Source organism: Rubinisphaera margarita (assembly GCF_022267515.1).
GTDB lineage: Bacteria > Planctomycetota > Planctomycetia > Planctomycetales > Planctomycetaceae > Rubinisphaera > Rubinisphaera margarita.
The window spans coordinates 346,029-403,699 of sequence record NZ_JAKFGB010000014.1; the positions used below are offsets into that span (position 1 = coordinate 346,029).

The 57,671-nt window shown below is 57.8% G+C and carries 41 protein-coding genes and 1 other RNA gene (2 of these 42 cut by a window edge); 26 read left to right on the forward strand and 16 right to left on the reverse strand.

The genetic code is table 11. The features are described from left to right. Together L1A08_RS14270 and L1A08_RS14275 are read left to right on the forward strand one after the other, a co-directional pair. On the forward strand, positions 1 to 2,085 hold the 3' portion of the coding sequence (locus tag L1A08_RS14270) for a sialidase family protein (protein ID WP_238757115.1). 141 nt of this gene lie to the left of the window's left edge; 2,085 of the gene's 2,226 nt are visible here — the last part of the coding sequence; its start codon lies off the left edge, out of view; it ends in the stop codon at positions 2,083 to 2,085. 212 nt (positions 2,086 to 2,297) lie between these two features. Then, positions 2,298 to 3,668: a Gfo/Idh/MocA family protein gene (locus tag L1A08_RS14275; protein ID WP_238757116.1), complete on the forward strand. Its 1,371-nt coding sequence runs from the start codon at positions 2,298 to 2,300 to the stop codon at positions 3,666 to 3,668. Between the two features lie 57 nt (positions 3,669 to 3,725). Here the strand turns inward: L1A08_RS14275 and L1A08_RS14280 are convergent, their stop codons facing one another. The 4 genes from L1A08_RS14280 to L1A08_RS14295 all read right to left on the reverse strand — a co-directional run bounded on the left by L1A08_RS14280 (position 3,726) and on the right by L1A08_RS14295 (position 11,816). Continuing rightward, positions 3,726 to 5,510, reverse strand: coding sequence for a potassium/proton antiporter (locus L1A08_RS14280; RefSeq protein ID WP_238757117.1), 1,785 nt, complete (start codon positions 5,508 to 5,510; stop codon positions 3,726 to 3,728). A gap of 202 nt (positions 5,511 to 5,712) precedes the next feature. Then, positions 5,713 to 7,161, reverse strand: a complete 1,449-nt coding sequence (locus L1A08_RS14285) for a DUF1501 domain-containing protein (RefSeq protein WP_238757118.1) — start codon at positions 7,159 to 7,161, stop codon at positions 5,713 to 5,715. A gap of 6 nt (positions 7,162 to 7,167) precedes the next feature. Next, the gene (locus L1A08_RS14290; RefSeq protein ID WP_238757119.1) at positions 7,168 to 10,044 is read right to left on the reverse strand and encodes a PSD1 and planctomycete cytochrome C domain-containing protein; all 2,877 of its coding nucleotides are present in this window, start codon (positions 10,042 to 10,044) and stop codon (positions 7,168 to 7,170) included. Between the two features lie 317 nt (positions 10,045 to 10,361). Continuing rightward, the gene (locus L1A08_RS14295) at positions 10,362 to 11,816 is read right to left on the reverse strand and encodes a BNR-4 repeat-containing protein (protein WP_238757120.1); all 1,455 of its coding nucleotides are present in this window, start codon (positions 11,814 to 11,816) and stop codon (positions 10,362 to 10,364) included. Between the two features lie 458 nt (positions 11,817 to 12,274). On the opposite strand from L1A08_RS14295, the gene L1A08_RS14300 reads away from it, so the two are divergent. Next, complete coding sequence (locus tag L1A08_RS14300; protein ID WP_238757121.1) at positions 12,275 to 13,753, forward strand: hypothetical protein; 1,479 nt, start codon at positions 12,275 to 12,277, stop codon at positions 13,751 to 13,753. Positions 13,754 to 14,113: 360 nt separating this feature from the next. On the opposite strand, the gene L1A08_RS14305 is transcribed toward L1A08_RS14300, so the two are convergent. Further along, positions 14,114 to 14,461, reverse strand: a complete 348-nt coding sequence (locus L1A08_RS14305) for a hypothetical protein (RefSeq protein WP_238757122.1) — start codon at positions 14,459 to 14,461, stop codon at positions 14,114 to 14,116. After that, positions 14,398 to 15,189, reverse strand: a complete 792-nt coding sequence (locus L1A08_RS14310; RefSeq protein ID WP_238757123.1) for a hypothetical protein — start codon at positions 15,187 to 15,189, stop codon at positions 14,398 to 14,400. The genes L1A08_RS14305 and L1A08_RS14310 overlap by 64 nt, the downstream gene beginning before the upstream one ends. Here L1A08_RS14310 and L1A08_RS14315 point away from each other — a divergent pair. Continuing rightward, complete coding sequence (locus L1A08_RS14315; protein ID WP_238757124.1) at positions 15,184 to 15,534, forward strand: hypothetical protein; 351 nt, start codon at positions 15,184 to 15,186, stop codon at positions 15,532 to 15,534. The genes L1A08_RS14310 and L1A08_RS14315 overlap by 6 nt on opposite strands. 353 nt (positions 15,535 to 15,887) lie before the next feature. Here L1A08_RS14315 and L1A08_RS14320 read toward each other — a convergent pair whose 3' ends face one another. Next, positions 15,888 to 18,617 carry an RHS repeat domain-containing protein gene (locus L1A08_RS14320; protein ID WP_238757125.1) on the reverse strand — a complete coding sequence of 910 codons (2,730 nt, stop codon included), beginning with the start codon at positions 18,615 to 18,617 and terminating at the stop codon, positions 15,888 to 15,890. 212 nt (positions 18,618 to 18,829) lie between these two features. Next, positions 18,830 to 19,187: a transfer-messenger RNA gene (ssrA, locus tag L1A08_RS14325) on the reverse strand. A 192-nt stretch (positions 19,188 to 19,379) separates the two neighbouring features. Between ssrA and L1A08_RS14330 the strand changes: the two genes are divergently transcribed. Beyond that, positions 19,380 to 20,777 (forward strand): PQQ-binding-like beta-propeller repeat protein, encoded by a 1,398-nt coding sequence (locus L1A08_RS14330; RefSeq protein WP_238757126.1) that lies wholly within the window; start codon positions 19,380 to 19,382, stop codon positions 20,775 to 20,777. Positions 20,778 to 20,799: 22 nt separating this feature from the next. On the opposite strand, the gene L1A08_RS14335 is transcribed toward L1A08_RS14330, so the two are convergent. Beyond that, on the reverse strand, positions 20,800 to 21,840 hold the full coding sequence (locus L1A08_RS14335; RefSeq protein ID WP_238757127.1) for a zinc-dependent alcohol dehydrogenase family protein: 1,041 nt from the start codon (positions 21,838 to 21,840) through the stop codon (positions 20,800 to 20,802). A gap of 267 nt (positions 21,841 to 22,107) precedes the next feature. Between L1A08_RS14335 and L1A08_RS14340 the strand changes: the two genes are divergently transcribed. The 8 genes from L1A08_RS14340 (at position 22,108) to L1A08_RS14375 (ending at position 29,016) form a co-directional block, all read left to right on the forward strand. Continuing rightward, a complete protein-coding gene (locus tag L1A08_RS14340; RefSeq protein ID WP_238757128.1) occupies positions 22,108 to 22,662 on the forward strand; it encodes an inorganic diphosphatase in 555 nt (184 codons plus the stop codon). A 60-nt stretch (positions 22,663 to 22,722) separates the two neighbouring features. Beyond that, positions 22,723 to 22,923: a hypothetical protein gene (locus tag L1A08_RS14345; RefSeq protein WP_238757129.1), complete on the forward strand. Its 201-nt coding sequence runs from the start codon at positions 22,723 to 22,725 to the stop codon at positions 22,921 to 22,923. A 264-nt stretch (positions 22,924 to 23,187) separates the two neighbouring features. Further along, a complete protein-coding gene (locus L1A08_RS14350) occupies positions 23,188 to 24,201 on the forward strand; it encodes a fatty acid desaturase family protein (RefSeq protein ID WP_238757130.1) in 1,014 nt (337 codons plus the stop codon). 476 nt (positions 24,202 to 24,677) lie between these two features. Then, positions 24,678 to 26,519, forward strand: a complete 1,842-nt coding sequence (gene lepA / locus L1A08_RS14355; protein ID WP_238757131.1) for a translation elongation factor 4 — start codon at positions 24,678 to 24,680, stop codon at positions 26,517 to 26,519. Between the two features lie 239 nt (positions 26,520 to 26,758). Then, a complete protein-coding gene (locus tag L1A08_RS14360) occupies positions 26,759 to 27,526 on the forward strand; it encodes a response regulator (protein WP_238757132.1) in 768 nt (255 codons plus the stop codon). 112 nt (positions 27,527 to 27,638) lie between these two features. Continuing rightward, the gene (gene cutA / locus L1A08_RS14365; RefSeq protein ID WP_238757133.1) at positions 27,639 to 27,968 is read left to right on the forward strand and encodes a divalent-cation tolerance protein CutA; all 330 of its coding nucleotides are present in this window, start codon (positions 27,639 to 27,641) and stop codon (positions 27,966 to 27,968) included. 231 nt (positions 27,969 to 28,199) lie between these two features. Then, a complete protein-coding gene (bcp, locus tag L1A08_RS14370; RefSeq protein ID WP_238757134.1) occupies positions 28,200 to 28,682 on the forward strand; it encodes a thioredoxin-dependent thiol peroxidase in 483 nt (160 codons plus the stop codon). Between the two features lie 145 nt (positions 28,683 to 28,827). Then, on the forward strand, positions 28,828 to 29,016 hold the full coding sequence (locus L1A08_RS14375; protein ID WP_238757135.1) for a Flp family type IVb pilin: 189 nt from the start codon (positions 28,828 to 28,830) through the stop codon (positions 29,014 to 29,016). Positions 29,017 to 29,052: 36 nt separating this feature from the next. Here the strand turns inward: L1A08_RS14375 and L1A08_RS14380 are convergent, their stop codons facing one another. Next, a complete protein-coding gene (locus L1A08_RS14380; RefSeq protein WP_238757136.1) occupies positions 29,053 to 29,733 on the reverse strand; it encodes a hypothetical protein in 681 nt (226 codons plus the stop codon). A gap of 371 nt (positions 29,734 to 30,104) precedes the next feature. Here L1A08_RS14380 and L1A08_RS14385 point away from each other — a divergent pair, with 371 nt between their 5' ends. Then, entirely contained in the window at positions 30,105 to 31,157 is a 1,053-nt protein-coding gene (locus tag L1A08_RS14385; protein ID WP_238757137.1) for a beta-ketoacyl-ACP synthase III, read from the forward strand. A gap of 7 nt (positions 31,158 to 31,164) precedes the next feature. On the opposite strand, the gene L1A08_RS14390 is transcribed toward L1A08_RS14385, so the two are convergent. The 5 genes from L1A08_RS14390 to L1A08_RS14410 form a co-directional block, all read right to left on the reverse strand. Further along, positions 31,165 to 31,524: an ArsR/SmtB family transcription factor gene (locus L1A08_RS14390; protein ID WP_238757138.1), complete on the reverse strand. Its 360-nt coding sequence runs from the start codon at positions 31,522 to 31,524 to the stop codon at positions 31,165 to 31,167. After that, positions 31,505 to 31,969, reverse strand: coding sequence for an SRPBCC family protein (locus L1A08_RS14395; protein ID WP_238757139.1), 465 nt, complete (start codon positions 31,967 to 31,969; stop codon positions 31,505 to 31,507). The genes L1A08_RS14390 and L1A08_RS14395 overlap by 20 nt, the downstream gene beginning before the upstream one ends. Before the next feature lie 91 nt (positions 31,970 to 32,060). Beyond that, a complete protein-coding gene (locus tag L1A08_RS14400; protein ID WP_238757140.1) occupies positions 32,061 to 33,515 on the reverse strand; it encodes a hypothetical protein in 1,455 nt (484 codons plus the stop codon). A gap of 301 nt (positions 33,516 to 33,816) precedes the next feature. Then, on the reverse strand, positions 33,817 to 37,164 hold the full coding sequence (locus tag L1A08_RS14405; protein WP_238757141.1) for a DEAD/DEAH box helicase: 3,348 nt from the start codon (positions 37,162 to 37,164) through the stop codon (positions 33,817 to 33,819). 265 nt (positions 37,165 to 37,429) lie between these two features. After that, positions 37,430 to 38,686, reverse strand: a complete 1,257-nt coding sequence (locus tag L1A08_RS14410; protein WP_238757142.1) for a homoserine O-acetyltransferase family protein — start codon at positions 38,684 to 38,686, stop codon at positions 37,430 to 37,432. A 131-nt stretch (positions 38,687 to 38,817) separates the two neighbouring features. Here L1A08_RS14410 and L1A08_RS14415 point away from each other — a divergent pair, with 131 nt between their 5' ends. The 7 genes from L1A08_RS14415 to L1A08_RS14445 all read left to right on the forward strand — a co-directional run bounded on the left by L1A08_RS14415 (position 38,818) and on the right by L1A08_RS14445 (position 49,849). After that, the gene (locus L1A08_RS14415) at positions 38,818 to 39,225 is read left to right on the forward strand and encodes a hypothetical protein (protein WP_238757143.1); all 408 of its coding nucleotides are present in this window, start codon (positions 38,818 to 38,820) and stop codon (positions 39,223 to 39,225) included. Between the two features lie 228 nt (positions 39,226 to 39,453). Further along, positions 39,454 to 41,880, forward strand: a complete 2,427-nt coding sequence (locus tag L1A08_RS14420) for a DUF1592 domain-containing protein (RefSeq protein ID WP_238757144.1) — start codon at positions 39,454 to 39,456, stop codon at positions 41,878 to 41,880. A 67-nt stretch (positions 41,881 to 41,947) separates the two neighbouring features. After that, positions 41,948 to 43,243 (forward strand): DUF1552 domain-containing protein, encoded by a 1,296-nt coding sequence (locus tag L1A08_RS14425; protein ID WP_238757145.1) that lies wholly within the window; start codon positions 41,948 to 41,950, stop codon positions 43,241 to 43,243. Between the two features lie 366 nt (positions 43,244 to 43,609). Further along, complete coding sequence (locus L1A08_RS14430) at positions 43,610 to 45,529, forward strand: transketolase C-terminal domain-containing protein (protein WP_238757146.1); 1,920 nt, start codon at positions 43,610 to 43,612, stop codon at positions 45,527 to 45,529. A gap of 106 nt (positions 45,530 to 45,635) precedes the next feature. Next, entirely contained in the window at positions 45,636 to 47,888 is a 2,253-nt protein-coding gene (locus L1A08_RS14435; RefSeq protein WP_238757147.1) for a hypothetical protein, read from the forward strand. A 68-nt stretch (positions 47,889 to 47,956) separates the two neighbouring features. Beyond that, a complete protein-coding gene (locus tag L1A08_RS14440; RefSeq protein ID WP_238757148.1) occupies positions 47,957 to 48,883 on the forward strand; it encodes an ABC transporter ATP-binding protein in 927 nt (308 codons plus the stop codon). A 150-nt stretch (positions 48,884 to 49,033) separates the two neighbouring features. Then, a complete protein-coding gene (locus tag L1A08_RS14445; protein WP_238757149.1) occupies positions 49,034 to 49,849 on the forward strand; it encodes an SDR family NAD(P)-dependent oxidoreductase in 816 nt (271 codons plus the stop codon). Positions 49,850 to 49,895: 46 nt separating this feature from the next. Here the strand turns inward: L1A08_RS14445 and L1A08_RS14450 are convergent, their stop codons facing one another. Next, positions 49,896 to 50,354: a hypothetical protein gene (locus L1A08_RS14450; RefSeq protein ID WP_238757150.1), complete on the reverse strand. Its 459-nt coding sequence runs from the start codon at positions 50,352 to 50,354 to the stop codon at positions 49,896 to 49,898. A 564-nt stretch (positions 50,355 to 50,918) separates the two neighbouring features. Between L1A08_RS14450 and L1A08_RS14455 the strand changes: the two genes are divergently transcribed. The 5 genes from L1A08_RS14455 to L1A08_RS14475 form a co-directional block, all read left to right on the forward strand. Beyond that, a complete protein-coding gene (locus L1A08_RS14455; protein WP_238757151.1) occupies positions 50,919 to 51,248 on the forward strand; it encodes a hypothetical protein in 330 nt (109 codons plus the stop codon). A 312-nt stretch (positions 51,249 to 51,560) separates the two neighbouring features. Continuing rightward, positions 51,561 to 52,565: an ATP-grasp domain-containing protein gene (locus tag L1A08_RS14460; RefSeq protein WP_238757152.1), complete on the forward strand. Its 1,005-nt coding sequence runs from the start codon at positions 51,561 to 51,563 to the stop codon at positions 52,563 to 52,565. A gap of 104 nt (positions 52,566 to 52,669) precedes the next feature. Further along, on the forward strand, positions 52,670 to 54,799 hold the full coding sequence (locus L1A08_RS14465; protein WP_238757153.1) for a hypothetical protein: 2,130 nt from the start codon (positions 52,670 to 52,672) through the stop codon (positions 54,797 to 54,799). A 60-nt stretch (positions 54,800 to 54,859) separates the two neighbouring features. Next, on the forward strand, positions 54,860 to 56,455 hold the full coding sequence (locus L1A08_RS14470) for an NAD(P)/FAD-dependent oxidoreductase (protein WP_238757154.1): 1,596 nt from the start codon (positions 54,860 to 54,862) through the stop codon (positions 56,453 to 56,455). Positions 56,456 to 56,611: 156 nt separating this feature from the next. Then, a protein-coding gene (locus tag L1A08_RS14475) for a serine/threonine-protein kinase (RefSeq protein WP_238757155.1) crosses the window boundary here: on the forward strand, positions 56,612 to 57,671 show its 5' portion. The gene runs 251 nt beyond the window's last position; the window shows 1,060 of its 1,311 coding nt (coding positions 1–1,060); the start codon lies at positions 56,612 to 56,614; its stop codon lies beyond the right edge, outside the window.

The window sequence follows — 57,671 nt, forward strand, 5'->3', positions numbered from 1 at the left end:
TCCTGGTTCACGGGAGGAACCAAAGAACCTGCGATTGAGAATACCGTGGTTCTCGCCTACAGCGACGACGACGGACAGTTCTTCACCGAACCGATCGTCATGGCCGCTCCCTCAAAGGATGCACGCTGCTTCGATCCCACCCTCTGGATCGATCCGAAGGGGCAACTCTGGTACATCTTCAATCGTGGCAGCCGAACAACAGCCGAGCATGATGTGCATGCCCGCGTCTGCGTTGATCCAGACGCCAGTCCCCCCGTGTTTGGAGCAGAGTTCCGCATCGATCTTGATACCCCGTATGCATTCCGGATGAACAAGATCACGGTGTTGTCCTCGGGAGAATGGGTGATGCCTGTGACGCATGCGCTGGAGCCGATCCATGACTGGTTCGCCGGTCCGAAACAGGTTCAGGGCGTTGCCATCTCGTCCGACGAGGGCAAGACCTGGCGTCTTCATGGTGCCATCGAAGCCCCGGAATGGGCGCTGGAGTGCATGATCACGGAACTTCGCGACGGGCGGCTGTGGATGCTGATTCGGACGGGGAGCGGCGTCTTATGGGAGAGTCATTCTGACGACAAGGGGCAAACATGGAGCAAGGGACAGGCCACCGAGATTGCGAGTCCCGGCTCCCGGTTTTTCATTCGCCGTCTTGCCTCGGGCAATCTGTTGCTCGTCAACCATCACAACTTCCAGGGCCGCAGCCATCTCACGGCTCAACTTTCCACCGACGATGGCCTCACCTGGAATGAAGGGTTACTGCTCGACGAACGGGGCAGCATTTCTTACCCGGATGGCGTTCAGGATCAAGAGGGGCTGATCTGGATCACGTATGACCGCGACCGGCAGGGAGCCGGAGAAATTCTGTACGCGACCTTCCGCGAGCAGGATGTTGCTGCTGAAAAGAACGTGTCTCAGGCCGTTCGGCTGAAGCAGGTGGTCAGTAATCTGAAGACGGAAAAGCGTCTCCCGGAGAACTGGAATCCAACACAAGCCGGGGATGCCGTGATGAAACGGCTCGTCCAGGTGACGGGAGCCGAGGTGAAAGGCGCCCATGACAGCGAGTTTGTCTGTGTCGACGACCGCGCTTATCTCGTTGCGGAAGTGAACGATACACGAGCCGGGGAAAGCTCCGCCTGGCCAGAGGTGTACTGCACGCTCTCGATCGTGAATCTGCAATCGCTCAAGGTCGAAGAGATCATTCCCTTCGCTCGCGGAGAGCAGGAGTTCGACAACGAAACGCTGCCCGTCGGGGCCTGCTTCGTACCTCGAATTGTGCAGAAGGACGATCAGACGCTGCGATGTTACTTCGCCAGCGAGCGTCCGGGGCAACGTCAGGCACAGATGTGGTTCCGTGATTTCGATCTGCCGACCCAGCAGTTTGCCGATTCCATTCACAAGGCGAAATTGAAAACCGCAGCTGGGACCATCGACATGCAGCCGCGTTTCTTTCACGAAGACGCGGCTCGGCACGGCTTCAAGAAACCGGCCAAAGACTACGGACTCTACATCTTCGATTCGTTCAAAAAATTCGATGGCCAGTTGTACGTTGCTCTGAACAACTACCCGGCTCGACAGAACGCCCTCGCCTTCGTGCATGACGATCTGGCCACCTTCGAAGTGCTCGGTCATTACAACGAACCGCAGTCGGCTGCTCTGAGTGAATCGGCCGTAAACCGTCTCCCGGATGATCGATGGATGGCGATCTGCCGCAACGACGCCGGAAACTATCACTTCACGTTCAGTTCCGATGGGCGAACCTGGAGCGTCGGACGCCCGCTTCCCTTCGTCCCCAATGGAACAGGTTCAAAACCGACGTTCGACCGCTTTGGCGACCTTTACTATCTCGGCTGGCAGGAAGCGACCCGCATCGACGGAGTCAACCGCAGTGTCTTCAATGTCGATGTCTCCGCAGACGGGAAAAACTGGACCCGCAAATACCGTTTCGAAACCACGAAGTCCTTTCAGTATCCGACTTTCCACGAACACGAGGGCGTGATCTGGCTGAGCGTGACCCAGGGCGACAGTTCTTCGAGTCGCAAAGAGCGGATCATGTTCGGGAGACTCGAGGAGATCGGAGCCACGGAGTGAGCCTTTCCGAACCGGATGGAAATTCGCTCAGATCGCTGCTTGCAGGCCAATCGGCTTCAACCGTCACTGCGTTTAGGGTATGTTAAATCAGGAAACTGTGATCTGTCCTCAGCTGCTTCTCATCGAAGGGACCGGGCCGATCAATCAAAATAAGATGTGGCGGACGGTTTCCCGCCTTTGAATATCTCAGACTTCAACCTCAGGATTTTATTATGACTCAGTCGTATCAGCCGTCTCGTCGGCAGTTTCTGCAGAGCGCAGCCGCAGCGGGAGCCGCGGGCCTGTTTCTGCCTTCCATGAACCGAGCGTTCGGTTACGAATCTCCCAACGAACGGCCGGTCTTCGCGACCATCGGTCTTCGTAATCAGGGTTGGGCGATCACCAGCAAGTCGTTCAAGTTCGCCGACTTCGCCGCTCTGGCCGATGTCGACTCCAATGTCCTCGGCGAGAATGTCCAGAAGACAAAGGACAAGCAGGGGAAGACTCCGGATGCCGTGAAGGATTATCGCGAGATTCTGGATCGTCAGGATATCGACGCGGTGATGATCGCAACGCCGGACCACTGGCACACCAAAGTTGCCGTGGAAGCGATGCTGGCGGGCAAAGATGTTTACTGTGAGAAGCCGCTGACGCTCACCATCGATGAAGGCAAGCTCATCGAAAAGATCGTCAAGCAGACCGGCCGCGTGTTCCAGGTCGGAACGATGCAGCGGACCGAATCGGGACAGCGGTTCCTGCAGGCGATCGCCCTGATTCGAGACGGCCGCATCGGCAAGGTGCAGAAAGTGACCTGTGGCATCGGCGGGATGGATGCTTCTCCGGTCATTCCGGAGGCTCCCGTGCCCCAGGAACTCGACTGGGACTTCTGGCTCGGCCCTGCTCCGAAAGTTGCCTACCGTGCCCTGCCTGAGATGCGCAAAGGATACGGCGGCGGCGTGCCGCTCTACAGTAACTGCCACTATGCGTTCCGCAACTGGCACGAGTACTCCGGCGGCAAGCTGACCGACTGGGGCGCTCATCACGTCGACATCGCCTGCTGGGCCCTCGGCGCCACTGATACCGGCCCGAGCCGCATTTCTCCGACCGAGTACACGCTGCCGGTCGAGTACAAAGACGGACATCCTGTCGTCGACGACCAGTACAACGCCGCGACAAAGTTCGAGATCCATGTCGCGATGCCGAACGACGTTCAGATGGTCATCCAGAGCGCGGGCGACAACGGCATCCTTTTCGAAGGAACCGAAGGCCGGTTCTTTGTGAACCGCGGCAAGATCACCGGTAAGCCGGTCGAAGATCTGGCCAGCAACCCGCTGCCGGACGGCGCAATCGAAGAAGTCTATGGCGGCCCGGTCAGCGAGAACCACACCGCGAACTTCATTGAAGCGATGCGGTCCCGCAAGCAGCCGATTTCCGATGTCTGGTCTCACAACCGGATGCTCGAAATCTGCCACCTGTCGAACATCGCCATGCGACTCGGCCGGGAACTGCAGTGGGATCCGGAAAAGCGGGAAGTCATCAACGACAGCCAGGCCAACTCGTTCCTGGCCCGCGAAAGCCGCAAGGAATACGAGATCGAGATGTAATCCCGAACTCGGAAGAAAATAGAACGGGGCGCGATCAGCACACGGTCGCGCCCTTTTTTATTTCGATTCCACGTCCTTCTCCGTCTCCTTCTTCTTCGCTTCAGACGTTTCCGGCACGGGCTCTGGCGGGGAGACGATCATCATGCCGACATAGTCAACGTGCCCGTCGCTATTGATCTCGCGGACGCGAAGAGTGATCTGGTCGAACGTGACCGATGCTCCAGCGACGATTCCGCTTTTCCCAAGTCGGTCGCGGAGAAGTTCGTCGAGCGTGCGATCCAGGTTCTTGTCGAGGGTGAGGTCGTACAGCTGCTGCATGTCCCGGACGCGAATCGAACCACGCAAAGGAAACTCCAACGCCTGCGGGAGTGCCTTTTCCTCGTCTCCACGACGGGAGAAGACGCGGTCGACCATCGCACGGACGGCCGGACGCATCACCACGATAACGTGATCGCCACAGTGGATGGAGTGCCGCCCCTGCGGCGGGATGATCTGATTGTCTCGGACGATCAGGGCCACCACCACGCCGTCCGGGAGGGCAAGATCTTTGACCATTCGTCCCACGGCTCGACAGTCCTGACCGGCATAATAGTCGACGATATCGCCATCGACGTTCTGCAGCGAACTGATTTCGAGTGTCACTGGAGGCGGCAGTTTGCCTTCGACATCGAGCTTGAGAGACCGGGCCATCGTCGGCAATGTCCATCCCTGAATCAGCGCCGAGACAAGCACGACGAAGAAGACGGTATCGAACATCGTCGAGGCATCGGGCACGGCGGCCAGCATTGGGAAGGTCGCCAGGGTAATCGGCACCGCTCCCTTCAGCCCCACCCAGGAGAGAAACAGGAGTTCGCGCGGCAGGAAACGGAAGGGGGCCAGGGAAATGCAGACGGCGATCGGACGGGCCACCAGAATCAATACGAACGCAATCGCCAGAGCTGACCCGGCCGATTCAAGCAGCCGCGACGGAAAGCTGAGCAGGCCGAGCGTCATGAACATCAGGATCTGGCTGATCCATGCCGCAGCGTCGTGAAAGAGCAGGATGCCGCGGTGAAAGATCGGTCGACGGTTTCCGATCACAATGCCGGTGAGATAGACCGCCAGAAAGCCACTGCCGCCGAAGAGGGCGGCCATACCGAATGAGAACAACGCCAGTGCAGTCGCCATCACCGGGTACAGACCGGCTGCACCCAGGTGGACATTCTTGAGAATCCAGACGCCGCCGTATCCCACCGCCAGGCCGACGACCGCTCCGACGGAGAGCTGCGTGAAGAACATCACGAGCAGTCCCCAACCCGGTTCGACGGCATTCGTAATCAGCTGAATAAGGCTGACGGTGAGAAAGATCGCCATCGGATCGTTCGAGCCACTCTCAACTTCGAGTGTATCTGCCAGTCGCTGACGGATATTCACGCCACCAGTTCGCAGCACCGAGAACACAGCCGAGGCATCGGTCGAGCCGACGATACTTCCCAGCAGCAGCCCTTCCAGGAGCGGGATCTTCAGAATCCACGATGCGGCGAGCCCGGTGATCAGCGCCGTGAGGATCACGCCGACAGTCGCCAGTGTTCCAGCAGGCTTCAAGGCGGCGACAATCGAGCGAGCCGGTGTTCTTAAGCCGCCGTCGAACAGAATCAGACTGAGCGCCACCGTGCCGATGGCGTTTGCCAGCGCGTAATTCTCGAACTCAATTCCGCCCAGTCCTTCGGAACCGGCGAGCATCCCGACGACCAGGAACAGGAACAGAACGGGGATGCCCATCCGCGTCGAGAATTTGTTCGAAGCAATCCCGAGCAGCAACAGGATCCCCGTGATGAGGATGATCGTCTCAATAGTCAGCATTCCGCAAATCCACTACTCGTCGTCCATGGCTGATCGGAACTCAGGCAGCAAACGCTCTTCTCACCATAGCTCATGAGTTCCGTTTGTGGAGAGAGTAGCAGAGGAGAGGCTCATCTTGCGAGGATTCCCTCGCAGAGCGCGCAATCCCGCCGCTGGAGCCGACGCGTGTTTCCTCCCCACATCCGGCGAAGTCGATCGTCCGCTATGCCTGCAGCAGGCCGGAGACGACTTTCCCAGGCTGGCCATCCAGCAGGGTCTCGAGGCGGCCGTTGCGTTCGAACGTCAGATGCTGGGGATCGAGTCCGAACAGGTGCAGCAGCGTGGCGTGATAGTCGAAGTGATTCACCACATCTTCGACCGCGTGATGTCCGAATTCATCGGTCGCGCCGTACGTTCCGCCACGACGGAATCCGCCACCAGCCACCCACATGGAGAATCCATAGGTGTTGTGGTCCCGTCCCACTTTCGCCGGCCCGGCGTCGTTCTGAATGACGGGAAGTCGTCCCATCTCGCCGCCCCAGTGCACGACTGTGGAGTCGAGCAGCCCGCGTTGTTTAAGGTCGGTGACAAGAGCCGCGGAAGGCTGGTCGGTCATCTTGCAGGCACGCGGGAGAGCCGAGCGAATCGATCCGTGATGATCCCAGAACTGATTACGAGTGTAGACCTGTACGAAACGGACGCCCCGTTCGACGAGCCGCCGGGCAATGAGGCAACGGCGGCCGTATTCGTCCGTTTCCTTCTCGCCGATGCCGTACATCTTCTGAGTGGCCTCAGTTTCTTTCGACAGATCCAGCGCTTCGGCGGCAGCCGTCTGCATCTGGGCCGCGAGTTCATAATTGCTGATCCGAGCCTGAAGATCGGTATTCGCCGGATGCTGTTGCCGATGCTGTTCGTTCAACTCGCGAACGTATGCCAGATAGTTGTCCTGCACCGTTCCCCGGCGCGTAGCCGGCGGCTCGAGATTGAAGATGCGAGGTTCCTTGGGCCGGATCACCGTTCCCTGAAACAGCGAGGGCAACCAGCCATTCGACCAGTTGAGAACCCCTTCCACGGGGATGCCGCCGGGATCGGGAAGAGCCATGAAGGCGGGAAGATTGTCTGCTTCGTTCCCGAGTCCATAGGTGAGCCAGCTGCCGAGAGCCGGGCGCCCTCGCTGAGTGCGGCCCGAATTCATGGCGTGAATCGACTGACCATGATTGTTAACGCCGGTGTGCATCGACCGGACGACGCAAATGTCATCGGCTATTCGTGAAGTGTACGGGATGAGTTCGGAAAGCTCGGTGCCGCACTCGCCGTGGGCCTGAAACTTCCACGGACAGCCGAGCACCTTCGAACTGGCCTGAGCGGCGTTGTCGTATTTGATGGTTCCCGGAAACGCCTCTCCATCGAGTTTGTTGAGCGCCGGTTTGGGATCGAACATGTCAATCTGACTCGGACCTCCCTGCATGAACAGGGAGATCATCGCGGTCGCCTTCGCGGGATGATGCGGCGCACGCGGTTCGAGCGAATCGGGCCGGGGAGTTTCTCCCGGCTTGATCGGAGAAGCGAGCAGTCCGTCACGCTGCAGCAACGTCGCCAGTGCGATGGGCGAAAGACTGAATGTTCCTGCCTGCAGAAACTGCCGTCGATTCCAGGAGGTGAAGTCGTTCATGGGAGATCATTCAATGTACAGGAAGCGATTTGAACTGAGCAGAGCCTGACAGAACACACTGAGCGCTTCCCGTGTGACCCGGGTCTCATCCCAATCGGGCTGTTGCTTCGCCATTAACTCCTGTTGAGCGGTAACGAAAGCGACGGCCTTTGCCTGTTCCGTTTCGGAAGGACTCGCCGCATAGGCCAGCCGCCACGCATGCTCGACCTGCTGAGGAAGCCCAGCCGAGGCTTCGCGAAGGAGACGCTCGGCAAAGAATTCGGAGAACTCGACGATCGCCGCGCTGTTCATAAAGAAGAGCGACTGCGGCGCCACGGTCGACGTACTGCGGATCTCGCAGTTGGGCGTCATCGCGGGAGCGTCGAACGCTTCAAACATCGAGAATGTTCGCGTGCGGCGCACCTGCACGTAGATGCTGCGGCGGAACTCTTCGCCATTCAGATCGACCTGATCGACCGGCTTCCGCTCCCCGTCGAGGTTTTCTTCGCCGAGCACAATCTGCCCGACGCTGTCTTCCATCACCGGAATGGGAGCACCGAATCGTTTCGAATTCAGCTTCCCGGTCACGGCGAGAATGGTGTCGCGGATCGTCTCCGCTTCCATCCGTTGCAGCGGGAACCGGGAATACATGACATTGTCCGCGTCGGCCGACATCGCCTCTGAAGCGACGGACGACTGCCGATAAGCCGTCGATTTCATGATGACGCGATGCAGATGCTTCACGCTCCAGCCCGACGACTGGAACTCAGCCGCAAGCCAGTCCAGCAGTTCCGGATGTGTCGGACGGTCGCCAAGTCGGCCGAAGTCGCCCGGGGTATTCACAATGCCGCGGCCAAAATGATGCAGCCAGATGCGGTTCGCAATCACCCGTGCCAGCAGCGGGTGCGTGCCGTCCGTCAACTGACGGGCGAACGCAAGACGTCGTCCGCTCGTCGGCAGAGCCTCGAGGTTGTCGGGGATCTCGCCCCGTTCTCCCAGAATCGTGAGGTCGCGGGGGTGGACAACATCTTTCGGTTGTTCAGGATCACCCCGGTAGAAGACAAACGTCTGCGGAACTTTCCCCGCCGGCTCCTGAAGGGCACGCACGAAACCTTCTTTCGGCTTCTGTTTGCGAATCTCCGCTGCTTTCTGCTGATACTCCTTGAGACGCTCCGCAGTCTGGTTGGCACGCAGCTCGGCTGCCAGAGCCTCGTCGCGTTTCAGCTCAGCGGCTGCCTCGGGATTGAACTCGGCCAGGGTTTCCAGTGTGACCTGTGTCGCGGGGAAAGTGGCAAGCAGTTCATTCTGCTCGGCGGTGCGTTTGGCCGGAGCAGTCGCCAGAGCCGATTCGACAGCCGAGCGTTTCTCTTCTGGCACCTCAGCCAGCGCGGCTGTCCGCGTTTCTTCAACGAAGCGAACTTCTTTCTGCTTTCGCTCTGCATCAACCTTTCGCGCCCGGTCGGCTCGGCGGCGATCGTACAGATACAACGACCCGGTGCTGATGCTTGCGACTGTCGGATGCTTCTTAAGCAGGGCCTGCTGCTCCGCGGTTCGTTCCTTCTTCGGTGTCCGGTAGGCGGTTCGCGCTGCTTCTCGTTCGCCTTCTGGAATCAGAAGCAGCTCTTCTTCCAGCGTGAGCGTGATGAACTCCTCGGCCTTTTTCGACCGTTCTTTCTCGACGGCTGCAGCCTGGGCTTCAATCGCTTTGGCGGCTTCTCGATCGGCTGCGGTGTAGAGGGAGATCTGCCGCTGAGGGGGAGACTTCCAGCTCTTCCAGTCGAGTGCCGGTTCAAAGACCGCACGAAGGGCGTAGTAGTCGGCTTGCGGGATCGGATCGTATCGGTGGTCGTGGCACTGGGCACAGTGCATCGTCATCCCCAGAAGAGACGAGCCGACGATCTGAATCGTATCCGCGACAACCTGATTGCGGGCTTCGGTCGGATTAATTCCTCCCGACGCGGTCCCATCCGGCGCCATTCGCAGAAAGCCGGTTGCAGTCAGCTGTTCGATCTGCTGTTCGGTCAGATCGCCGCCGGTCCAGTTCGCCAGTTCGTCCCCGGCCAACTGCTCCTGAATGAACTGATCGAACGGCTTGTCATTCTCGAAAGACCGAATCACGTAATCCCGATACCGCCAGGCATGCGGACGAATGCGATCGTCATCGGTGTAGCCTTCGGAATCAGCGTAGCCGGCCACATCGAGCCAGTGCCGCGCCCAGCGTTCGCCATAATGAGGCGAAGCGAGAAGTTCTTCGATGACCTTGTCCCACCACTCGGGTGAGGTGTCGGCCAGTACGCGTTCGAGCATCTCCGGCGAGGGGGGCAACCCAGTCAAATCGATACTCGCCCGCCGAAGCAGCTTCGCCCGATCGGCGTCAGGGGCGAATCCGGGATGACCTTCGCTGTTCGCGAGAATCAATTCGTCGATCGGGGTACGAGCACGCCGCTCGGGATCCGCCTGAGGCACGGCCGGACGTTCGATCGGCTGGAACGCCCAGTAGTTTCGTTCCGCGAAGGTGAAGAAAGGCCCGTCGCCAATCTCGTCCGGTTCTTCTTCGAGAATCACGGCTCCGTTGTTGATCCACTGGCGGATGGTCTCTATCTCGGCCGGGCTGAGCAGCTTGTCTTCATCGGGTGGCATCTCGCCAGCGGTCATTCGCTGAAGCAGCAGGCTCGCCTCGGCATCTCCCGGAACGATCGCCGTTCCTGAATCGCCTCCTTTGACGAGGAGCTTGCGCAGTCGCAGGTCGAGCCCCCCTTCAATCTCGCCGAGTTCACCATGACAGTGAAAACAATGCTGCTTTAAAAGCGGGCGGACATCGTGTTCCCATGTGACGTCTGCTGCGAAGACGCTGGGAAGACCAGACACAAGGAGTGTCGCAAAGGCGAGAATATAATTTTGCATAGGGCATGCACTGGCGGGAGGAGTGAGCGCTCAGGCAGACGCACCAAATCACCTGCGTGGTTTTCAATCGCAACAGCGACCGATAAGGCGAGACTCATATTTGACCCGGCAGGCAAGCGCTTGTCAATTGCAGTCCACTGGAGGAGCCCGATTTGCGCAAGACAACCCCCTCGGGATCGCTGCCCTTCCCGTTGGTTCGTTAACCGGAAAGGGCAGCCGTCTACCAGAGTGGACAAGGCGTCCGGCTTGGAAAATCTCAGTCGGAAAATCTCAGCCGCATTGAGGAATGCAGGAGAACATGCCGGTCACGACACGATCTATTTCACGCGTTCCGGTTCGGCGAACGACTCGTCCATGGTGTAGGGCAGACGCCACACCTGTTGACCCGAAGAATCTCCGAAATAAAGGCGAGACGGACTGAGGCGTGTCGGATCGCCGTCGGCCCAGAACACAAAGAACGGATCCTGCGCATTGAGCGGACGCCGCGCGTAGTTGTGGTTCTGCCCGCTGTCATGGGTCAACTGTTTCGCCATCTTCCAGGTCTCACCCTGATCCCGACTCTCCCATAGAGCGATCTCGCCGCCGCCGTGATACGGCTGCGGACCGGTTTGCGTCGGGCCGATCAAAAGCCAGCGATCGTCCGAAAGGTAGAGGCTGCCCATGTCGTAGTTGTGATCGGCCGGGCAGATCTCGGTCGTCTTCCACGCCGAGCCGTCCCAGCGAGTCACTCTCCAGATCCGCGGATCATTCGGCGGCCCCGGTTGATGTCCGCGACTGGTGATGTAGAGAAAGACCGGATTGCCGGCGGCGTCGAACCCCATGTCCTTCAGGTACACATTCAGCCCCTCGCTCGCGTAGTCGATCACGCGCGTCGGGTTATCAACAGTCTCGATCGGCAGCGAGACCGGCGTGCCGTCCACGGTCGTCCATTGCTGGCCCATGTCGGTCGTCTGGACATAATACACATCGGTTCGGCGGTCGACGTTGCCGTCGGGATGGCGGTTGAAGAACGTGCCGATCTTGCCTCCCCGGGCAGCGCTCGTCTGATAGTGCCCGCCCCGCGAATGACCCGGCTCACGAATGCCGGCCAGCTTCTGATCAGCTCCCCATTCCTGCCCGTCCCGGCTACGTTCAAAATACAGTTCACGAACGCCCGTGTACTTCGTGAAGAGATTCAGGAATCCTTTTCCCTGCACGTACTTCGGTTGAGGATAGGTCATTTCCTCTTCCGAAATCCGCTCGAACGAATCGACAGAATAAGGTTCGCTGCTGCGATACTTGATTCCCATCCGATGCTGTGCCCGACCGCTGACGAAGACCCAGAGATAACCCTCCTCGTCGATTGCCAGACTCGGATTGTCATGCGGGTCGTCCACACCCTGCTTGTCGTGAACGATGGTCGGCCGCGGCACGCGGTTCCGCTTGTGGTCGTAATACGAGGCCATGCAGAGCAAATGCCTCTTATCAGCGCCCGTCGTGCCGCCATACACGAAGAACGTCTTCTGGACCTCCTCGCAGTAAATGGCCAGCGGGGTATGCTTGGCCGTGTAGGTCCCCAGTCCCCCCGAATACTTGTCGCCGTAAGGGAACACCGGCGTCTTAGACAGCGGAAGGTAAGACGTCCCGTCCTCTCCTTTCCCGTAGTACTGCCCCAGTGTGAACCAGATTCCTTTGTAACCATCAGCCCGTTCGGAAGCTGGCTCCGCCGCTGTGGCCGACGTCGTCAGCAGGAAGAACGATAGGGTGAGAACGATACCGCGATGCGTCTTCATACTGTGATCTCCTTGCCCATTTGCATTTGCAACCCAGCCCCAATCTAACAGAAATCAATCGGTCATTCCTGTGAGATGCGAAGTTAACCAGGAGTAGAACCGATCCCGTAAGCACCGCGGATCACAATGAAACGCCCCTCGTCAGAGTTGACGAGGGACGTTTCATTGTGGCGACGGCAGCAGTGCATCTCAGAGTATGGTCGACCGTGATTGGATCACGCCTGAAACTCTCTCCCGATCACGTTAAGCTGATTCTGCCGGAGCACAATAATCGGGACCCGGCCTCACGAGACTTAAGGCGATCGCATTCAGGGACGAGCCGGAGTTCATCTCGAACTATTGTTCCTCCGTCCCAAACGTTGCATCGCTCGCATGCTTCGCGTGCGAACTGGCGATACGATCTTTTTTGATGCGGAACTTCAGCTCAAAACGACAACCACCAGGAAGACATACCTTCAATGCGACATCGTATTTTCATTTTCATTTTGCTCGCGGTTCAATTCCTCGCCTATTTCCAGTCACCGGTCGCCGCTGAAGACGACGCCATCCAGATCGGCAGCCGGCGGGAATTGCTGGTCGATCATCATTTAATCGACAAACTCGAAAACGTCCGCCTCGTGCTCAACCATCCGCGAGATGAGGGAGTCGCTTTGGAGTTCGATGAGCCCTGGGAAGGACTGTTCTGCGGATACTGCACAGTGATCAAAGATGGCGAGATGTACCGTCTCTACTATCGGGGCAGTCCCAAAGTCGGTGCGGATGGGAATCCGAATGAAGTCTACTGCTGTGCGGAATCGAAAGACGGGATTGAATGGACGAAACCAGAACTCGACCTCTTTGATGTTCAGGGAAGCTCGAAGAACAACATTGTTCTGGCCAATGCGGCTCCGGTCACTCACAACTTCTGCCCGATGCTTGATACTCGACCCGGGATCCCGGCCGATCAGCGTTACAAGGCGATTGGCGGGACGATGACCAGTGGACTCATTGCGTTGGTCTCAGCGGATGGCCTTCGCTGGAAGAAGCTTCAAGAAGAACCGGTAATCACGACCGACATGGTGCCGTACAAGTACATGTTCGATTCGCAAAACCTTGCGTTCTGGTCTACTCACGAAGGTAAGTATCTGTGTTACTTTCGCGTGTTTGAAGGGGGGATTCGCCGGATCTGTCGGTCGGTCAGCGATGACTTTATCAACTGGTCCGAGCCGGTTCTGATGGAGTACCGGACGTCTTCCGGAGAGGCTCCGATCGAGCACCTTTACACAAACCAGACGCATCCTTACTTCCGTGCGCCGCATTTGTATGTCTCGGTCGCTGCGCGTTTCATGCCCGGCCGACAGGTCCTGACCGAAGAACAGGCCGGCGAGATCGGCGTTTCTCCGGCTTATTTCAAAGACACGTCCGATGCCATTTTGATGACGACCCGCGGTGGTGGTTTCTATGACCGCACGTTTCTCAGTGGTTTCATTCGTCCCGGCATCGGAGCGAGAAACTGGGTGTCACGGACAAACTACCCCGCCTTGAATGTTGTGCAGACCGGACCGGCGGAGATGTCCATTTATTTGAATCAGGACTACGCGCAGCCGACCTCGCATCTGCGAAGATACTCGCTTCGTCTGGACGGATTCGCATCGGCCCGGGCTCCCTATCGGGGAGGCGAACTGCTCACGAAACCGCTGGTCTTTACGGGCCGAGAGTTCGCGATCAACTTCGGCACTTCAGCGGCGGGCAGCATTCGTATTGAGATTCAGGATCCCGCTGGCAATCCACTGCCCGGCTTCTCACTGGCCGAGTCGAATGAGCAGATCGGCAACGAGATCGAACGTGTCGTCACCTGGAAACAGGGAAGTGACGTCTCTTCTCTTTCCGGGAAGCCTGTTCGATTGCGATTCGTGATTAAGGATGCCGATCTCTACGCATTCAAATTCAACGAATGATTCAGTCTCACGCAGCACGTGGGAGTGATTCCCGGGTGAACCGCCCGCCGCAGCATGAGGAACGTCTGGCAGAAGGTGGATCGAGGTCAAAAAACGCCCTGTATTCCAATAAAAAAGCCGCTTGCGATATTTTCGCAAGCGGCTTCTTATGGAGGCGGGGGGAATCGAACCCCCGTCCTGTTGCCCGTAACGCTAACGATATCCACATGTTACAGCAGCTACCAACTCTAGTGTCAGCACACTTGCAGCGACTCGATGACTCGAAATGCTACGAATTGGCATTCGACGACGGCCGACTGATGCAGGTAATGCTGAGATGGCCACAGCTTTCGGAGCAGATCAAGAAAGCAATCACTGCCCTCATTCATACCTGATAGATACCGGTGCCTTCGGGGTGCTGATCATATTGCCGTTGCGGTCGTATTCGGCGACCGCCCAGTTCGGGCCGGCGGAGTTAGTGAGCGCGGTTATCTCGTTGACCGTGTTATTGGTGCGGAATTGGTTGAGATTCCAGGTTCCGGCATCGTTGGTGTCTTTCAAGTACTTTTTCCAGTTGCCGGTTGGATCGAGGGACCAGCATTCAGCGAAGGACTTGTCTGTGATACCGTCTTTCTGCCCGCTGAGCGTCCCGCGCTGCAGGTTTTTCAGGCGGTTGATCTGGTCGTTGCCATGGAGTTCGTTGAAGTGCTTGCTGAGGGCGTCCGCCACGGTGTTCTGTCGCCAGATGCGGTTGCTGGAGCGGTCGTAGCCATATTTGATGCGGTCGAGGTCAACGAGAGCGTCATAATCGTACCAGCGGTTGTCCTTGATCCGGCCGAAGCGTCGTAGCCGGAATAGATATCGCCGATATCGGGATCGTTGGTGCCGGTCAGATCCACCAGCGTCCATTTCACCTGGGGCTGGGGAGAATCGGCGATCACGAAGCCGGTGCCGAAGGGAGAATTCATAGATTGAGCCGAACTTCCTCGGCCGAGATAGCTGTAGTCGACGAGATGCGTGGCAGAAACATCGCCATCGATCAATGCCGCGACCCGGCTGGCGACGTCATCCATGCCCAATTGCGTGCCGTAGTTGTAAGCTAGAACTCGTCCGTTTGGATAGGCCAGCTTCTCCCGCATGCCCCGGACTTTGTAGGTCATGGCGATGCGGCGGATTGCCCCGTCGACGCCCGTTCCGAGCGTGCTGATGCGATCCTGCGTCATCCGACCAAGCTTGTCATAATCGTAGCTGTGCACGGAGCCGTTCTGATCGGTCAGGCCGGTCTGCTGCCGCTGGCGGTTGTAGCAGAACAGGATGACGTCCGACGCATCGACCGAATCTGGATAGATCTCCTTCCGCTTGAGCAGCGAACTGGCGACGTTGGAATCGGCCAGCGTAGTGCCGTAGACGTCAGATTCCCGGCTGGATCGTACTGCATCGAATTGAAGAGGATGCACTGGCGACGCGCCAGTGGTACCCGGCGAGATTTAGTTCTGGAAGAAGGTGAGATGCTTGCGGCAGTAGATCTCGATGTCCGTCCAGTGATCACAGTCGCGATCGCACCTCACATTGCCAGAAAAATCATGTCCTGCCGTGAGTGCAGGACTTTGTGGTCTTCGCGGGGATCGGCAAGGGCCTCCAAGAAAAATAAAAACGACAACGGATCGGAAAACATTGCAATCGCCTTGGCGGAAATGGCAAAAGTCCCCGCGCACGACAAGATCGTGCTGGCCTCAAAAACCGAAAGCATTACGATGCAACTTCGAGGCCGTTTTCATGCGATTGCCCTGCCCAACTGGTGATACGCAACTGTAGTACGTAAGTCATGACAATGCGTGCGGATAGCTCCGTCAATCCCGTCCCGAGTGTATTGCATCTCATTGACAAAGCCTGAATGCTACGCATGATCCTGATTGTTAGATCGATGGTTTTCACTCTCAGTGGAATTTCCAATAGATCCCCAGCCAAAAGCACCTACAACAATTCTAGAAAAAACATATGAAGAAAAAATAGACATTGCCACGGCAATGCAATATATAATCTTCTCTTTAGAGGTAGCGATTGGCGCTCGCCAAGCAACATCAACGACTGATACAAGCAGCACTGATACTGCAAACATCACAACCGAAACGTATGAATTCTTACTCATAAGAACCTATTTCATGTTACAAGCGAGATATTGATCTAGCTTGAGCAGAGATGTGTCAATTAGTAGCAAAACTTTTTCAAGGCCAGTGGAAGTAGGGAATGCTGCCGTTGCACACCCCAGCACAGACCAGAACACTGCTCCTAATGCTTGGCAAACGATAGATGGGTCATCCGGTTCGCATTCGTCTGTAAGTCGATCGCAAATTGAACCAATGGAGTTTTTAGACACACCAAATCCCAGCCCGGCTATACATCCCGCGAGTTGCGGGTTCCGAACGGCACCGAGAGCGCTAAGCAAGCCGACAGCGCAGCCTGCAATGGCTCTGCAAATCTTGTTTGGCATCGACTTCCCGGAAGAGGCCCACAGAGTGACAGCGGCCCCGGCCAGGCATCCAGCGACTCCGATAAGCGGGGCAAGCGGAACTGCAAGCCCTGAGGGATCAAGATGCGTGGCTGGTGCTGATTGACAGTATTCGTACAGATTGGTAAAGGTGCGATCTCCTTCAGCAGGATCGCGTTGAATCCAACAGCCCGTCGATACATTGAATACACGATTCCGAATCGAATATAAGTCTCGTTGGCTTTCGAAAGTATATCCAGAAAAAAGAACACTCCAGCCCAGTGTAGGAGTGTGCGGAGTGAAGACACTGCTAAGAAATATTGGCGATCCGTATGCAGAATACGCAAATCTTTCCTGAACGTCTCCACTCTCGTCTGTTAGCGCTGTCACATTCCAGTTGGCGTCCTGCAGACCGTAGAGGCTTTCGTCGAGTGTCCCGTTTCCAGTCGTATCGCGGTCGCGGAGGAGGATGTTGTCGATGTAACGCAGGCCCCACACGAGTTGTTGTTCGGCGTCCGTTGAAGGGTCGATCCGCTCCTCGATCACTTGCCACTTGGACGGTTCGGTGAAGTAGCAATGGCGGGTTTCTTGATGAATTCCGCCTTCCGTGTGCTGTTGGAGGATTCGCCGTTTGGCACCGTCGTAGGCGTATTCCATCAGGGTGGATGTGGTTGAGGCGTCGGCGATTTTGATGAGGCGGTTCCAGGCGTCGTAGGTCGCCGTGGAGGAGGAGGCTCCCTGGAAGTCGTCCCATTCGTTGGCGGTGAAGGTGTCCCATCCATCGGCTGTGAAGTCGGCCCAGGTCAGTCCCGAGACGGGTGCCTTGGGGATGCTGATTATGTTGCCGTTGCGGTCGTATTCTGGCGCGTTCAAGTTGGGACCGACGGAGTCGGCGAGTGCGGTGATTTCGTTGACGGTATTATTTGTGCGGGACTGATCGAGATCCCAGGCGCCGTCGCCGTTGGTGTCTTCGAGGTAATTCTTCCAGTTGCCGGTAGGGTCGAGGGACCAGCATTCGGCGAAAGACTGGTCGGTGACTCCGTCCTTTTGAGCATTGAGCGTTCCCCGCTGCAGGTCTTTCAGGCGGTTGATCTGGTCGTTGCCGTAGAGTTCGTCGAAGTGCTTGCTGAGGGCGTCTGCCACGGTGTTCTGTCGCCAGATGCGGTTGCTGGAACGATCGTAGCCGTATTTGATGCGGTCGACGTCGACGAGGGCGTCGTAATCGTACCAGCGGTTGTCTTTGATCCGGCCGAAGCGGTCGTAGCCTGAATAAATGTCGCCGGTTTCGGGGTCGTTGGTTCCGGCGAGATCCACCAACGTCCACTTCACTTGCGGTTGCGGAGAATCGGCGATTACGAAGCCGGTGCCGAAAGGGGAGCTCACAGATTGGGCGGATCTCCCTCGGCCGAGATAGCTGTAGTCGACGAGATGGGTTGAGGAGACGTCGTCATCGACCAGAGCCGCGACCCGGCTGGCCGCATCGTCCATGCCCGACGTGGTGCCGTAGTCGTAGGTCAGAACTCGTCCGTTGGGATAGGTCATCGTCGTTTGCCGGATCGTGTTGTCCGTTCCGTTGGCGTAGCCGTATTGGACTTTCGGCGTCGTGGAGGTATTCACGGCTCCGTCGTGAGCCTGATAATCGGCCGTCAGTTGCCCGAAATCATTGTACGCAAACTGGACTTCGTTGACGACACTTCCCGTGCCGACGACGGGATTGTCGTAAGACGTCAACTGCTCCCGCATGCCCCGGACTTCGTAAGTCATGGCGATGCGGCGGACCGCTCCGTCGACACCCGCTCCGAGCCTGCTGACGCGGTCCTGCGTCATCCGCCCGAGTTTGTCGTAATCGTAGCTGTGGACGGAGCCGTTCTGGTCGGCCAGGCTGGTCTGCTGCCGTTGTCGATTGTAGCTGAACAGGATCACGTCCGATGAGTCGACCGAATCGGGATAGATCTCCTTTCGCTTGAGCAGCGAACTGGCGACATCGGAGTCTTCGAGCGTCGTGCCGTATACGTACTGCGTGGTCTGGTTGCCGGTCACGGAATTCTCGGCCGTGATGACCGAGACGTTCCCGTCGGGGATGTAGGCGGTCTGGACAGCGATATTGGTGTCGTCGGATGCCTGACACAAGCCGCCAGAACTGCTCGAACTGCTGGTTTCGATGACGTTCAGAATCTTCCGGGTTTCGCGGCCACGGTCGTCGTACTCCATCTTCGTGACCATGGCCGAGGGATCAGTGATCGACTCCAGGTTCCCGGCCGAGTCGTATTTCATCAAATTGATGAGGATCGTATCGGATCGGGTGGGAATAGTCGCAGATCGGTAGAGGAGGGTGCCGCCATTGGTGCCATAATTCGCGTATCGGTCTCGGCGATCAGGCCCGAGCGATTGAAGCACTGCCCACACCTGTAATGTCAACTGCGGTAGACAACGTGGCTTCAGTCAGCGAATCAGTCAGTAATCTGGACAGTAAATCGGAGTTCTCCGGCTGTCGCGGTGTGTCTTCGCATGGCAGGGATCCGTTGAACGACAACTCTACAACCCCCGAGGAGATAGACAGTTGTGGCAATGAAATAGACCGCTCGTCGTCGAATGACAACGAACGGCCTGAGTGGAGGCGGGGGGAATCGAACCCCCGTCCTGCGAGCCCTCAGTTTCGGCCTCTACGTGTGTAGATCATTGATTGGGTCTCGCTATCGCAGGCTCAACAACCAAAGCCCTTGGTAGCCAGGCGACAACAGGGTCTCATGATCGGCGTAGTCACCAGTGACCGATCACCAGTCTGATTTTTTAACGGGTCGTCGGGCTCCTCAGACGGGGATCCCTAAACCCGAGCAGCTAAACTAAGCTGCCAGTGCGTACTGCTTTTCGGCAGATAATTTTGTGATCAGCTTTTTACGTGGCCAACTGATCAACCACGACACGCCACCTCAACCTACGGAGAACCAGTCGAATCCGGTCGCCCCCGTTTCCGGGTGTGAAGTTTCCGCGAGAATCGCACAAGTTTCCCGGGAAACCGCATCAAGTCGGTCCCTTTCCTTTCGGCAGGTCCAGTCCCCGACCTTGACTGATACCATTCTACGTGCGAAAAGGAGATGATCAAGTCCTCTCCGCTCGCGAATTTCTGTACAGACACTCCCTATGGAGCTTCGGTTCGTTTTGGTCGGTCATTCTACGCTCCTGAAAACGGTTTTCTACGTCTGTTGCAGTCTGTCAGCCTTCGCGGCAGGAGGATGTGGTCGCCCCGACGTGCCTTCGCCGGCAGAGACCTCGACGCAGAAAAATGAAACTCCTCCCGCTCCGGTTGCGCTCGACTATCATATCCGCGACGAGTTTGAGCAGCGGACGGACTGGGGACACTGGCCCAATCTGACCGGACCCTATTTCAACAGCTCCTCACCGGCCGAAGCTCTCGGAGCTCCCCCGCTCGAGTCGAGTCGCAAAATCTGGGAAGTGGTCGTCGGGACCGGATACAGTACGCCGGTCGTCGGGCAGGAGCACATATTCGTCTTCCATCGACAGGCAGACGAGGAAATCGTCGACTGTCGCAGTCTCAGTAATGGAAAGGTCCGCTGGCAGTTCCGGTTCCCCACGGCCTACGAATGTCCCGTCGAATACAGCAATGGTCCCTACTCCACGCCTGCTCTCGATGCGGAATGCGTTTACGCGCTTGGGACGGAAGCCAAGTTCTATTGTCTGAATCGAAGTGATGGTGAGCTGAAGTGGATTCGGGATCTGCAGCTTGATTACGAGCCGGAAGCCTGGGATTTCCCGGTCGGCAGTAGTCCGCTGGTGATTGACGGCCGAGTTTATCTCAATCTCGGCGGCTCAAAAGGCGACAGCTGCATCGTCGCTCTGGATGCCGAGTCGGGCGACACGATCTGGACGGCTCTCAACGATGGTCGAAGCTACGCGACGCCGCGACTGGTGACGATTCATGACCAGAAACATCTGATAGTCTTCACCGATCGCTACATCTGGTCGCTCGATCCTGAGAAAGGATCCGTCCGATGGCAGGTCGAATTCGGGGTGAAGAAAAGTCCGGCTCGTGTGAACGCAGTGTCTCCGTTGGTTGTTGAGGACATGATCGTCGTAACGGCCGGTCCAGGGGGCGGCGTGCTTTGTCTGCAGATTCTTCCGGACGGCTCGCAACGGGAACTCTGGACCGATCGCCGGGCACTCGACAGTCAGTTCAACAACATTGTCGGCGTATCTGATGCCGTCTACGGGTTCACCTCGAAGTGGAACCGGCAGGCTCAGTTGCGATGCCTTTCGATCCAGTCGGGAGAGATCCTCTGGGAGTATGCCTCCGACTTGATGAGAGGCTCGATGATCGCCGCCGATGGGAAACTCTATCTGCTTGGTGAGGATGGTCACTTTGGAGTCGTCGCGATCAACAGCAGTGGGCCGAATGTCCTGCTCGAACCAGGGGAACCCGTGCTCAAGTCGCCGTGCTACTCGGCTCCGGTCATCGCGGGCACGACGCTGATTCTCCGGGATGAGGAGAAGATGCAGGCCTGGAATATTTCGGCGCAGAGCTCTTCAGAGGCGGAGTAGCCACTTTTGCGCGGGGTTACGGTCAGAAGCGATCGATCAGCGTGATGCCGACCGGACTGGCGTGAGACATCGCCGCTAACGCTTCGCTCGCTTCTGAAAGAGAGATCGTCTGGCGAATCAGGCTTCGGAGCGGGATCTTCTCTCGCTGAACCAGTTCCAGCATGGCGGGATAACGATGCGCCTGCATCCCGTGACAGCCGAAGAGTTGCAGTTCATCGGCGATCACCCGTCCCATGGGCAGCCGGGGATCTGCATGCTCGGCCAGCAGAAGTCCGATCTGCAGATGGCGGCCCCGTTTTCTCAGGCTGGCGACTGAATTCCGGAACGTCACAGAATGCCCCAGGGCGTCAACGGAGACGTGAGCGCCGCCGTGCGTCAGCTCGCGAATGGCTGCGGGGACATCATCGATCACGGCGGCATCGATCAGATGTTCGGCTTCGAGATTCCGCGCGGACTGCAGGGCGGGTTGTGAGCGATCGACGGCAATCACGCGGGCTCCGCAGGCTCGAGCGATCATGATGGCTGAGAGGCCAACGCCGCCGCAGCCAAAGATGGCGATCGTCTCGCCCGGTTGCAGTCTGGCCTGGTCGACGATGGCTCGGAACGCTGTTGCAAAACGACAGCCGAGACTGGCGGCTTCGAGGAAGCTGGTCTCTTCCGGCAGTTCCACGAGGTTCTCATCGGCTTGATGAACGACGACGAACTCCGCGAAGGAGCCCCAGTGTGTGAAACCCGGCTGCGTCTGTTGAGGGCAGACCTGCTGGTTCCCCTGGCGGCAATACTCGCAGGATCCGCAGCCGCATACGAAAGGAGCCGTCGCCCGAATCCCAGGGCGAAACCGCTTCACACTGGAGCCGACTTCGAGAACGGTACCGGCAAATTCATGGCCGGGAACGTGCGGGAGGGCGATGCAATCGTCATGTCCCATCCAGCCGTGCCAGTCGCTCCTGCAGAGCCCGGTCGCCTCGACTTTGATGACGGCTCCATCGGGCGGACAGTCCGGATCTGAAACACGTTCCACGGCTGGGGCCTGCTGAAACTGCCGGTAAAGGAGTGCTTTCATCGAATTACTTTCGCGGGATCGACACGATGAGACCAATGCTTGGAATCGTAACATAGCATCTGTCCTGAGAGCCGATGCGGCAAATCTGCCGCAGGCGGGACTCCTGTCTTGCATCGGTTTCGACGGGCCACTAAAACCAACTTGGATCCTTGAACTGCAGCAGAGTTCAGGCACACATGGACCGATTGAGGACGAGTTTCGCGATTTCCGACGGATGCGTTCCCGCCGGCTGAGTGTGAATCGCGTCCGTCACAAAAAGGCAAACTCATGACACATCCCTGGCATGATGTCACTCCGGGCGAGAACCTTCCTCTGGAGTTTCAGGCGGTTATCGAAATTCCGATGGGTTCGAGCGTGAAGTACGAGCTCGACAAGGAAACCGGACTGCTGCGGCTCGACCGGATGCTTTACTCCGCCGTGTATTACCCCGCCAACTACGGATTCATCCCGCAGACGCTCGCCGAAGACGACGACCCTCTCGACGTTCTGGTGATGTGCAAGGAAGCGGTCGATCCGCTTACCCTGGTGAATGCCCGGGCGATTGGTCTCATGACGATGATCGACAGCGGCAAGCCGGACCATAAGATTCTGGCCGTGGCGACCGATGACCCGGAGTACAACTACATCCGGGAAGCCGAAGAACTTCCTGCTCACCGATTGAATCAGCTGCGTCGCTTCTTCCAGGATTACAAGCAGCTGGAAGGAAAGTCTGTCGAAGTGAACAAGATTCAGGAAGGCAGCACGAGCCTGTCCATTATTGAAGATTCGCTGCAGGCCTACAGTTCACGCCGACGCAAGGGTTTCGGAGCTTATCACCACTAGTCGAGAAGCGTCGCTGCGACGGCCTGTCAGGGAACATCGCTCCGAAAGGTGTGAGATCGTATGTCCGAGCAGGAATCGCCCGATCCCTTTCATTGGCACGAAGCGCTCGATCGAACGCATCTGATCAGCGTCTTTCTTGAGACGTCGCTCGCTGAACATCCGGTTATTCGGAACGACGCCGAACTGCGCGAACTCTACACAGCCGCCTTTCAGGCGGTCGAAACGCTCTATCAGACGATCGGCCGAAAGACGCCGGATTGAGAGTGAAAATTTTCGTAACCGGTGAAACCGACAGGTTTTGGGTTCAGCCTTGAATTTCAGCGGAAAACGCATCCATTGTTGGTAATGGCTTATTGCCTGCCCTGTCGATACAGGTACAATAGCCAAATTAGTGAGATCGCTGGCCTATTCAGGGCCACGATTGAACAGGCATGGATGGATTCTCCTTCGTGACGGAGTGCTTCGCAAACTCCTGCTACGCGTAGTGTTATCTTTATGAGCGTCGCCTCTCCGCTGAAAAGTCAGGTGGATTCCACCTCCATCCCTTCTGAACCTCCTCGCCAGATTGTGAAGGAGGAGCTTGGTCCGGAACAGAAAGCCGAGATCAAAACGCTCCACGTTCAGAGCGGCACCTCGATGCTGCGGCAACAGGGCAACAATCTGGTGATGTTTGCTCTGATCGCCCTGAACGTTGTGCTCTGGCAGCAGGGGATGTATCCACTGCTCGTGCTTTCCTGGCTGGTGCTGGGCCATTTCTTCCACACGAAGCCTCTCTCGCTGCACGATGCCAGCCACGGTACGCTCGACGCGGATCGCCGCAAGAATACCGTGATGGGGCTCATCTGCGGCACCGCTTCGCTGGTCCCGCTCAGCGTTTACCGGCACGCTCACGCCTATCATCACGGTTACATGTCGACCGAAGCCGATCCTGAGCTGTGGCCGTTCAACAAGCCGGGGACGTCGCGTCTACTTCGGATGACCTGCGCGTTCTTCGAGATCTTTCTCGGCTGTATTTATACGCCGCTGCTGTTTGTGCGTTCTCTGTTCACATGCGGACGGCTCAAGAAGGACCTGAAACGTCGAATCGTGCTCGAATACGGTCTCGTGGTTCTCGTCTGGGGCACGTTGTTCACAGTGATCGGAATGAACGGCTGGTGGATGGAATTCCTGATGGCCTTTGCCGTGCCGTACGCCTTCGCGGGAATGTATCAGACTCTGAATAAGTACACCGAACATATGGGATTGATGGGGGATACCGTTCTGGCCGGAACGCGAACCGTGATTCCGCGAACGGCTGTTCATAAGACCGTCTCCAATATGATGCAGCATGTCGACCATCACGGGACGCATCACCGTTTCGCCCGGATCCCGTTTTACTCTCTGCCCCGAGCCAGTGAGATCGTTTACGGCAGCCCGGACGAGCGCAATCCGGTCTTCAGTACCTACCACGAGGCGTTCTTTGATATGATTCCGACGCTGTGGAATCCCAAAGTCGGCTCGCAGTGGATCGAGTACGAACGTCAACAGAACAGGTCGTAGGGCGGATCCTGCGGGACTGTCTGTCCAATGTCCGCGAAGTTGCGACTTATCAGCCAATTCGCTGCATTTACTGCGGACGGATCGGCTGGACCTCAGGTTAAACGGCTCAAAAACTGCTGTTCGCCTGGCTCGCACGGAATCACTTTGCTTAGGGATCTGGCCCCCCGAAAAGGTTCCGCAACCGCGAAGGGATGTTCCCCCCGGAAGCCGTTCGCGACAATTTGCACCGGGGCGGCAATTGTTTCGGCGCAGCGGATTCCATATGCTCTCCCGCTCGTGCCGGTTCACTGTGTATAATGAGCCGGTCGCCGCCGGAATGGCCTTTGCAGTGAAGACGCCTGTCCCGCGGCCGCGGTTGAAACCGCGAAAACGCAGCATGCCGGAATTCCCGGCATCTCGGCAGTGAGTCGACCGCCACGCCCTGATCAGACCCTGCATTCACAGTTTTTTGCTCAGCTGAGCACTCGAGGAATTGAATGGCCGCTTCCGGCAGTTCGAAGAAAAAAATGGGACGGATGGACCGTGAGTTCATTCGCAACTTTTCGATTATTGCGCACATTGACCACGGCAAGAGCACGCTGGCCGATCAGCTGCTGCTCAAAACGGGAGCGATCTCGCAGCGCGAGTTCAAGGATCAGATTCTCGATGATCTCGCCATTGAACGTGATCGCGGAATTACCGTAAAGGCCCACGCTGTGGCGATTCGTCACGAGCACAACGGGCAGACGTACGAACTGAACCTGATCGACACGCCCGGTCACGTCGACTTCCATTATGAAGTCTCCCGCTCACTGGCCGCCTGCGAAGGAGCTCTCCTGCTCGTCGATGCTTTTCAGGGGGTACAGGCTCAAACGGTGGCCAACGCTTACGCCGCTATCGAAGCCGATCTCGAAATTATCCCGGTCGTCAACAAAATTGACCTGCCGGTGACGAGGATCGACGAAGTTCTGGATGAAGTCGAAACCGTGCTTGGACTCGATCCGGAAACGGCACTGAAAGTCAGTGCGAAAACCGGTCAGGGAATCGAAGACGTCTTCAAGGCGATCATCGAACGGGTTCCTCCGCCGGAAGGTCGCGTTGAGCAGCCGCTGCGAGCGCTGATCTTCGACAGCAAGTTCGACAGTTTCCGCGGTGTGATCATCTATATTCGACTCGTTGAAGGGGAGATCACCAAGGGAGACAAGATCCGCTTCATGCGAACCGGCGGCGTTCAGGAAGTGATCGAGATTGGTCAGTTCGTTCCGAAAATGACCTCGTGCGATTCTCTCGCCGCTGGCCAGGTCGGGTACATCATCACCGGGGTCAAGCAGCTGGAAGAGATCAAGGTCGGCGATACGGTTACGCAGGAGAACCGCCGGGCTCCAACCGCTCTCCCGGGTTACCGCGAGCCGCAGCAGATGGTGTTCTGCGGGATGTATCCGATTGAAGCGACCGACTTCGAAAAGCTGCGTGACGAGCTCAGCAAAATGAGTCTGAACGATGCGAGCTTCTCGTTCGCTCCGGAAACGAGCGATGCGTTGGGCTTCGGTTTCCGCTGCGGATTCCTCGGCATGCTGCACATGGAGATTATCCAGCAGCGGCTCGAGCAGGAATCCAACATCGATCTGATCCAGACCGCGCCGAACGTGACCTACGAAATTCTGATGCGAGGCGGCGAGGTCCTGAAGCTCGACAATCCGCAGGACGTTCCCGATCCGGGAAGCATCGAAGAGTTTCGCGAACCAATCGCTCGTGTGAATTTCATCGTGCCGACCAATAACATCGGCATTCTGATGCAGATGTGCGAAGACCGTCGCGGCAACTACATCAATACCGAGTATCTCGGTCCCGACCGGGCCCAGGTGGTTTACGAACTGCCGCTCGCGGAAATTATCTACGACATGCACGACCGGCTGAAGTCCGCGACCCGGGGTTACGGGACGATGGACTACGAAGTCATCGGCTACAACGCCGCCGATCTGGTGAAGATGGACATCCTCGTGAAGGCGGTCCGGGTCGACGCCCTGGCGACGATTGTGCACCGCAGCGTTGCTGATAAACGCGGCCGTGGTCTGGTGAAGCGGCTCAAGGAAGAGATCTCCAAGCACCAGTTCGAGATCCCGCTGCAGGCGGCAATCGGTGGAAAGATTATCGCTCGCGAGACGATTTCGGCGTTGCGGAAGAACGTGACCGCGAAGTGTTACGGCGGCGACATCACGCGAAAGCGGAAGCTCTGGGCCAAACAGAAGGAAGGGAAAAAGCGTCTCAAGCAGTTCGGTCAGGTCGAGATTCCGCAGAAGGCTTTCCTCTCTGTGCTCGAAGCCGGCAACGACGACTGATCGGACCAGTGGTGAACAACTCGTGTACTGGAGTTGGCAAATTTACAAATTTTTGCTTGCCAACTTGACACGCGGTTGTTAAACCATTCAGTGAAGATGATCGCCCGGGACTCTGGAAGAGTCTCTCAGCCTCGTCGACGGTCATTCTTCTCGACTTGCAATCGTCGTTAGAGACGAATGCATCATCCAAGGTTGGATCCACCACAGTTACTGAAAGTGGTTAGAGAAAGGATGCTCCAATGCTAGTGCTTTCCCGTCGTGCCGATCAACAGATCGTCTTTCCCAATCTCGACGTTCGCCTCACCGTACTTCAGGTGAAAGGCAAAGTTGTCAAACTTGGAATTGAGGCTCCGAAGGACGTGCCGATCCTTCGCCCCGAGACCTGCGATGACCTCCAGTTCCCGTCGGGCGTCCGCCTTGAGCAGTCGTCGATCGACCGCCATCAGCTGCGAAATCATCTGAACGCCATCAATCTCGGATTGAGACTGTTCCAGAAGCAGACCGAAGTGGGCCGCGGCCAGGAAGCCGAAAAGACCATGCAGCGGGTCATTGAAGAGCTGCAGAAGCTGGATTCCGAAATCGGACAGGCCAAAAGCAAAGTCAAGTCGGCCGGGATCGCCACGACAACGCGACTGCTGGTTGTCGACGATGACGAGAACGAACGGACGCTGCTTTCCGGTCTGCTCAAGATGCACGGCTTCGAAGTCAACACCGCAGCCAACGGTCTGGAAGCCATGGACTTCCTGTCTCACAACGAACTGCCCGATTACGTGCTGCTCGATATGAAGATGCCCAAGGTCGACGGCCCGAGTATGCTTCGCCAGATCCGCTCCGACGATCGGCTTGCGAACGTGACCATCTTCGCTGTGAGCGGCACCTCGCCGGATGATCTCGGCATTGAAGGTGGAATCGCGGGCTGGTTCCCGAAACCCCTCGATCCGGAACGGTTGATCAAGGCCATGACCAAAGGTCACCCGGCCGCGAACTCCGCGACCGCGCTGATGTAACGCCAGCGTTCCGGGCTCCGTTCGGGCTGACGGATCTCGGACGAACGTGTTCTTACGCTGTCGCTCGTTCTGCCGATCGATTTTCGCGACGGTGGAACTCTCTGGAGATGCGATGGCCACGACAAACTGTCAGCTGATTTACTGCACGACTTCCTCGGTGGAGGAAGCGAAACGGATTGGACGCACGCTCGTGGAGGAGCACCACGCGGCGTGCGTCAATATCCTGCCGCAGATGCAGTCGATCTATCGCTGGCAGGACGATGTCGAAGAAGGTTCCGAAGCCGTCCTGATCGTTAAGACCACGGCTGTGCATGCGGAGGCGACCATGAGCCGCATGAAGGAACTCCATAGCTACGATTGTCCGGCCCTGCTCTGCCTGGACATTGCGGCGGGCGATGGAGACTACCTGGAGTGGCTGCGAACAAACGTCGGCCGCGGCTAGCGCACAGATCGCTCTGCGAAACGATCGCGACAGCTTCACCTTGAACGGGCTGCTCTCGTGCGGCGATGCACGCGGGCGTTTTGCCGAGAGGGGAACGATTTCGAAATCGTCTCGCCTTCTCATTTGCGGCCTGTCTTCAGCTATCTATGATGAGCGGCGACAGAGGTCTGTCTGTCGAATCCGTTCAATCGATCACCGGTCCGCGCGCCTTTTACGACGAAAGAAGTCCCCATGAGTGAAACGAGCACCGTCAGCGTCGGCAAGTCTGCCCCGGCATTCAATCTGAATGCGTTCCCGAAAGGCAAAATCAAGCTCAGCCAGTTTAAAGGCGAGAAGAATGTCGTCCTGTACTTCTACCCGAAAGACGACACGCCCGGCTGCACGACCGAAGCCTGCTCATTCCGCGATAATCTCAGCACGTTCGACCAGGCCGACACCGTTGTTCTCGGCATCAGCCCGGATTCCGTTGAGTCGCACGAGAAATTCACCGACAAGTTCAGCCTGCCCTTCCCGCTCCTCGCCGATGAAGACCATGCGATCGCCGAGAAGTATGGCGTCTGGGTCGAAAAGAACAGCTTCGGGCAGAAGCGGATGGGCGTGCAGCGTTCGACCTTCCTGATCGACAAAAACGGAAAAATCGCTGCGATCTGGCCGAAAGTCAAAGTCGATGGCCATGTCGAAGAGGTCGCCGCGAAACTGGCCGAACTGAAATAACATCAGAAAACGTTGATGAAAAACCGCACGTCTTCGGAGGTGCGGTTTTTCACTGCAATCAAGGGTGTTTCGCGGTCTCCCGAGTTGACTCCCGGTATTCGTGACCTAGGTTTCAGCGAGGGAAAATCTTAGCGAAAGTCCAGCCGTGCGAACGCTCTTCAACCAGATCCGATCCTTTCTCAGGAACGACGACGGCCCCACGGCTGTGGAATACGCCGTGATGCTGGCCGCGATTCTGATGGTCCTCATTGGCACGGTCCGTCAGATTGGCTCCGCGAGCGACGGCCTGTGGACGAATAACAATCAGCAGATGGAAGATGCGGGCATGAAATAGAGCATCTTCTGGCTCTCTTCAGTCCCTCCGGTTTCCTCAGTCGGCGAGCCGCACGCTTGGCCAGAGGCTGGGATCGTGCGAAACCGGAAACTTCTCCCCGACACCAAACTGCAGCGTGCCGAATTCTTCGTCATGCAGTCGATAGTAGAAGCCCAGTGACGGGACATTCTTCGGATCGAATCCTTCCAAAGCCGAACCTGGAATCCAGCAGCTGACCTTGTAGCCGTCTTTCGACCGACTGCTTACCGTGGGCAGCTCATCCGGCGACGCCAGATCCGTTTTCTCGTTCACTCCCGGTAGATCGATCTCAGTCGCGGCCGCTGGCTGTTCGCGTTTGAGCCGCAACGCCGGGGGAATGACCACAAAATGATGGCAGAATCGACTGGCCCGGTGCACCGATTTCATGTCGCGGGTGTCGATGAAGAACTCAAAATGCTCCCCGGCGGCTGGTTCCGAGATCGTCTGCGGTCGAGCCGGCTGTTTCTTCCCGGTCACTTCGATCTGCAGGCCGATGCCGCGCGAATTCCAGGCCATTCGCACGATCAGCGGACTGGCAGCCGTTCCCGGCAGGAAGGCCAGTTCCGGCAGTGCAAAGGCGAAATCGGGATGGTTCCTCTTCCTGATCTCCGCATCCATTGTTTCATCCAGCGGGATGTCGCAGGTTGCCTGAAAGTAGAATTCAGCCGGAATCAGCAGGTTGGGAGAGTTTTCAGCCATGTTCAGGCGGTTCGCCTCAAGGGAGATTCATGAAGAAGCATTCGGAGCTGGTACGATTCTAGACGCTTCGCGGGGGGCGGAAAACAGCCGGCGGACAAAAGACACCCGACCCGCCGAACTTGGCTGTCGACGGCGGGAAATCGTGGCTCTTGGGGTAATTATGAGAAGCCTGCGAATCATTTCGGGGTGATATTGCTTATTTTGTAGACTCTACTTATCCTACACGCTCATTTGAGAGCCACTTATTGAGGCTCCGCCCCGGTGCCGTCTGCCTGTCAGATGCGCGTTGAAACACTTGGATTTCGCCCCTTCGAATCGCGATCCGTACCGTTCCACAGACACGCCCTTCACCAGACAAACGATCAAAGCCCATGGATGAAGCGATTAGCTCGGCTGCGAAGATTCCACGACTTTCCTCGACAATTACGCGACGCACCTGTTCACTGATGGGTGTGCAGATTGTCGGGACCGGTTCGTATGTTCCGTCGAACGTCGTCACCAATCTGCAGCTACAGGACCAGTGCCCCGGTTGCGATCCCGATTGGATCGAGCAGCGGACAGGCATCAGGGAACGGCGAATCGCCGGGCCGGACGAATCGACCTGCGATCTCTCGGTCGCCGCCGCTCAGAAGGCGATGGCCCAGGCGGGAGTCTACGCGAAGGATGTGGATCTGCTCGTCGTCGGCACATTCACGCCGGACTACCACTGCCCCTCGACGGCCTGTCTGGTGCAGGATCGTCTGACGCTCGATGCACCGGCGTTCGATATCTCAGCCGCCTGTTCCGGCTTCATGTACGCCGTCACCACGGCAGCTCAGTACGTCGCGACCGGCAATTCCAAGCTGGCCCTCGTCATCGGAGCCGACTGTAACTCGCGGATCGTCAATCAGACGGATCGCACGATCGCTCCGTTGTTCGGCGACGGAGCCGGTGCGGTTCTGCTGGCTCCCGGAACAATGGAACAGGGTTTCAAATCGTATCAACTGGCTGCGGACGGCAGCGGCTGTGCGATGCTCGATCGTCCGGCTGGCGGGGCAAAGCGACCTGTCGATGTCGCGGCTCTGGAAGCGGGCGAGCATTTCCTCCGCATGGATGGCCGCAACGTCTTCAAGTGGGCCGTGCGAACCGTCGCCGAATCGATCGAAGTCGTGCTCGAATCCGCGCAGATGACCATTCACGACATCTCCCTGCTCGTGCTGCATCAGGCCAATCAGCGGATTATCGACGCCGTCGCCACGAAGCTGGGGATCAGTCCTGATCGGATCTTCAATAACGTTCACAAGTACGGGAACACATCGGCGGCATCGATTCCGCTCGTGCTCGACGAAGCCAATTCGCTCGGCATGATTGAACGGGGCGATACCATTCTGATGTGCGGCTTCGGAGCTGGCCTCACCTGGGGAACTTCGCTCTTCGTCTGGTAAGCCCGTCTTATTCTGTTTCGTCGTTCTCGACAAACGCTTTCAAACTGGCGAGGGCTTGATCCCACTGCTTCGAGATGCGGTCGAGGGCCTGCCGAGCTTCGTTGAGTGCTTCCGGCTCCAGCTGAAACAGATTCTCGCGCCCCTGTCGCACGCCGCGAACGAGGCCCGCTGTCTGCAGGACGAGCAGATGCCGCGTGATCGCCTGCCGCGTGAGAGGCGAATTCTCCGCGAGCCGCGAGATCGAAAGAGAACGCCCTTCGCTGAGTTTCGCCAGCAGCTTCAGACGTGTTTCATCTCCCAGAGCCGCGAAGATGGCGGCCTGCTGTCGGTCAGACTCGCGGGTTGGTTTACGGCGACTTGATGACATGCTTCTGGATGTTCTTGACCTGTTCGGCCCAGCCCCCTTCGTTCATGCGAAAGGCTTCATCGCGGCGGGCGGCTGGGATGTTGTCGAAGCCTGACTCGATGACCGTGAGTCTCGTACCGGTCGGAATGGCATCGAGGGTGAACTCGACCAGCGTCGGCTCTTCATGAGAGTAATCGACATCAGGATCCACGGCATAGGGATGCCAGTAGAACGAAAATCGCTCTTCCGGCTTCATCTCGTTGACCGTGACTTCCATGACGACATGCTCGTAACCGGGATAGGTGACGTTACCGCGCGTCCTCTCGCCTGGTTCAAACGGCTTTTCGAGATTCACTCCAAACCATTGTCCGAATTCGAGATGGTCCGTCAACGCCCGCCAGACCCGAGAAACCGACGCCTGAAGGTCAATCTGCTTCTCAATACGATCCGTACTCGACTCTACCATGGACGCTCTCCTGAAAAGGGTAATACGCAATGAATATGTTGCATGTTACCGTCGCAGTGAACAGGCGGCAAGAGAAACGTGCCAGGCGAGATCAGTGAGTCGACGAAGCGTCAGCCGCGTTACCCCGCTGGCTTACTCGAAGCGAGCGGAAGTGGGCCAGCTTTTCGAGAAACCGCTCGCGATCGAGTTCGTCGATTCGGTCGAGCGTGAGCGCCAATTGAATGCGAGCGATTGCGGCCGCCTCTTCCCCGGCTTCCCAGAGAGCGAGGGCGTACTGGTACTGGACGACGGGAAGTTCAGGAGAAACCTGGGCCGCACGATGCCAGAGGGTAAGATCGTTCCGCCACACGGGAAGTTGTTGAATGGACAGCACGGAATAGCAAAACACGACGGTCCCGGCGATTCGGGCAGTGGTCGGAAACGAAAGCGGCTGCAGGCGGCAGCGGTGCTGGATCAACCGCCAGAGAGACTCTACTCCCGCGATCACAACGGCGAAGAATGGCACGCTGCTCAGATAGAGATAACGATCATTCATCAGCGTGGTGAGCGGAAACAGATTGAGCACGGGGACAAGAAAGGCCAGCGCGGTCGCAGCGGCAAACAGAACCAGCGGCTGCCTCCGTCTCTGGCACCAGAGCCATGTTCCGAGTCCGATCCAGCTCAGGCTGCAGAGGATCATCAGCAGGGTGATCCCTTCTATCGGCGGGTCGTACAGAATCGCCAGATCGGTTGGCCAGAACATCATGCCGACATACTTCCAGAGCAGCACGGAATCGAGGCCAAGAATTTCCAGCTTGCTCAACCCGAGATGATGCCGAATCCCGCCGGTCTGCGAGTTCTGTGACCCAGCCGTGAGGACAATAAACCAGACGGCGAGCAGGCCCGGAATGAACTGTCGTGAGAGCGAATCAGAGAACGACTTCCGTCGCACGATCCAGTCGTAAACGAAGACGATCCCGGGCACGACAACTGCGAGAGCTTTGCTGAACAGCGCCAGCAGGAAGATGAGAATTCCCGCGTACTCGTCGCGTTGTGTCCGATCCTGTTTCAGCCAGTAGAGCAGCGAGAGCAGAATGAAGAGCGAGGAAAGCAGTCCCTTGCGGGCGGAGATCCAGGCGACCGATTCAATCTGCACCGGATGCACGGCAAACAACAGCGCGACCAGAAGTGAGAAAACGTGGCGACCCGTCAGCTGTCGCACGAGCAGAAAGACGAGCACCGCGTTGGCAGCGTGCAGCACGATGTTGGTCAGATGATAGCCGCCCGACCAGGTCTGCCAGAGTGAGAAGTCGATCAGGTAGGAGAAGATCGTTAGCGGAGCAAAGTTGCGTGTGACCGTTTGGGTGCAAATGCCGTACAGGTTCTCCAGCGACCAGCTCTGAACGAGCGGATTGCGATGGATGTACCACGGGTCATCCCAGTTGACGAAGCCGTATGTGACCGAGATACCAAACACGGCGGCCACCATGCCGACGATCAGCAGGATGGCCCGCCGGGTATGCCGGGTCCAGTCGATCGATGCGTTCGCTGTATCTGCTGTCGCCATTACCGCTCCGAGATCGTCAGGAAAGTGCCGTACACAAACCTAGCTCGAAAACGGACCGGATCAGCCAGCACGTGATGCGGAAACGCAACAACGCTGCCGGCATAAGCGGTGCAACTGGTATTAACGCTCTTCAGCAGACACGGACATTCGTTCGTAAGGCAGTCAACTGATTCGACAGGGTGGCCCAGGCATTCCTGTCTGTGCGTCATTCGACGCCGAATGCTGTAGTCGGCGGCCCTGATAGTCGAGCTATCAGGGCCGCTTGGACGTTCGGATCTCATTCGCCAGAAGACTCTGACGTTTAGGAGAAGAGCATCTGCAGGTCTTCGGCGGTCAGATTCTTCAGCAGGCGACTGTTCTCGGAGAGGATGGCGTCGGCCAGTTTGCGTTTGCTTTCCTGGAGTTCGGCAATCTTCTCTTCGATCGTTCCCTGAGCGATCATCCGGTACGCGAAGACGTTTTTTGTCTGCCCCACACGGTGAGCCCGGTCGATGGCCTGGGCTTCGACAGCCGGGTTCCACCACGGGTCGAGCAGGAACACGTAGCCGGCGGCGGTCAGGTTCAGACCCAGACCACCCGCCTTCAGACTGATCAGGAACACCGGAATGTTCGGGTCATCCTGGAAGGTCTGGACAACCTCGTCGCGGTTCTTGGTGCTGCCGTCGAGATAGGCGAACGGAATATCGTTCTTCTGCAGATGATGCTTCACGATCGCAAGCAGCGACGTGAACTGCGAGAAGACGAGCGTCTTGTGCCCTTCGTCGATCAGTTCTTTCAGGTGGTCGACAAGCACTTCGATCTTGGTTGAGGGCTCATCGATCTTGCTCGAATCGAGCAGAGCCGGGTGACAGGCCGCCTGCCGCAGTCGCAGCAGTGCTTCGAGCACATGCATCCGGGTCTTGCCGAGTCCCTGTTCGTCGACCAGCGACAGAATCGACTGTCGGTAATGATCGCGAAGCTCGTCGTAGAGTTTGCGTTCACTGGTCGAGAGTTCGCAACAGAGCGTCTGCTCGACGCGATCCGGCAGATCGGCTGCGACTTTCTCTTTGGTTCTTCGCAACACGAACGGCTTCAGACCGCTGGCGACGGCATCGGTCAGACGTGTGGTGTCGGTCTCGCTGCTGAGCGATTTGAACACCGAACTGCGGCCGAGGAGTCCCGGATTGAGGAACTCGAAGATCGACCACATGTCGCCGAGGTGGTTCTCGATTGGCGTACCACTCAGGGCCAGTCGCTGGCGGGCCTTGAGCAGTCGTGTTGCTTTCGCGATCTGCGAACCTGGATTCTTGATCGCCTGAGCTTCATCCAGAATCACGCAATCGAACCGCATGTCTTTCAGCGGCATGATGTCCCGACGCAGCGTCGCATAGGTCATCAGGATGATGTCGGTATCCGCGAACTGCGTACGGAGACTGGAGCGTGCGTTTCCGGAGTATTCCAGCGATTTCAGGTGCGGTGTAAATCGTTCGATTTCGCGACGCCAGTTGAATAGCAGCGACTTCGGCACCACGATCAGAGTCGGATCGTGCTGTTCGCGTTTTTCGTAGCGCTGGGCCAGAAAGGCCAGAATCTGAACCGTCTTACCGAGACCCATGTCGTCGGCCAGACAGCCCCCGAACTGAAATTCTTCGAGGAACTTCAGCCAGCCCAGACCTTCCCGCTGGTAATCGCGGAGTTCACCCTTGAACGAGCCGGGTTCCCTGTCCTGTTTGACACCGTTGAAATTCGCGAGTTTGTCCCGCCAGCTGAGGAATTTCTCGTCGTAGTCGACGTGTTCCTGCGTGGCCAGCAGGGCATCGACCAGAGCGGCCTGAGAGCTGGAGAACCGCAGGGACTCCCCTTCGGTTTCCGCCAGACTGAGCAGGACGCCGAATCGTTCCTTCCACTCTTCGGGCACGAAGCCCAGGGTGCCATCGGACAGAGTGATGGCGCGATCGCCACGAGCCAGAGCGGACAGCAGCATCGGGATGGAAACGCGGGCGGATCCGTATTCGACTTCCCCGTCGACATCGAACCAGTCGATGCCGGATTCAACGCGGAACGCCACTTCACCCGGCTGACGAAACGGCTTGTCGTCCGAGAGAATGTCCCAGCCAGATTCGAACAGTTCGCGCAGGATGGTCGTGAAGTCCCGCAGCGGAACCTGGACGTCGTGCTTGTTGCCGCCGCGATCGTCGATTCGCTGCATGCCGAGTGACTGCAGTTGAGCCCAGTGACGTTGTTCTTTGGGCAGGTCGCGGACGATGCAGGCCTGCTCGTCGTGGAGCGGGATTGCCCAGCTGTGCGTCGACCCGCGAACGATCATTTCGTCGTAGAGGAATTCGACGTCGGCCTGAACCCGGTCGCGGGGCATGCCGCCCTTGAGTGTCGGCGTCATCAACTTCAGACGTGGGCTCGGATCGACCTGACGTTCTTCGAGCTTCCATTTCTCGGGCAGATCGAGTCGCGGCACGCTGGGCAGGGTCATCAGTTCCTGAACGACTGCCGGACCGTCGTCGTCGGGGAAGATCGGCAGGTCGTGATTGCGATGCGACCGAATCCACTCGTAAACAGCGAAGTCTTCGAGCAGTTCGAGCGAGCGTTCCCGGAAAACCCAGCCGCCTTCGACAACGAGTTCGGTATCGTTGAGTGAAAGGACGTCGTCTCCGCGATCGAGCCGTGGCTGAATTCGCCACTGCTGTGTGTCCGACTCGCCGGGAGCGGTGACACGCTCCATGGCCAGGCTCAGTTCCCACGGTTCGCCCTCGTGGAATTGAATCGGTTCGGACATCTTGCCGTCTTCGTACAGCAGGCGCAGTCGACCGGTGGAACACATTCTCGGCAGCAGGTTCAGACACAGCGAATGCGTCATGTGGAATCGATGCGGCAGATGCTGACTCAGCGAACTGCCGGCGATTGTTTGTGTTCCCTGCCGCTCCTGAATTCCGCCGAGCAGATGGGCGAGAATTGCGCGGTCGTCGGCTTCCGGCAGATTCTCCAGACCGCCGGCTTTCAGCTTGAGCGGTTTGATCTTGCCCCAGCCGCCGGTTGTTCGCCGCTGACACTCCACAATCTGAAGCATCAGATGGCCGGACTTCCAGCTTTCGATGACATCGATCTGGTAGGTGATCTCGTAGGAGGTGGGCTTGGTCTCGTTCGTGATGTCGCGAACGCGGAGTCGATCGCGCAGGCCCTGCAGCTTCTGCTGCCATTCGGGCATCTTTCGCTGCGAGGGACGCTTCTCCTTCGTCGTCGTGCTCCCTCCGCTTTTCCGCGAGAGATTGATCGGAGGGAAATAGGCGTCGTCTTCCGGTTCGTCGAGATCCCAGTCTTCGTCGGCAATCGGCGGCGGTTCGGGAATGAACGGCGGAATGTGGCCGGCTTTGGGAGTGCCGGTCATGTAACCCTGTTCGTCGAGCAGAAGAATTGTGGCCCAGACGTACTTCGTTGTCGGCGCACGTTTAGTGCCAGCCGTTGAACTGCACGACATCTCCAGACCGGTTTCCGTCCGGTGCAGATGAATCTGATGCTCGGCTCCATCGCGTACCACGGCATACACATCATCAGGAGTAATGTGCGAAATGCTGACGCGGCCACCTTGTAAATACGCTGCTCCCCGAAACCGGACATCAGCCCGGAACTGGGATTCCATCATGTCGGCTAACGACACTATCACCTCCGGAAACTCTGGGATCCTCCAAGAGTCTCTGACTTATGACTCCGTCTCCAGAACCGACGACAGCGAACAAACGTGCCGTCAATTTTTGGAACTGAGAGACCTAATTAAACAGAATTCACGCGTCGGACTCGCACCGCGCGTGAACGGGCAAGCGTATCGAGCGGACGCTGATTTGAACAGAGAACCTCCCGGAGAAATCGCGGGCGCGGAATCGATGAACTTTGATGCTTGCCGGCTCCACGAATCCACAACGGCGTTAACCGGCGAGAAACGCCCGCACGAGTTCGGTCAGCTGATTGATCTCAATCAGGAACGCATCGTGTCCGTACGGGCTGGTCAATTCACAGAAGCTGGCGTGTCGTCCGGCACTGATGAGCGCGGACACCAGGTCGCGACTTTGCGAGGACGGAAACAGCCAGTCTGTTGTGTATGAGGCCACCAGAATCTCGGCTGTGGATCGCTTCAACGCCTGCTGCAGACTTCCGTAAGTCTCCCGCATGTCGAAGTAATCCATCGCCTTCGTGAGGTACAGATAACTGTTGGCATCGAAGCGTTCGACGAACTGTTTGCCCTGATAGTGCAAATAACTTTCAATCTGGAACTCGGTCTCCCGCATCAGATCGAAAGCGAGATGATCGCTGTCCTGCAGCCGTCGGCCGAACTTCTTCTCAATCGACGATTCAGACAGATACGTGATGTGGGCGATCATGCGGGCCAGCGCCAGGCCGAAACGCGGTCCCGTTCCCGGCTTATTGCGGATGCCGCTATCCGCGCTGAGAGCGTTTTCGGCATCGACCGTGGCTTCCACGTTTCCCGTACTGTAGTACTCGCCGTTGCGGAATTGTGGATCGGCATAGATCGCCCGGCGTCCGACCGCGTTGAAGGCGATGCCCTGTGCCGAAAGATTCGCAGCCGAGGCGAGTACGATCGCCTTGTCGATGTTCTCCGGATCCTGAGCAATCCATTCCAGAACCTGCATGCCGCCAAGGCTGCCACCGATGATGCCGGCCAGCCGCTCGATTCCGAGATGAGCCACCAGTTCACGGTGCACGCGGACAATATCGGCGATGGTGATGAACGGAAACGTTAGCCCGTACGGTTCGCCCGTTTCCGGGTTGATGCTGCTCGGCCCGGTCGTTCCCTGACAGCCGCCGAGGACATTGGCGCAGATAACGAAATATCTGTCGGTATCGATTCCGCGTCCAGGGCCAATGAAGTCATCCCACCAGCCCGGCTTGCGATCATCGAGCGAATGTCGTCCAGCCGCGTGTGCGTCTCCGGTCAGCGCATGGCAGATGAAAAACGCGTTGTCCTTTTCCGGCGACAGTTGGCCGTAAGTCTCGTAAGTCACCTGGATCGGACCGAACTCGTTCCCGCCGGCCAGTTGCAGGCAGCGCGGTGCAGCACACAGTTCGACCTGCCGGGGCGTGACCAGACGTGTCTCGTCGGTCGAGCCAAAGGGAGTCGATTCAACGACGTCCTGGGTCGCGGTTCGTGTGTCGGAGTCCGTCATTTCGCCAGAGCGTATCGCACAAGAAGGGGACAGAGGTTGGAGTGAAGGTTATGATAGGCATTCTGCAGACAATTATCGAATCAGTTTCCGCAGACGACCAGTCTCAAATCTTGTTCAGGAAAGGACCCGGGATGCCAGACGAGTCGACTCCGACGACCCGCTTGATCGTCATTGAGCGTACTCCGTGGTTCAGCTCCGGTCTTCGTCGTGAATGGAAAGGGCTGCCTCACACGGTTCTGTTCCGCGATCGTTACGATCCGCAGGATTTTTCGGCCGATCATCGCAGGCAGTCGGTCCTCGTCGATCTCGATACGCTTCCAGGAGAGGGCCTCAAGGCGATCGATCGACTGACGAACTCCCGGAGAATGCCTGTGGATTTCCTGGTTGTCGTGCTGAACTCGGGCCAGCGAAATCGTGCGGCGGAGCTTCTGTCGCTGGGCGTGGTCTGCTACTTCGTCAAGCCTGTTCCTGTTTTCGAGGTTGCTCGAAGCTGCCAGAGGCTGCTGGAATCGGAAGAATCTTCGGTCGGCGAGCATTGAATTGACTATTGCTTGCGCGTCGATCCAAGGTATAATTGACATTACGTGACAGGGTTTTTCCGCTGGAGTTGCGCGCGGATTTCGACCTGTACACCCACGCCCTCCCGGACATTCCCGCCTGTAACACAGCCCCCGCCGGCATCGCTGAAATTGCGATGCGATTCTTCGACACCACACGATAATCGCGGGGTTGGATTGCAAACGTTTTTCTCCTCGTTGGATACCTCTATGCGCTGTGGATTTCTGACATTTTTGAATACGACACGCCGATTTCGGTTTCCGCAGATTCTGTCGCTGGTCGCCACCACGACGGCTCTGAGCGGACTGTCTCCGGTTTACGCTCAGCATGCGTCGATTTCAAAGTTCACGCAGAACCAGTGCCTCGATTGCCATACGGGCAAAGAGTCTGAAGCGGGCTTTGATTTGTCTGCACTGGGAACCGATCTGAGTGATCATGCGACCTACGAACGCTGGGTTCAGGTCTTCGATCGTGTTGAAGCGGGCGAAATGCCGCCGAAGGATTACGCGGAAGTTCCGCAGAAAGAAAGCAAGGCGTTTCTTGGTCAGGTCTCGTCCTGGCTGACGAAAGCTCGGGAAGAGCAGGTCGCCCACGAAGGACGCGTTCGCGGCCGTCGGCTCAATAATTTGCAGCTGGAGCGATCTCTGCACGATCTGCTCGGCATCGACATTCCACTGGCTGTCCGATTCCCCGAGGAACAGCGGACCGAAGGGTTCACGACCGTGGCCGAAGGTCAGACGATGTCTCATTTTCAGCTCGAGAAACATTTGAACGTGGTGGATCTGGCGCTCGACGAGGCCTTTCGCAAGGCATTATTTGAAGACGACCGTCCCCTCCAGAAACTGGATGCGGATAAGATCGTGCGCCGTAATCCGAAATCCCGGACCCGGGAGCCGGAACTCATCGATGGTCTGGCTGTCACGTGGTCGGGTGGTGTGACATTCTATGGGCGCATTCCCGCAACCACGGCTCCAAAGGACGGCTGGTATCGTTTCAAGGTTCGTGCCAAGGCATTGAAGATTCCTGAGAACCGCGAAGGCATCTGGTGCACCGTTCGTTCGGGGCGTCAGATCTCAAGCTCGCCGATTCAGAAATGGGTGGGGGCCTTCGAGGCGACCGACGAGATTCAGGAATGGACTTACGAGACCTGGCTTGAGAAAGGCGACATGCTGGAGATCCGTCCCGGTGATGTGACGCTGAAAAAGGCGCGCTTCGCAGGCGGACAGGTTGGGACTGGTGAAGGTGGGCCTCAAGACGTTCCTGGCATCGCCATTGAATCGATCGAGATGCAGAAGATCTTTCGGGATTATTCTCCCGACGACGCCCGCCGTCTGGTGATCGGCAAGCTCGGTCGCGAATGGGACAAGAAAGCCAAACAGCATCGACTTGTTACGGAGAACCCGGAAGGCGATCTGACCGAGCTGTTGCATCGCTTCGCGGAACGAGCATTCCGTCGACCTGTTGCCGTTGAAGAAATTCAGCCCTACATCGATCTGGCCCGTCAGTCGCTCGGACAGTCCGACGATCTGATCCTGGCTCTGCGTCATGGGTATCGGGCCCTGCTCTGTTCGCCGAAGTTCCTGTATCTGCCGGAAGATCCGGGCCAACTGGATGATTATGAAATCGCCAGCCGTCTGAGTTACTTCCTCTGGAACAGTGTGCCGGACGAAACGCTGCTCAAGCTGGCCGAGCAGAAGAAGCTCTCACAGCCCGAAATTCTGGATCAGCAAGTCGACCGGATGCTGGCCGATCGCCGGGGGCGGGAATTTGTTCGCGACTTTACCGCGGACTGGCTCGACCTGAGTCAGATCGATTTCACGGAACCGGATCGCCGTCTGTACCCGGAATTCGACGTGATCGTACAACAGTCAATGGTCGAAGAGACCGTGGCCTTTGTGCAGAACATGCTCGACAAGAATCTGTCGGTGAAACATCTGATCGATTCGGACCATACCTATCTCAACAGCCGTCTCGCCCGGTTTTACGAGATCGATCGGGAACTGAGTGATGAACTGGTTCCGGTTAATCTGAAAGCGGAGGACAATCGAGGCGGGTTGATCACTCAGGGGGCTATCCTGAAGGTGACGGCCAACGGCACGACGACTTCGCCGGTGATTCGGGGCGTGTGGATTTCCGAACGCATTCTCGGCATTCCGGTTCCCCCGGTTCCGGCGGGAGTCCCGGCGATCGAACCAGACATTCGCGGCGCCACGACCATTCGTGAAATGCTTGAGAAGCATAAGTCAGATGCGAGTTGTGCCAGCTGTCATGTGAAGATCGATCCTCCGGGATTCGCTTTGGAAAACTATGATCCTGCTGGACAATGGCGGGATGCGTATCCGAAAGGACAAAAAGGGAAACGCGTTCCCGGAACGCCCGTGAACAGTGGCGACGAACTCCCGGACGGACGCGCCTTCAAGAACCTTGAGGAGTTCCAGGAACTCATCGCCTCCGACCCCGAAGGGTTGGCGCGAAACGTCGCCGAAAAATTCATCACTTGTGGAACAGGAGCGGCCATCGACTTTGTCGATCGCGATGAAATCGAAGCCATCGTCGCCAGCACCGCGGATGACAACTATGGACTGCGATCGATCCTGAAAGCCTCGATCACCAGTTCGCTGTTCGTCACCAAGTAGTTCAGGACGACCTCAGCAACCGAACGGTTCGCTGTCTCCATACATCTCCAATAATGAGGACAACATTATGAGTCACTCAGTCAATTTCAGCCGAGGCCGCCATCTCAGCCGTCGTGCCGTGCTCCGCGGAGCCGGCGTGACCATGGCCCTGCCCTGGATGACCGCAATGGATCGCGTGTTCGCCCGCGAAACCAAACCGGCTCAGCCGCAGCGTTTCGTCGCGATGACCCTCGGTCTTGGTCTGCTGGGCGAGAACCTCAACCCGACGCAAACGGGCCGGGGTTACGAACTCAGCCCCTATCTGAAGCCGCTCGCTCACCTGCGAGACCGTTTCACCGTTGTTTCCGGCAGTTCTCACCCGGAGGTCTTCGGGGGCCACCGTGCGGAAGCCAGCATTCTGACTGCCAACCCGGCCGGGGCATCGGGCAAAGCCCGGAACACAGTTTCGGTCGATCAGTACATGGCCAAGTATCTCGGCATGGAAACCCGTTTTCCGTCACTGGTGCTGAGCAGCAGCGGCAGCGAAAGCCCTTCCTACACCGAGGGCGGTGCGATGATTCCCGCCGAAAGCTCTCCGTCGGCTCTGTTCCGTCAGCTGTTCATCAACGATTCCGAAACGGATCGGAAGCAGAAGGCGGCTCGCGCTCAGCAGGGGCAGAGCATTATGGATCTTGTGGCCGATGACACGAAACGCCTGAGCCGCAAGCTCGGAGCGGGCGATCGTCAGCGGCTCGATTCCTACCTGACCAGTGTGCGCGATCTTGAAAACCGACTCGCGGAATCGGAAGCCTGGGCGAACCGGCCGAAACCGGAAGTCGACATGCCAATTCCCAAGGACATTGGCAATCGGAACGACTTCATCGGCCGTCAGCGGCTCATGAACGACATGATTCGTCTGGCTGTTCAAACCGACTCGACTCGCTTCATCACCTACCATCTCGGTGGGTCCGGCGGTGTCGTGCCACTGGAAGGCGTCGAAGAGGGATACCACTCGCTGAGCCACCACGGACTCGACGAAGAGAAGCTGGCTCAGCTTCATTTGGTCGAGGCGGAAATTATCCGGGCCTGGGGAGACTTCCTCGAATCGCTCAGTTCGATCGAAGAACAGGGGCAGACGCTGCTCGATCAGACCACCGTCTTCCTGACCAGCAACCTGGGCAACGCCTCGAATCACAGTAACAAGAACATGCCTGTGCTCCTGGCGGGTGGACAGTTCGACCACGGTCAGCACCTGGCCTTCGACCAGAAGAACAACTATCCGCTGCCGAACCTGTATGTCAGTGTGCTGCAGCAGCTCGGACTTCCTGTCGATCAGTTCATGACGAGCACTGGAACAATGACCGGACTGAACTTCCGAGCGTAGGTTGCGGAGGCAGAATGGATTGACATAAGATGGCGATGTGACGGGCTTTACCTCCGTTGCATCGCCATTTTTCTGGTCTGGATGTGGACGTCCACAATTCCAGCCCCCTTAATAAACGGTTCATCGCCCGCTTTGCGTTCGCACGAGGTTCCCTGTATAACTTGTGCTCGACTTCCCGTCGCCAGCGAGCCATTTTCTGGATTTTCGGCTGCTTCAGCAGGCTGTCATCGCAGAAGGTTCGCCTAGAGTCAGGCGGGTGTGCGCGGATCCTGCGATTGTGTCACGAAGTGCTCTGACGTGCTGCCAGGACCGCTGAATCTCACCATTAAACGAAGAGTTGTCACGTCGAATAAGGTTCGGACCATTATGAGTGCAGAAAAGTTTCCGTTCGATTTCAGTGAATTCAAGCCCTTGCCGCTCGATCCGACGGCCACCGAGCTGACCGCTGATCAGAAAAAGACACTGGAAGCGAACATTAAGTTCTGCCGCGACGTCATCGTCTTCTTCACCGCAGTCGCCGATGGCAAGGGACTCGGCGGACACACCGGCGGTCCTTATGACATCGTTCCGGAAGCGATGATCGCCTACGGATTCATGCTCAACGCTCAGCAGGGCGGCTCTCATCCCGTACTGCCGGTCTTCTTCGATGAAGCCGGTCACCGCGTCGCTCTGCAGTATCTGATGGCCGTGATCGAAGGCAATCTGCCGGCCGAAAAGCTGCTCCACTACCGCGAATTCAACGAACATCTGCCGGGGCACCCGGAACGCGATTTCACGCCGGGCGTGAAGTTCTCCTCGGGTCGTCTGGGACACATGTGGCCGTACGTGAACGGCGTGGCCCTGGCCAACCCGGACGCCGCCGTGTTCATGTTCGGTTCCGATGGTTCGCAAATGGAAGGTAACGACGCCGAAGCAGCTCGCCTCGCCGTCGCCCGCAATATCAACGTCAAGCTCGTGATTGACGACAACGACGTGACGATCGCCGGTTTCCCTTCTGACTACCTGCGTGGCTTCGATGTCGCCAAGACTCTCGAAGGGCACGGCCTCTCTACAAACACCGGCGACGGTGAAAATATCGACGAACTCTACAGCCGCATGTGTGCAGCCGTAACGACCGATGGCCCGATCGCCCTGATCAATAATCGTAAGATGTGCGTCGGCATCGAGGGGCTCGAAGGCTCCAATCACGGTCACGACGTCATCAAAATCAAAACCGCGATTGATCATCTCAAGAAGCAGGATCGCGCGGAAGCCGTCAAGTACCTGGAATCGGTCGAGAAGCTGCCGGGTGGCCCGTCGTATCAGGGCTCGGAAGGCGCTGGCAAGAACCGGGCTCTGTTCGGCAAGTTCATGAACGAGATCCTCGACAGCATCCCGGAAGAAGAACGCGTTCGCACCGTTCGCGTCTTCGACTGCGACCTGGAAGGCTCCTGCGGTCTGGACAGCATCCGCAAAGAGCACCCGGAGATCTTCGTTCGCGGCGGCATCATGGAACGCGGCAACTACTCAGCCGCGGCTGGATTTGGTTACGAAGAAGGCAAGCAGGGAATCTACGCGACCTTCTCGGCCTTCCTGGAAATGATCGTTTCCGAAATCACGATGGCTCGACTGAACAAGTCGAACGTGCTGGCTCACTTCTCGCACTCCGGTTGCGATGATATGGCCGACAACACCTGCCACTTCGGGATCAACAGCTTCTTCGCTCACAACGGGCTGCCGGAAGATGGTCACGATAACACCGGGCTCTACTTCCCGGCTGACCAGCATCAGTTCAAAGCCTGTCTGAACAAGATCTTCAAGGATCGGGGGCTGCGGTTCATCTTCTCGACCCGTTCGGCTGTGCCCGACATTCTCGATGACGATGGCAACCGCTTCTACGGCGACGACTACAAGTTCGAAACCGGCAAAGATGAAGTCATCCGCGAAGGTTCGGCTGGCTATATCGTCAGCTTCGGCGAAACGCTCTACCGCGCTCTCGATGCGGTGATCACGCTGAAGAAAGATGGACTCGACGTTGGCCTGATCAACAAGCCGACTCTGAACATCTACGACAAGGAAATGATGGCCAAGCTCGCCAAGGCGAAATTCATCCTTGTCGCCGAAGGCTTCAATGTGAACACTGGACTGGGAATTCGCTTCGGCTCGGAACTGCTGAAGTACGGCTTCCAGGGCAAATACAACCACATCGGCACGCACAAGGAAGGATCCGGCGGTCTGTGGCAACAGATGGGCTATCAGGGGCTCGATCCTCAAGGGATCTCCGCTGCGGTCCGCGAGCTCGCCTGACTGGAATGAAAAAGGGCCTTCGCCGGAATCTTTTCGGTCGAAGGCCACCTCTTTTCGTTCGGCGACCTTTCCCGTTCGGGTTTCAACTATGTCGATGCAGCCTCGCTTGATTTCCAGTTCTCGGTCGGGCTTCCGTCCGGTGTTCCCGCTCGTTGCCATGCTGCTCGTTCTGTTTTCGAGTGGGCTCATCAACGCCGCGGCTCCCGCCTCTGTCACCGCTCAGGTCGGGCTCAAGAATACGTATAAAATCGGCTGCTGGACTGAAGTCCAAATCGATGCTCCGCTGACAGCCGGTCTGAGCTATCAAGCTGAAGTCTCTGTCCTCGATGCGGATGGCAATCACGCCCGCTTTGTTGATCAGCCTGTCACCGCTGATGAAGCCGGCCGTTTTCAGACTGTTATCCCGGTTCTGGTTTCCCGCCTGGGAAGTGACTTCGCCATCCAGGTTTACGAACTCGATGGCGATCAGAAGCGAGGGGCTCTCGCGGGACGATTGCGTCTCTCAACGGCCGATCTGACGGCTCTAACGCAGTCCGAGCCGTGGCTGGTCGCTGTCGGACGCGTCGACAACATCGAAATCACCAGCGAGTTTGTCTCCCAGCTTCAGGTCACAACGGTTGATGGCATCGACGATCTGCCGGAGAACTCTCTGAGTCTTTCCGGCGTCAACGTGATCGCCTACGGGGTAACCGGCCACGATCTGGCGGCTCTGCGGCGATTGAAAGACTGGGTCAACGCGGGAGGACATCTGGTTGCCTTTCCCGATGTCCCTGCCGAAGAGTTCCTGGCAACTCCCTTTGCTGAGTTGATCCCGGCCACGTTCGAGCAGACCGCTCAGATTCGGGATCTCAGTCGACTGGAGAGCTTCGTGGGCGAAGCCAGTCGGCTTCGCGTCAACAAAACGCTGAACATTCCGCGATTGATCGACTTCCCGGGAGAGACGCTGGTGGGCGGTTTGACCGGTGCTCTCGCGGCTCGGATGCCCTGGGGCCTCGGGCGGCTGACTTTCTGCACTTTGAACCTGAACGACGACGTCCTGCAGGACTGGGAAGCATTGCCGCAGCTGTTCCGGGTGCTCGCCGACTTCCCGGCTTACAATGAACGCAATTCGTCGAACTCGACCAACCTATTGACCCAGGCCGGACTGAGCGACTTCAAAACCCAGTGGGACGCCGGACTGTCCGACTTCGGACTGATGACGCCGAGTGTCTGGATTCCGCTCAGCCTGCTCCTGGTGGCGGCTTTGCTCGTCGGGCCCGTTGATTATTTCCTGGTGCGCCATGTCCTGAAGAAGCCGGGACTGACGTGGATTACGCTGCCGCTGCTCGTAATTCTGACAGTCGGCTGGGGCATCTACTCGGCTGCTCAGCAGAAAGTCCCGCTCAGCGGAAAGGCGGCCGCAGAGGGACGAGTCGCTCTGGTGAATCAGGCCCTCGTCGCTGACTACGCCGGAGATACCCGGACTGAGCGATACCGTCGGTTCGTTAAGGTACTCGTTCCCGAAACGGGGCGGTTCGATGTTTCCACGTCGCTCAAACTTCCATACGCGACGGGCACGCCCGAGCAGCAGACCGCTCCTTCTTCAGTTCCCGAAGCAACCTTCCGCGGTTACTACCGGGCTTCCGGGACACATCTGGATCAGACCAGTTACGAAGTTCATCCGCTCGAAGGCAACGTGACCGGAGTTCCCATTCACGAACGTTCCACGCTTCTGCTGGAAACGTCAGGCATCTCGACACCGGAGAACGTCGCCCGTGATGCGCCGTTCGCGGTCTCGTCGAACTTTTCGGGAACGATCAGCAGTCAGCTGAAGGGCTCACTGTCACACTCACTTGACGGTGAAATTACCAACTGGCTGCTCGCTTACGACAAACTGGTTTTCTTCGTCAGCGACGACCATCCGCTCGCGACGCTCTCGCCGGGTGAGGTGCTGGAGTTTCCCGGCTCGGCAATCCTGCAGCGCGAGTTGACCGCCTTCCTGACCGGGACGACGAAGTCGATGGTCAAACGGAAGTCGGGCGTCGGGGAGGATCTGATCATTCGACGACGCGATTACGATCCGTTTTCACGCGACCTGGAATACATCATTTCGCTGATGACTTTTTACGAGATTGTCGGCGGCGAAGAGTATACGAAGCTGAGCAACATCGAACTGACCAATTGGGATCTTTCCGAATCCATCGCGTTGAAACGTGCGGTTCTCGTCGGAAAAGTGACGAACAAACTTCCGCGGCCAGACGTCGAGGGCGAAACGGTCATCACCAATTCCGATGTCTCCTTTGTGCGGTTCGTACTGCCGGTCGAACAAAGCGCTCAGGCACTCGACCGTCTGCCGGAATACGATAAGAACGGCAACTGAAATGAGGCCTCTCCGCTCTCGAAGTACATAAGTGCCGGGCGGCTCAAACTCCTTGTGGATCTGCGACTGTGATCGAAACCATTAAACTGACGAAGAAATACGGCGACCTCATCGCTGTCAACGAGATCAGCCTGAAGCTGACCGAAGGCGATGTCTTCGGCTTCATCGGTCCCAACGGATCCGGCAAGACGACAACGATGCGGATGATCGCGACGCTGCTCCAGCCGGACTACGGCGAAGCGTATGTCTGCGGACGCTCAATCTATACGCACGCCGAAGAGATCCGCCGCCTTGTCGGCTTCATGCCTGACTTTTTCGGCGTCTACGACGACATGACCGTGCTCGAGTACCTTGAGTTCTTCGCCGCGACGTACCGCATCAACGGTCCGAATCGCCGCAAGATCTGCGAAGAGAAACTCGATCTGGTCGATATGGCCTTCAAACGCGACGCCATGGTCAGTCAGCTTTCACGCGGGCAGACCCAGCGAATTGGGCTCGCTCGCGTCATGCTGCACGATCCGCAGGTGCTGCTGCTCGACGAACCAGCCAGTGGTCTGGATCCACGAGCCCGTATCGAAATCCGCAATCTGCTTCGCAGACTCGGAGCGATGAATAAGACGGTGATCGTGTCGAGTCACATTCTGCCCGAACTGGCCGATGTGTGTACCCGCGTGGGCATGATTGAAAAGGGAGAGCTGATCGTCGACGGGCACGTGAGCGAAGTGATGCAGAAGGCGCGACAGGCCATCGTGCTGCATATCCGGGTCACAGAGAACCTCGATGCGGCCGCCGCCCTCATGGAGCAGTGCGATGAAGTCGATCACGTCAGTATCGAGAAAGAGACCATTCTGGCTCGACTCAAGCCCGGAACCATGGATTACTCAAACCTGCCAATGGCGCTGTTTGAAGCCGGGCATCGCCTCACCCTGTTCCGTGAAGAAGAGGTCAACCTCGAAACCGCCTTCATGGAACTGACCAAGGGCAAGCAGCAGTAAGCTGCCTGGTCCTTTCTAGAGCAGTTTACTTTTTGGTGTGACCGTTCGGTCCGCGAAAGATGCAGCGTCTCAGGCGATTCAACACTCATTCGCGGACATACGGTAGAGCGATCCGCTCTAGTAGACCTGACCGTTTCCCTCGGAGATTCCATGAAGACGTTCGACTTCAAAGATCGCTGGGCACTGGTCACAGGAGCGTCCAGCGGGATCGGAGCCGAGTTTGCCCGGCAGCTTGCCGCGAATGGGACTCACCTCATTCTGACAGCTCGTCGAGAATCGGCTCTGGCGGAGCTTGCCGAGAAGCTGCGGGCTGAATTCGGAATCGACGTGGTCGTCATTCCCGCGGATCTGTCGCAATTCGACAGTGTGCCGAAACTGCTGGACGACATTCGCGGCCGCGGACTCACGATCGATATCGTGATTAACAACGCGGGACTGGGAAGCGTGACTGCCGCCGATCAGGCGGATCCCACACGAATGCTCCAGATTGTGGATGTGAATGTTCGAGCCCTTACCGAACTCAGCTACGCCTGTCTGCCTGATATGATGAACCGAGGCACCGGGCTGATTCTCAACGTCGCCTCCATCGTGAGTTTCCAGCCGGTCACGTATATGGCGGTCTATGCGGCGTCCAAAGCTTACGTGCTTCACCTGAGTGAAGCTCTTGCGGAAGAGGCTGCGGGTTCGGGCGTGCGTGTGACGGCACTCTGTCCGGGGACGACGAAGACGGAGTTCTTCGATTCCGCGGGAGCCGATGGCTGGATCGACCGCTGGGGAGGATTAACACCGGAGTTCGTGGTGCGAACCGGATTGAATGCGGCTCGCCGCGGATGCCGTGTTTCCGTCCCAGCCGTTCGTTATCAAGTCATGACATTCCTGCCACGACTGCTCCCGCGCCGGCTGTTGACAACAATCTCCAAGAGACTCTTTCGATCAACGATCAGCGAGAAGCAGGCGCAGAAGTAGAGTCTTTCACGCGTATTTCACGTGCTCAGCCTGTCTGGTCGAACGATCAATCGCCGCCGCCGGTGTCTTGAAAGTAGGCGTCCTGGAACAGCCGTTCTTCCCGCAGGTTGTGAGACTGCAGCTGTTCCATCCAGCCCGCGAGATCGCGTTTCAGCTCAAAAGCGTGGGCATGGAACGAGCCGGGACCCTGAAGTCGGTCGTAGAGCTCCTGCAGCTGCTCGCAGAGTGTGGTCTGTTCGACCTCGAGCCGCTTGACGTTGGAATCCGCTTCCGGGCATTCCAGCAGCAGGGAATTCAGATAGCCGTCCCGGGAACGGAGCGCGAATTCTCGCGGCACGGTACGGAGCAGGGCTTCGACAATCGCCGTCAGCCATCTGCGGGTTTCCTCGGTCGATTCTTCTTCGAGCACGTCTCGAAGATCCCCGAGAAGAATGTACTCGAGATCGCTGAGCTGCTGGAGATTGAGCAGTTTCAGTCGCTCGAGATCGGCATTATCGATCGCCATGCAACACCTCCCTCAGGCCGGGTACGTCGGTGAATTGCGACGCCAGGTCAGCTTCGCCCGCCAGTTTTCTTATTCTGCCCGTGAACTCTGGGTGTGTCAAAGGGTTTTCTCGGTCAATTTCAGGGCAAGAAGTTTTCTGCTCTCGACGGCGAAAACTACGGGTTTGTACTTATTTTTTGGTAGTCAAATAGGGGTTTTCCGGATCTTGGGATTAGTCCTAGTTTTCTAGGATTTCCTATTGTATCAGATGGGAATGATGATATTCTGCTACGGCTTTTCTCGGGATGATGCAAAATTGCGTCGTTTTGAGGGGCTCTGAACCGGGATGCGGGCTCTTTGCCTGGATTCGGAGCTCAGCAAGGGATCCCTGCTGCAGCGAAACGCCGGGTCGGCCAAACCGGGTGTTTCCACAGGAAACGTTCATCTCCTGGCGGTCTGCTGACTGTCTGTCGACGACGGTCGGTGTTCGCGAACGAACGGGCTCAACTCTCGGAGTGGCGGAATTCTTCGCTTCGCTCCAAAAAACACATCTCCATGTTCAGAAAAAAAGAGGAACCCCCAACTATGATGCGTGCATTGCTGCATGACGAAAGCGGATTCATTGTCTCCGCTGAGCTGGTGCTCATCGCCACGATCCTGGTCATCGGCCTGATCGTCGGACTGAGCTCGATTCAACACGCCGTCGTCGCTGAACTGAACGACGTTGGCGACGCCATCGGACGCCTGAATCAGTCTTACTGGTTCTCCGGATTCTCTTCGGTAAAGAATGGCGGTAACGGCCTCAAGGCCTACACCCGCGGTTCGGCCTTCCAGGACGAAACTGACGACTGCGACAACGATCAGTGCGACATCGCCTGCGATGTTCCCGTCAACGAAGGTCCAAAGCGGATCTAGTCTGACCTGACGTTGAACAACGACTGAATACAGCCGGTCGGGAAGCCAGTCTTCCCGGCCGGTTTTTTTGCGTTCACAGGTGGATCCCCCGCCATATCCGCTACGACTTGAACAGTTCGCAGAACCTCTATACGTAGTTGTTCGCGAATTTTGCTTGGTTGGCACTCAATTCCGTGTCGATGACTTCAATGGCGTTGAATTCTTCACCGAATAGGACGCCGCAATCACTGCCTGACCCAGCTAGTAAGGTCGAACTCGCCGCCATCGCTTCCCCCCTCAAAGCGATGGCGGCGTCGTTTCGTTACGGGCCTCATGAAATCGATCTTCGTCTCCGAGTTTCTCTGTAGCGGAGCCCTTTCCGAACAGGATCTTCCTGAGTCACTGACCAGCGAAGGCCAGGCGATGCTTGCCGCCGTCTGCGAAGACTTGCTCCGCACGGGACGTTATCACGTTTGCACGACGCTCGATGAGCGGGCGTGGCCGGATTGCCCCCAGGCGATCGAGTTCGTGCGGGTGAAGTCGTCTTCCGAGGAATGGGGCTGCTTTCAGAAGCTCGCCCAGCGCTCGACCGCGACACTGGTCATCGCTCCCGAACTGGGGCAGGAACTCGAACGCCGTGTCACCTGGCTCGAGGCGGTGCAGCGGAACAGCACGATGTCGTTTTCGCCGACTGTCTCGTTAACATCCGACAAACTACGGTTTGGTCAATGGTGTGAGGAACGGGGAATCGCGACTCTCCCGGTGAGCATCGTTGCGGACGATGGTCTTTCTGCGATCGACTGGGCCCAGCCGCACATGATCAAGCCTCGCTATGGAGCCGGAGCGACCGCGACTGTTCGAGTCGAAAGCCAGGCTGCGGCGAAACGATTCCTGGAGAACGAGCAACATCGTGAGTTCGGGCCCTTCATCATTCAGCCCTGGCTCGATGCGATGCCCCTTTCAATTGCCGGGGTCGTCTGTCCGCAAACGGGCCGCCGACAGTGGGGGCCGCTGGGACGCCAGAAATTCGCGGACGGCCATTACAGCGGAGGCACGATTCCCTTTCCCTGTCCAGCCACCGCTGACGCATTCGGGATCATCGAACAGGTTTGCGACCAGCTGCCGGGACTTCGAGGCTGGATTGGCTTCGACTTCCTTTATTCGACGTCAGCATCCCCGCCCCTGCAGCTTCTGGAGGTAAATCCGCGGATGACGACCAGCTATCTGGGGTATCGCCAGCTCACCGAGACCCCCCTGGCGGAACTGATGCTGGGATTTGGACAGAGCAAAGAAGTGAGGTGGCGCCCCGGGACCGTCGACTTCTCCGCAGTACCGTAGAGCCGCCGGTGTCGTTGCCGGAGATCATTTCGCCCATCCGAGGAGATCGGGTAGAATCGGCGCTCGATGCTTTGCTTTGCGAGTCCCAAACCGACTGAACGTTCATGCCGTTTGTAGTGCGGAAAGACCTGGAGTTCTTTCGTCTGGAAGGGGAAACTTCCCCGACCTGGGTCGTTCGAGATCCGTTAACTGGCGACTGCTTTCGACTCGGTGCGGAAGAACACTATCTGCTTCGTGCTTTTCAGGAATCGCAGAACCGTCATGAGATTGTCGAATCGTTCGCGGCTCGATTTCAGGGGCGCGTGCTCCAACCGGCAGAACTCGAATCCCTGTTCGCCGAATGGGTCCGGCATCGTTTTGTGCTGACCTCGCAGCCAGCCGCCCGTTCCGCCACCTCCGGCGGGTCTCGTGCATTCCGGTGGAATCCCCTGGCAATTCGCTTTCGCGGCTGGAATCCCCAATCGTTTCTGGAGCAGACCGAGCCCTGGGTTCAGGTCTTCTTTTCTCGTACGTTTCGCGCCTTCTCCCTCTTGGTCATGGTCGCAGCTCTGCTGGCTGCTTTGACGGAGTTTCGGGCCATCACGTGGGAGCTGGCCGAATTGCCGCGACTGTTTACCCCCCAGCTGGTTCTCCTCGCGGTGGGGACGCTGTTCGTCTGCCGGGCACTGCACGAATTGGGGCATGCTTTCAGCTGCCGCCGGCACGGAGGGGCCTGCCCGGAAATGGGCGTTATGCTGCTGGCCTTTGTCCCCTGCCTGTATTGCAATGTGACGGATGCCTGGACGTTCCCCCGTCGCAGTCAGCGGGCGGCTGTGAGCGGAGCGGGCATTCTTGTCGATCTGTGGATTGCCTCCATCGCTTTACTCTTGTGGAGTGTCAGCGAGCCTGGGATTTTTCACAGTCTCTGTCTCCTCGTCGCGGTGACGGGTTCGGTCAATTCACTGTTACTCAACGGCAATCCGCTGATGAGATATGATGGCTACTTTCTGTTGAGTGACTTCACCGGCATCCCGAATCTGCGAGCCGAATCGACGCACCAGTCGCGGCGGGTTTTGTGGCGAACATTGCTGGGGCCTCGGCAAAAGCCGGTCGAAGAGTTCTCGCCGGGACTGGCCGTCTATGGGTTCGCGTCCACGGTTTACCTGTGGCTGATCGTCGGGCTTATTCTGTATGGCATCCATGTGTTGCTGCAGCCGTTCCGGCTCGAAGTGTTGGCCATGCTGCTTGGCGTGATTGTGATTCCTCCGATGCTGTTTGGTGGGTGGATTGGGCTGCGGCGGGAATACACACAGGAAGTGCAGCTAAGACACGGCTCCAAGTTTCGCAGAGGAACCGTTGGAGCCGGAGTTGCCATCGCTGCGGTCGCGTTGTTATTCGTCCCGTTTCCCCGCTGGATTCCAGGAACCGGAGTTCTGCGCCCCGGCAGTGCCCAACTCCTGTTTGCTCCGGCTGCAGGCGTTGTCGAGCAGATGCCTTCTTCCGGGAAGCGGGTCGATTCCGGAGACACCCTCATCGTTCTGGACGACCCGGATTCCCTGCTCGAGTTGCAGGGGCTGAAACGGCGGCTCGACGTGGCGGACCGTCGGGAAGAAGCGATCTTCCGCAAGCAGACGCAACTGGACGATGCCGCGGCGGCCATTCAGCTTTCCCGCGAGTTGCGGCTCGCGATCAATCAGCAGATCGCTCAGGTGAAGGAACGACAGGCCCGACTGCGGATGGCTGCGGACGCGGAGGGCACATTCGTTTCACTGAGCGGGAACGATGACTTTTCGCCCCTCATCGCCGTGCCCGCCCTGAAGGGCATGCCGGAAGGTCAGGCCGTCTCAACGGGGTCCGTTCTGGGGATGGTCGTTCAGCCGGAAGGTGCGGAGGTTCTGCTGACGATTCCGGAACACTGGTCGCGAGAGGTCTCCATCGGACAGCAGGTGTGCGTGTATGTGCCGGAACTCGGGGGACGGTTCATGGACGGGAGAATCACCGATCTGGCGGCATCGACATCCCGGCCATTCGAAGAAGCGACGACGCCCGACTACGAGATCCTGCAGCGTTATCAGCAACAGCGACCGGGAGCGGAGTCGTCCCCTCATCTTCTGGCGACGGTTCAACTCACCTCGGAAGCCGACTATCCGCTGACATTTTTTCAGATCTGCCCCTCGCGAATCGAAGTCGCGCCGGCTTCTTTGCTGACTCGGACGGTCCAGTTTTTCCAGCGAACATTTCCCGGCACGATTTGAATTGGGAGTTTCTCGCCGACTCGCTTTTCATTCGGAGCGCGAGCCGTATTATTGCGCGTTATGAAACTTCGGCTGACCAATCTCGAACTTCCCGTCCTTGAAAGCGAACAGTCCCTTCCGGAACTGATTTGCCAGCGGCTCAACATCCGCGCCGAAGAACTCGGCTCGTGGCGAATCCTGCGGAAGAGCCTGGACGCGCGGAACCGTTACAGTCTGCATTTCGTGTATTCGGTGGCCGTCGATTTGAATGGGGATCGCTCTCCTTCGCGAATGACGCACTTGCCAGGAGTCATCGAGCACGCGGGGAAAGTCTTCGACGACCCGGAGGACGGGACGCGGCCACTGGACGAACGGCCGGTCGTGGTGGGATCTGGTCCCGCAGGGTTGCTCGCGGCTTACTATCTGGCGAAGCGAGGCTATCAGCCTCTCGTGCTCGAACGGGGCCAACCGGTGAAAGAACGGGTTCCCGCGATTCGCGATTTTGATCGCGGCGGCGTGTTCGACGAGCGGAACAACTATCTGTTCGGCGAAGGAGGAGCCGGCTGCTTCAGCGACGGCAAACTGACATGCCGTCTGTCCGGTCCCGATGTCGACTGGGTGCTCGATGCCTTCGTAGTCTGCGGGGGGCGGGATTCCATCATGTACGAACAGCGGCCGCATCTGGGCAGCAACAAGCTGCCGATGATCTGCCGCAACTTCCGCCGGAAGATCGAGGCAATGGGCGGCGAGTACCGGTTCGACTGCTGCGTCGAGCGGCTGATCGTCGAAAATGGCGAAGTCGTCGGTCTGCAGACGTCGTCCGGAGAAATTCGCACAAAGCACGTGATTCTGGGCATCGGTCACAGCGCCCGCGATACCTACGAGATGCTGCACGAGATGGGCGTGCCGATGCTGCAGAAGCCGTTTCAGCTCGGCCTTCGTATCGAGCAGCCTCAACAGCAGATCAATGAACATAAATACGGACTGCCGGAGTACGAGAACGTGCTCGGTGCAGCCGACTATTCGCTTGTCGCCAAAGGGCAGCGAGACGTTTACACCTTCTGCATGTGTGCCGGCGGTTTTGTGATCCCGTCGGTCTCCGAACCCGATATGTTCTGCACGAACGGAATGAGCCGGTCTCGGCACGATACTCCGTTCGCCAACAGCGGGCTGATGGTCACGCTGGAGCCGAGTGAGTTTGGCGGCACTCATCCGCTGGCGGGTGTCGAAGTCCAGCGGCAGTTCGAGCGGGTTGCCTTTGAGATCGGACGTCGGGATTATCTCTGCCCGATTCAGTCGGCCAGTGATTTTCTGGCGGGACGATTTGATGCGAGCGCGAAGCTGACCTCCTCGTATGAGCGCGGTGCCGTGAACGCCGACCTGCACCAGGTTCTGCCGGCAATAATCAGCAAGGCGATTGCGGCCGGGCTGCCGTTGATGGATCGCCGCTGGCAGGGAGAGTTTCTGAAGAATGCCACGCTGGTGGGCCCGGAGATGCGGGGGAGTGCTCCGGTGCGGATCGATCGCGATCTGAAATCGCGGCAGACGCCGGGATTCTTCGGGCTTTACCCTGTGGGAGAAGGCGCGGGCTACGCGGGCGGCATTGTGACGGCGGCGGTGGACGGGTTGCGATCGGCTCGCGAAATTGTGCGAAACTATGCTCCGCTGACGTCGTAAGGATTATGCAGACTACGCGATCTGTACGACCGGCATATGCCGTATCGGAGGATGATCTGATATTCACTGCTTGTCAGCTTCGCTGCACAGTGGCAGAATAAAGCGGGTCCGCCGCTGCGGGTCTGCAAGGTGAGATTCACGTAAGTAAGTAAAGTTATGCCGAGTCTGTGGATCTGGCCCTTTGAGCTGATGGAGAAAATCGGCGAAGGGGGAATGGGTGTCGTCTACAAAGCACGCTACGTCAAAGACGATCGCCTGTTCGCAGTTAAACTGATTCCGACGGAGATCACCAATCCCACACTGCTGGCCCGGTTCGAACGGGAGATCAGCGTTCTTAAAACGCTGCGCCATCCAAACATCGTGCGTGCCTTCGGCGGCGTGTGCGAAGACAAGCAGCGTTTCTACGCGATGGAACTCGTCGACGGGGGAACGCTCTGGGACAAGATCCAGAACGCAGGTTACCTCGAATGGCAGAAGGTGACCGACTACGGCCAGCAGATGTGTGCTGCTCTTGCTTATGCTCACAGCAAGAAGATTGTGCATCGCGATGTGAAGCCGAACAACTTTCTCATCACCAAAGCGGGACAGGTCAAACTCAGTGACTTCGGGCTGGTGAGCGTGATGTCGGAAGCCCGCCTGACCGCCGATGGCCGCACGATGGGAACCGTGCAGTACATGTCGCCCGAACAGATTCGGGGCAAGCCTCCGCTGACTCACGCCAGCGATCTGTATTCACTCGGCTGCGTTTTCTACGAGATGTTGACCGGGAATCCTCCGTTTGAGTACGACAACCCGGCCACGACCATGCATGCCCATCTCGGTGAGCAGGTCAAGCCGATTTCGAGCGTGAACAAGGATGTTCCCAGGGAACTCGATCGTCTGGTGATGCAGTTGCTGGAGAAGAAGATCGACGACCGTCCGGAATCGGCTCTCGAAGTCGCCGAGCGGCTCTCGCGGATTCGTCTTTCGCCGCAGTTGATCGATACGACAGCCTCAAGCACTTCGGCTGTCAAGATGACGCCGGATGCCGCGGATCTGATCGAGCCCGAGCAACTCTCGACCGTCTACGCGGTCTTCGAGAAAACGCTGAAGGTTTTCTGGGTCGCTCTCTGTGCGTCGTTTCTGCTGATGGCCGCGGTCTGGACCGTTTCCCTGTTCCAGTCCGATCCGGGGACCGAGCTCTGGATCGAAACGTTCCAGACGCATTCTGACCAAA

What these genes read in the sequence shown, in the direction of transcription:
- L1A08_RS14300 (WP_238757121.1), top strand. Translation starts at nt 12,275, where the DNA reads ATGCGACATCGTATTTTCATTTTCATTTTGCTCGCGGTTCAATTCCTC.
- L1A08_RS14410 (WP_238757142.1), bottom strand. Translation starts at nt 38,686, where the DNA reads ATGACGGACTCCGACACACGAACCGCGACCCAGGACGTCGTTGAATCG.
- L1A08_RS14290 (WP_238757119.1), bottom strand. Translation starts at nt 10,044, where the DNA reads ATGCAAAATTATATTCTCGCCTTTGCGACACTCCTTGTGTCTGGTCTT.
- L1A08_RS14380 (WP_238757136.1), bottom strand. Translation starts at nt 29,733, where the DNA reads ATGGCTGAAAACTCTCCCAACCTGCTGATTCCGGCTGAATTCTACTTT.
- L1A08_RS14275 (WP_238757116.1), top strand. Translation starts at nt 2,298, where the DNA reads ATGACTCAGTCGTATCAGCCGTCTCGTCGGCAGTTTCTGCAGAGCGCA.
- lepA (WP_238757131.1), top strand. Translation starts at nt 24,678, where the DNA reads ATGGCCGCTTCCGGCAGTTCGAAGAAAAAAATGGGACGGATGGACCGT.
- bcp (WP_238757134.1), top strand. Translation starts at nt 28,200, where the DNA reads ATGAGTGAAACGAGCACCGTCAGCGTCGGCAAGTCTGCCCCGGCATTC.
- L1A08_RS14470 (WP_238757154.1), top strand. Translation starts at nt 54,860, where the DNA reads ATGAAACTTCGGCTGACCAATCTCGAACTTCCCGTCCTTGAAAGCGAA.
- L1A08_RS14345 (WP_238757129.1), top strand. Translation starts at nt 22,723, where the DNA reads ATGTCCGAGCAGGAATCGCCCGATCCCTTTCATTGGCACGAAGCGCTC.
- L1A08_RS14400 (WP_238757140.1), bottom strand. Translation starts at nt 33,515, where the DNA reads ATGGCGACAGCAGATACAGCGAACGCATCGATCGACTGGACCCGGCAT.
- L1A08_RS14460 (WP_238757152.1), top strand. Translation starts at nt 51,561, where the DNA reads ATGAAATCGATCTTCGTCTCCGAGTTTCTCTGTAGCGGAGCCCTTTCC.
- L1A08_RS14445 (WP_238757149.1), top strand. Translation starts at nt 49,034, where the DNA reads ATGAAGACGTTCGACTTCAAAGATCGCTGGGCACTGGTCACAGGAGCG.
- L1A08_RS14340 (WP_238757128.1), top strand. Translation starts at nt 22,108, where the DNA reads ATGACACATCCCTGGCATGATGTCACTCCGGGCGAGAACCTTCCTCTG.
- L1A08_RS14425 (WP_238757145.1), top strand. Translation starts at nt 41,948, where the DNA reads ATGAGTCACTCAGTCAATTTCAGCCGAGGCCGCCATCTCAGCCGTCGT.
- L1A08_RS14385 (WP_238757137.1), top strand. Translation starts at nt 30,105, where the DNA reads ATGGATGAAGCGATTAGCTCGGCTGCGAAGATTCCACGACTTTCCTCG.
- L1A08_RS14450 (WP_238757150.1), bottom strand. Translation starts at nt 50,354, where the DNA reads ATGGCGATCGATAATGCCGATCTCGAGCGACTGAAACTGCTCAATCTC.
- L1A08_RS14415 (WP_238757143.1), top strand. Translation starts at nt 38,818, where the DNA reads ATGCCAGACGAGTCGACTCCGACGACCCGCTTGATCGTCATTGAGCGT.
- L1A08_RS14335 (WP_238757127.1), bottom strand. Translation starts at nt 21,840, where the DNA reads ATGAAAGCACTCCTTTACCGGCAGTTTCAGCAGGCCCCAGCCGTGGAA.
- L1A08_RS14455 (WP_238757151.1), top strand. Translation starts at nt 50,919, where the DNA reads ATGATGCGTGCATTGCTGCATGACGAAAGCGGATTCATTGTCTCCGCT.
- L1A08_RS14315 (WP_238757124.1), top strand. Translation starts at nt 15,184, where the DNA reads ATGCACTGGCGACGCGCCAGTGGTACCCGGCGAGATTTAGTTCTGGAA.
- L1A08_RS14360 (WP_238757132.1), top strand. Translation starts at nt 26,759, where the DNA reads ATGCTAGTGCTTTCCCGTCGTGCCGATCAACAGATCGTCTTTCCCAAT.
- L1A08_RS14285 (WP_238757118.1), bottom strand. Translation starts at nt 7,161, where the DNA reads ATGAACGACTTCACCTCCTGGAATCGACGGCAGTTTCTGCAGGCAGGA.
- L1A08_RS14420 (WP_238757144.1), top strand. Translation starts at nt 39,454, where the DNA reads ATGCGCTGTGGATTTCTGACATTTTTGAATACGACACGCCGATTTCGG.
- L1A08_RS14465 (WP_238757153.1), top strand. Translation starts at nt 52,670, where the DNA reads ATGCCGTTTGTAGTGCGGAAAGACCTGGAGTTCTTTCGTCTGGAAGGG.
- L1A08_RS14395 (WP_238757139.1), bottom strand. Translation starts at nt 31,969, where the DNA reads ATGGTAGAGTCGAGTACGGATCGTATTGAGAAGCAGATTGACCTTCAG.
- L1A08_RS14295 (WP_238757120.1), bottom strand. Translation starts at nt 11,816, where the DNA reads ATGAAGACGCATCGCGGTATCGTTCTCACCCTATCGTTCTTCCTGCTG.
- cutA (WP_238757133.1), top strand. Translation starts at nt 27,639, where the DNA reads ATGGCCACGACAAACTGTCAGCTGATTTACTGCACGACTTCCTCGGTG.
- L1A08_RS14280 (WP_238757117.1), bottom strand. Translation starts at nt 5,510, where the DNA reads ATGCTGACTATTGAGACGATCATCCTCATCACGGGGATCCTGTTGCTG.
- L1A08_RS14430 (WP_238757146.1), top strand. Translation starts at nt 43,610, where the DNA reads ATGAGTGCAGAAAAGTTTCCGTTCGATTTCAGTGAATTCAAGCCCTTG.
- L1A08_RS14390 (WP_238757138.1), bottom strand. Translation starts at nt 31,524, where the DNA reads ATGTCATCAAGTCGCCGTAAACCAACCCGCGAGTCTGACCGACAGCAG.